54 protein-coding genes, 6 tRNA genes and 1 riboswitch (2 of these 61 only partly in view) are annotated in these 57,671 nt (G+C 29.0%); of the genes, 3 read left to right on the top strand and 57 right to left on the bottom strand.

From position 1 onward, the window contains the following. The 4 genes from chvE to CNEONATNEC86_RS02900 all read right to left on the bottom strand — a co-directional run. Nucleotides 1-34, bottom strand: the 5' end (the start) of a protein-coding gene (gene chvE, locus CNEONATNEC86_RS02920; protein ID WP_159115552.1) for a multiple monosaccharide ABC transporter substrate-binding protein. Its footprint begins 1,067 nt before the window's first position; only the first 34 of its 1,101 coding nucleotides appear in the window; the start codon lies at nucleotides 32-34; its stop codon lies beyond the left edge, outside the window. Between the two features lie 284 nt (nucleotides 35-318). After that, nucleotides 319-864, bottom strand: coding sequence for a tRNA 5-(aminomethyl)-2-thiouridylate-methyltransferase MnmM (mnmM, locus tag CNEONATNEC86_RS02915; protein WP_159115551.1), 546 nt, complete (start codon nucleotides 862-864; stop codon nucleotides 319-321). Nucleotides 865-1,313: 449 nt separating this feature from the next. Beyond that, on the bottom strand, nucleotides 1,314-2,342 hold the full coding sequence (locus CNEONATNEC86_RS02905; RefSeq protein WP_083498702.1) for a hemolysin family protein: 1,029 nt from the start codon (nucleotides 2,340-2,342) through the stop codon (nucleotides 1,314-1,316). 103 nt (nucleotides 2,343-2,445) lie between these two features. Then, nucleotides 2,446-3,372, bottom strand: coding sequence for a DMT family transporter (locus CNEONATNEC86_RS02900; RefSeq protein ID WP_058293738.1), 927 nt, complete (start codon nucleotides 3,370-3,372; stop codon nucleotides 2,446-2,448). 254 nt (nucleotides 3,373-3,626) lie between these two features. Between CNEONATNEC86_RS02900 and CNEONATNEC86_RS02895 the strand changes: the two genes are divergently transcribed. Continuing rightward, nucleotides 3,627-4,010, top strand: a complete 384-nt coding sequence (locus tag CNEONATNEC86_RS02895) for a CBS domain-containing protein (RefSeq protein ID WP_058293737.1) — start codon at nucleotides 3,627-3,629, stop codon at nucleotides 4,008-4,010. 64 nt (nucleotides 4,011-4,074) lie between these two features. On the opposite strand, the gene glgB is transcribed toward CNEONATNEC86_RS02895, so the two are convergent. The 8 genes from glgB to CNEONATNEC86_RS02855 form a co-directional block, all read right to left on the bottom strand. Further along, a complete protein-coding gene (gene glgB, locus CNEONATNEC86_RS02890) occupies nucleotides 4,075-6,018 on the bottom strand; it encodes a 1,4-alpha-glucan branching protein GlgB (RefSeq protein ID WP_420920963.1) in 1,944 nt (647 codons plus the stop codon). A 179-nt stretch (nucleotides 6,019-6,197) separates the two neighbouring features. Further along, the gene (locus CNEONATNEC86_RS02885) at nucleotides 6,198-6,266 is read right to left on the bottom strand and encodes a glycerate kinase (protein WP_243145180.1); all 69 of its coding nucleotides are present in this window, start codon (nucleotides 6,264-6,266) and stop codon (nucleotides 6,198-6,200) included. 134 nt (nucleotides 6,267-6,400) lie between these two features. Continuing rightward, on the bottom strand, nucleotides 6,401-6,700 hold the full coding sequence (locus CNEONATNEC86_RS02880; RefSeq protein WP_058293736.1) for a hypothetical protein: 300 nt from the start codon (nucleotides 6,698-6,700) through the stop codon (nucleotides 6,401-6,403). 233 nt (nucleotides 6,701-6,933) lie between these two features. Beyond that, nucleotides 6,934-9,099, bottom strand: coding sequence for a Tex family protein (locus CNEONATNEC86_RS02875; RefSeq protein ID WP_159135480.1), 2,166 nt, complete (start codon nucleotides 9,097-9,099; stop codon nucleotides 6,934-6,936). Nucleotides 9,100-9,498: 399 nt separating this feature from the next. Next, the gene (locus CNEONATNEC86_RS02870; RefSeq protein WP_159135479.1) at nucleotides 9,499-10,338 is read right to left on the bottom strand and encodes a CPBP family intramembrane glutamic endopeptidase; all 840 of its coding nucleotides are present in this window, start codon (nucleotides 10,336-10,338) and stop codon (nucleotides 9,499-9,501) included. A gap of 100 nt (nucleotides 10,339-10,438) precedes the next feature. Continuing rightward, entirely contained in the window at nucleotides 10,439-11,923 is a 1,485-nt protein-coding gene (locus CNEONATNEC86_RS02865) for a sensor histidine kinase (protein ID WP_058293733.1), read from the bottom strand. Further along, complete coding sequence (locus CNEONATNEC86_RS02860; protein ID WP_159135478.1) at nucleotides 11,910-12,608, bottom strand: response regulator transcription factor; 699 nt, start codon at nucleotides 12,606-12,608, stop codon at nucleotides 11,910-11,912. The genes CNEONATNEC86_RS02865 and CNEONATNEC86_RS02860 overlap by 14 nt, the downstream gene beginning before the upstream one ends. 278 nt (nucleotides 12,609-12,886) lie before the next feature. Continuing rightward, nucleotides 12,887-13,087, bottom strand: a complete 201-nt coding sequence (locus CNEONATNEC86_RS02855) for a hypothetical protein (RefSeq protein ID WP_058293731.1) — start codon at nucleotides 13,085-13,087, stop codon at nucleotides 12,887-12,889. 84 nt (nucleotides 13,088-13,171) lie between these two features. Here CNEONATNEC86_RS02855 and CNEONATNEC86_RS02850 point away from each other — a divergent pair, with 84 nt between their 5' ends. Beyond that, nucleotides 13,172-14,548, top strand: a complete 1,377-nt coding sequence (locus CNEONATNEC86_RS02850) for a M28 family metallopeptidase (RefSeq protein WP_243145340.1) — start codon at nucleotides 13,172-13,174, stop codon at nucleotides 14,546-14,548. Between the two features lie 273 nt (nucleotides 14,549-14,821). Here CNEONATNEC86_RS02850 and CNEONATNEC86_RS02845 read toward each other — a convergent pair whose 3' ends face one another. The 16 genes from CNEONATNEC86_RS02845 to CNEONATNEC86_RS02770 form a co-directional block, all read right to left on the bottom strand. After that, a complete protein-coding gene (locus CNEONATNEC86_RS02845) occupies nucleotides 14,822-15,265 on the bottom strand; it encodes an Hsp20/alpha crystallin family protein (protein ID WP_058293730.1) in 444 nt (147 codons plus the stop codon). Nucleotides 15,266-15,319: 54 nt separating this feature from the next. Continuing rightward, a complete protein-coding gene (locus tag CNEONATNEC86_RS02840; RefSeq protein ID WP_159135476.1) occupies nucleotides 15,320-15,757 on the bottom strand; it encodes an Hsp20/alpha crystallin family protein in 438 nt (145 codons plus the stop codon). Between the two features lie 355 nt (nucleotides 15,758-16,112). After that, nucleotides 16,113-17,214 (bottom strand): peptide chain release factor 2 gene (gene prfB / locus CNEONATNEC86_RS02835; protein WP_159115549.1). Its coding sequence is split into 2 segments (ribosomal slippage): nucleotides 16,113-17,135 and nucleotides 17,137-17,214, totalling 1,101 coding nucleotides; the frame shifts between segments, so codons are not numbered across the junction. A gap of 210 nt (nucleotides 17,215-17,424) precedes the next feature. Then, a complete protein-coding gene (gene secA, locus CNEONATNEC86_RS02830; protein ID WP_058293727.1) occupies nucleotides 17,425-20,079 on the bottom strand; it encodes a preprotein translocase subunit SecA in 2,655 nt (884 codons plus the stop codon). A 344-nt stretch (nucleotides 20,080-20,423) separates the two neighbouring features. Further along, on the bottom strand, nucleotides 20,424-20,957 hold the full coding sequence (gene hpf, locus CNEONATNEC86_RS02825) for a ribosome hibernation-promoting factor, HPF/YfiA family (protein WP_058293726.1): 534 nt from the start codon (nucleotides 20,955-20,957) through the stop codon (nucleotides 20,424-20,426). A 374-nt stretch (nucleotides 20,958-21,331) separates the two neighbouring features. Further along, the gene (locus CNEONATNEC86_RS02820; protein ID WP_083498732.1) at nucleotides 21,332-22,027 is read right to left on the bottom strand and encodes a ComF family protein; all 696 of its coding nucleotides are present in this window, start codon (nucleotides 22,025-22,027) and stop codon (nucleotides 21,332-21,334) included. Then, nucleotides 22,000-23,016: a hypothetical protein gene (locus CNEONATNEC86_RS02815; protein ID WP_159135475.1), complete on the bottom strand. Its 1,017-nt coding sequence runs from the start codon at nucleotides 23,014-23,016 to the stop codon at nucleotides 22,000-22,002. Before CNEONATNEC86_RS02815 ends, CNEONATNEC86_RS02820 begins: the two co-directional genes overlap by 28 nt. A 20-nt stretch (nucleotides 23,017-23,036) precedes the next feature. Further along, nucleotides 23,037-25,262, bottom strand: a complete 2,226-nt coding sequence (recD2, locus tag CNEONATNEC86_RS02810) for an SF1B family DNA helicase RecD2 (protein WP_058293723.1) — start codon at nucleotides 25,260-25,262, stop codon at nucleotides 23,037-23,039. A gap of 266 nt (nucleotides 25,263-25,528) precedes the next feature. After that, complete coding sequence (gene metK / locus CNEONATNEC86_RS02805; protein ID WP_058293722.1) at nucleotides 25,529-26,704, bottom strand: methionine adenosyltransferase; 1,176 nt, start codon at nucleotides 26,702-26,704, stop codon at nucleotides 25,529-25,531. Nucleotides 26,705-26,868: 164 nt separating this feature from the next. Continuing rightward, a riboswitch (SAM riboswitch) is annotated at nucleotides 26,869-26,970 on the bottom strand. 186 nt (nucleotides 26,971-27,156) lie between these two features. Next, a tRNA-Tyr gene (locus CNEONATNEC86_RS02800) sits at nucleotides 27,157-27,241 on the bottom strand. A 5-nt stretch (nucleotides 27,242-27,246) separates the two neighbouring features. Further along, nucleotides 27,247-27,321, bottom strand: a tRNA-Thr gene (locus tag CNEONATNEC86_RS02795). A 43-nt stretch (nucleotides 27,322-27,364) separates the two neighbouring features. Continuing rightward, nucleotides 27,365-27,449: transfer RNA gene (locus CNEONATNEC86_RS02790), tRNA-Tyr, on the bottom strand. A 5-nt stretch (nucleotides 27,450-27,454) separates the two neighbouring features. Further along, nucleotides 27,455-27,529, bottom strand: a tRNA-Thr gene (locus CNEONATNEC86_RS02785). A gap of 18 nt (nucleotides 27,530-27,547) precedes the next feature. Then, a tRNA-Val gene (locus CNEONATNEC86_RS02780) sits at nucleotides 27,548-27,623 on the bottom strand. A gap of 6 nt (nucleotides 27,624-27,629) precedes the next feature. Then, a tRNA-Tyr gene (locus CNEONATNEC86_RS02775) sits at nucleotides 27,630-27,714 on the bottom strand. 145 nt (nucleotides 27,715-27,859) lie between these two features. Then, entirely contained in the window at nucleotides 27,860-28,270 is a 411-nt protein-coding gene (locus CNEONATNEC86_RS02770; protein WP_058293721.1) for a hypothetical protein, read from the bottom strand. Nucleotides 28,271-28,371: 101 nt separating this feature from the next. Between CNEONATNEC86_RS02770 and yyaC the strand changes: the two genes are divergently transcribed. Next, the gene (gene yyaC, locus CNEONATNEC86_RS02765; RefSeq protein WP_058293720.1) at nucleotides 28,372-28,920 is read left to right on the top strand and encodes a spore protease YyaC; all 549 of its coding nucleotides are present in this window, start codon (nucleotides 28,372-28,374) and stop codon (nucleotides 28,918-28,920) included. An 83-nt stretch (nucleotides 28,921-29,003) separates the two neighbouring features. On the opposite strand, the gene mreB is transcribed toward yyaC, so the two are convergent. From mreB to CNEONATNEC86_RS02620, 29 genes are all read right to left on the bottom strand, one after another. Next, entirely contained in the window at nucleotides 29,004-30,038 is a 1,035-nt protein-coding gene (mreB, locus tag CNEONATNEC86_RS02760) for a rod shape-determining protein MreB (protein ID WP_058293719.1), read from the bottom strand. A 78-nt stretch (nucleotides 30,039-30,116) separates the two neighbouring features. Next, entirely contained in the window at nucleotides 30,117-30,371 is a 255-nt protein-coding gene (spoIIID, locus tag CNEONATNEC86_RS02755; RefSeq protein WP_058293718.1) for a sporulation transcriptional regulator SpoIIID, read from the bottom strand. Nucleotides 30,372-30,516: 145 nt separating this feature from the next. After that, nucleotides 30,517-31,275 carry a M23 family metallopeptidase gene (locus CNEONATNEC86_RS02750; protein WP_058293717.1) on the bottom strand — a complete coding sequence of 253 codons (759 nt, stop codon included), beginning with the start codon at nucleotides 31,273-31,275 and terminating at the stop codon, nucleotides 30,517-30,519. Between the two features lie 327 nt (nucleotides 31,276-31,602). Then, nucleotides 31,603-32,646 (bottom strand): stage II sporulation protein D, encoded by a 1,044-nt coding sequence (gene spoIID / locus CNEONATNEC86_RS02745; protein WP_058293716.1) that lies wholly within the window; start codon nucleotides 32,644-32,646, stop codon nucleotides 31,603-31,605. Nucleotides 32,647-32,831: 185 nt separating this feature from the next. Then, on the bottom strand, nucleotides 32,832-34,094 hold the full coding sequence (gene murA, locus CNEONATNEC86_RS02740; protein ID WP_058293715.1) for a UDP-N-acetylglucosamine 1-carboxyvinyltransferase: 1,263 nt from the start codon (nucleotides 34,092-34,094) through the stop codon (nucleotides 32,832-32,834). Nucleotides 34,095-34,115: 21 nt separating this feature from the next. Next, complete coding sequence (locus tag CNEONATNEC86_RS02735; protein ID WP_058293714.1) at nucleotides 34,116-34,751, bottom strand: hypothetical protein; 636 nt, start codon at nucleotides 34,749-34,751, stop codon at nucleotides 34,116-34,118. Nucleotides 34,752-35,008: 257 nt separating this feature from the next. Beyond that, on the bottom strand, nucleotides 35,009-35,407 hold the full coding sequence (gene atpC / locus CNEONATNEC86_RS02730) for an ATP synthase F1 subunit epsilon (RefSeq protein WP_058293713.1): 399 nt from the start codon (nucleotides 35,405-35,407) through the stop codon (nucleotides 35,009-35,011). Nucleotides 35,408-35,421: 14 nt separating this feature from the next. Then, the gene (gene atpD, locus CNEONATNEC86_RS02725; RefSeq protein ID WP_058293712.1) at nucleotides 35,422-36,816 is read right to left on the bottom strand and encodes a F0F1 ATP synthase subunit beta; all 1,395 of its coding nucleotides are present in this window, start codon (nucleotides 36,814-36,816) and stop codon (nucleotides 35,422-35,424) included. A 14-nt stretch (nucleotides 36,817-36,830) separates the two neighbouring features. Further along, entirely contained in the window at nucleotides 36,831-37,682 is an 852-nt protein-coding gene (gene atpG / locus CNEONATNEC86_RS02720) for an ATP synthase F1 subunit gamma (RefSeq protein WP_058293711.1), read from the bottom strand. Nucleotides 37,683-37,718: 36 nt separating this feature from the next. Next, the gene (gene atpA, locus CNEONATNEC86_RS02715) at nucleotides 37,719-39,233 is read right to left on the bottom strand and encodes a F0F1 ATP synthase subunit alpha (RefSeq protein WP_058293710.1); all 1,515 of its coding nucleotides are present in this window, start codon (nucleotides 39,231-39,233) and stop codon (nucleotides 37,719-37,721) included. A gap of 10 nt (nucleotides 39,234-39,243) precedes the next feature. After that, nucleotides 39,244-39,783 (bottom strand): F0F1 ATP synthase subunit delta, encoded by a 540-nt coding sequence (locus CNEONATNEC86_RS02710; RefSeq protein WP_058293709.1) that lies wholly within the window; start codon nucleotides 39,781-39,783, stop codon nucleotides 39,244-39,246. A gap of 2 nt (nucleotides 39,784-39,785) precedes the next feature. Next, nucleotides 39,786-40,280, bottom strand: coding sequence for a F0F1 ATP synthase subunit B (locus CNEONATNEC86_RS02705; RefSeq protein WP_172437856.1), 495 nt, complete (start codon nucleotides 40,278-40,280; stop codon nucleotides 39,786-39,788). 59 nt (nucleotides 40,281-40,339) lie between these two features. After that, nucleotides 40,340-40,555 carry an ATP synthase F0 subunit C gene (gene atpE / locus CNEONATNEC86_RS02700; protein WP_058293708.1) on the bottom strand — a complete coding sequence of 72 codons (216 nt, stop codon included), beginning with the start codon at nucleotides 40,553-40,555 and terminating at the stop codon, nucleotides 40,340-40,342. Between the two features lie 38 nt (nucleotides 40,556-40,593). Further along, the gene (locus tag CNEONATNEC86_RS02695; RefSeq protein ID WP_230131943.1) at nucleotides 40,594-41,256 is read right to left on the bottom strand and encodes a F0F1 ATP synthase subunit A; all 663 of its coding nucleotides are present in this window, start codon (nucleotides 41,254-41,256) and stop codon (nucleotides 40,594-40,596) included. Between the two features lie 673 nt (nucleotides 41,257-41,929). Then, nucleotides 41,930-43,108, bottom strand: a complete 1,179-nt coding sequence (locus tag CNEONATNEC86_RS02690) for an acetyl-CoA C-acetyltransferase (RefSeq protein ID WP_058293706.1) — start codon at nucleotides 43,106-43,108, stop codon at nucleotides 41,930-41,932. A gap of 375 nt (nucleotides 43,109-43,483) precedes the next feature. Then, entirely contained in the window at nucleotides 43,484-44,635 is a 1,152-nt protein-coding gene (gene wecB / locus CNEONATNEC86_RS02685) for a non-hydrolyzing UDP-N-acetylglucosamine 2-epimerase (protein ID WP_058293705.1), read from the bottom strand. A gap of 153 nt (nucleotides 44,636-44,788) precedes the next feature. After that, the gene (locus tag CNEONATNEC86_RS02680) at nucleotides 44,789-45,283 is read right to left on the bottom strand and encodes a deoxycytidylate deaminase (protein WP_058293704.1); all 495 of its coding nucleotides are present in this window, start codon (nucleotides 45,281-45,283) and stop codon (nucleotides 44,789-44,791) included. 20 nt (nucleotides 45,284-45,303) lie between these two features. Beyond that, a complete protein-coding gene (gene upp / locus CNEONATNEC86_RS02675) occupies nucleotides 45,304-45,933 on the bottom strand; it encodes a uracil phosphoribosyltransferase (RefSeq protein WP_058293703.1) in 630 nt (209 codons plus the stop codon). A 47-nt stretch (nucleotides 45,934-45,980) separates the two neighbouring features. Further along, nucleotides 45,981-46,430: a ribose 5-phosphate isomerase B gene (gene rpiB / locus CNEONATNEC86_RS02670; RefSeq protein WP_058293702.1), complete on the bottom strand. Its 450-nt coding sequence runs from the start codon at nucleotides 46,428-46,430 to the stop codon at nucleotides 45,981-45,983. Nucleotides 46,431-46,533: 103 nt separating this feature from the next. Further along, nucleotides 46,534-47,583: an L-threonylcarbamoyladenylate synthase gene (locus tag CNEONATNEC86_RS02665; RefSeq protein WP_058293701.1), complete on the bottom strand. Its 1,050-nt coding sequence runs from the start codon at nucleotides 47,581-47,583 to the stop codon at nucleotides 46,534-46,536. A gap of 20 nt (nucleotides 47,584-47,603) precedes the next feature. After that, nucleotides 47,604-48,191: a hypothetical protein gene (locus CNEONATNEC86_RS02660; protein ID WP_058293700.1), complete on the bottom strand. Its 588-nt coding sequence runs from the start codon at nucleotides 48,189-48,191 to the stop codon at nucleotides 47,604-47,606. Between the two features lie 106 nt (nucleotides 48,192-48,297). Beyond that, nucleotides 48,298-49,380, bottom strand: a complete 1,083-nt coding sequence (prfA, locus tag CNEONATNEC86_RS02655; protein ID WP_058293699.1) for a peptide chain release factor 1 — start codon at nucleotides 49,378-49,380, stop codon at nucleotides 48,298-48,300. A 61-nt stretch (nucleotides 49,381-49,441) separates the two neighbouring features. Beyond that, complete coding sequence (prmC, locus tag CNEONATNEC86_RS02650; RefSeq protein ID WP_058293698.1) at nucleotides 49,442-51,220, bottom strand: peptide chain release factor N(5)-glutamine methyltransferase; 1,779 nt, start codon at nucleotides 51,218-51,220, stop codon at nucleotides 49,442-49,444. 25 nt (nucleotides 51,221-51,245) lie between these two features. Further along, entirely contained in the window at nucleotides 51,246-51,830 is a 585-nt protein-coding gene (locus CNEONATNEC86_RS02645) for a thymidine kinase (protein ID WP_058293697.1), read from the bottom strand. Nucleotides 51,831-51,914: 84 nt separating this feature from the next. Next, a complete protein-coding gene (locus CNEONATNEC86_RS02640) occupies nucleotides 51,915-53,678 on the bottom strand; it encodes a sensor histidine kinase (protein ID WP_058293696.1) in 1,764 nt (587 codons plus the stop codon). 146 nt (nucleotides 53,679-53,824) lie between these two features. Next, on the bottom strand, nucleotides 53,825-54,397 hold the full coding sequence (locus CNEONATNEC86_RS02635) for a methyl-accepting chemotaxis protein (RefSeq protein WP_230131945.1): 573 nt from the start codon (nucleotides 54,395-54,397) through the stop codon (nucleotides 53,825-53,827). Nucleotides 54,398-54,678: 281 nt separating this feature from the next. After that, nucleotides 54,679-55,683: a galactofuranose ABC transporter, permease protein YjfF gene (yjfF, locus tag CNEONATNEC86_RS02630; RefSeq protein WP_058293694.1), complete on the bottom strand. Its 1,005-nt coding sequence runs from the start codon at nucleotides 55,681-55,683 to the stop codon at nucleotides 54,679-54,681. Next, nucleotides 55,680-56,717, bottom strand: coding sequence for an ABC transporter permease (locus CNEONATNEC86_RS02625; protein WP_058293693.1), 1,038 nt, complete (start codon nucleotides 56,715-56,717; stop codon nucleotides 55,680-55,682). Before CNEONATNEC86_RS02625 ends, yjfF begins: the two co-directional genes overlap by 4 nt. A gap of 1 nt (nucleotide 56,718) precedes the next feature. Further along, nucleotides 56,719-57,671, bottom strand: the 3' portion of a protein-coding gene (locus tag CNEONATNEC86_RS02620; protein WP_058293692.1) for a sugar ABC transporter ATP-binding protein. The gene runs 565 nt beyond the window's last position; only the last 953 of its 1,518 coding nucleotides appear in the window; its start codon lies beyond the right edge, outside the window; the stop codon is at nucleotides 56,719-56,721.

The following is a 57,671-nucleotide window of genomic DNA, read 5'->3' as shown; positions in this document are numbered from 1 at the left end:
TTGCTGATAATACTAATGATATTATTTTTTTCATATTTCATCTCTCCTCTTTAAATAAAGTTAATTTTATCGCTCTTATTGATTACGTTTTCATTATATTAAAATTTATACATGCCTTCTACTCTAATATTCTTCAAAAGGAGTAATTTTCTAATCTAAGCTTTAATTATAATAATATTAAATAAGTAAAAGATGTAATAGTACACCTTTATTCATACAACATTACATCTTTTCTCATTTAATTTTTATAGTAACCATCTTTTTATAAATGCATGTTTCTCAAGTATGTTACCATAATATTATATTCAGTAGAGTAATTTACTTTTTCTCCACAACAATTAAAATAGGCGCTTCTTTACTTCTATTCAAAAACTCATGATACATGACCCCAAATTTTGATTTTGGAAGATCCTTAAGATATGGAATAATTACACTCTCTTCTTCTTTCCCTTCCCCATGTCCCCTATAAAGACAAATAGTCATTACTCCACCATGATTCAATAATTCTAGACCTTCAATAATACTATTTAAAGATGTTTCTGACATTGTTGTAATTTTCTTATTTCCACCTGGTAAGAAACCTAAATTGTACATAATGCAATCAACTGATTCTTCAGTTATATATCTCTTTAATAAGTGGTGAGAGCTGTTTATTACAATGACATTTTCATTTTTTCTTTCAGAATAGTTTTTACATGCTTCTTCTTGTATTTCAAATGAATATACCTTAGTGAATTTTTTTGAAAGAAAATCTGTATCATATCCATTTCCTAATGTAGCATCTATTGCTATATTTTTATTTTCTAAAAACTTATCTATTATATAATGAGAAATCTTACTTATATCTCCAACATATTTAAACATATGGCTATTCTCCATTCTTATTATATAGTAGTATTTATAATTAATAAAATACCCCATATAAATTATAACAATTTCTATAATATTCTCACCACAAATTAGTTATCCCCCAGAAAAATAGACTAAGTTTAAAACTCAGTCTATTTTTTATATTCTAACTATATAAATACTGTTTTTCCTTTATAATCAGATAATTTATGAGTATTACCATGCTGATCTGTTAAAGTAAAATCTATAGCATCTTGAAATTATTTATGACTTGAATTTGAATTATTTGATTCTTCTTCATCGCCTTTAACTGGTGCATTTTCTTATTTAACATCTTCTTCATAACTATTATCTAAAGATGAATCTATTTTACTACCTTGAGCTGCATTACTTAAGTATCCTGTAATATCATTTAGCCATCCAGTGAAAGTCATTATACCCATTACTATAATTCCTCCACCAATCTATTCATCAAATTCATCCTCAATATCCCCAACTAATTCTTCGATTATATCCTCCAATGTTAATAACCCACTAGTTCCACCATATTCATCAACTATTATTGCGAACTGCTCTCTCTTTTCTTTAAGCTCTTTAAATATATTTCTTATTTGCATTCTTTCAGTAAAATAACTTACCTTTCTTGTACAAGACTTCAAATCCAATTTGTTATCAGAAACTACATCCCTATAGATATCTCTGACATGAACAAATCCAATAACATTATCCTTTTCTTTATCTATTACAGGATATCTAGTAAATCCATTGTCTGTTATTATTTCTAATACTTCTTCCTGAGTTGAATCTATATCTATACAAACCATTTTTGTTCTATGTATCATTATCTCTTCTGCTCTGCGGTTTGAAAATTGAAATGCATTAGATAATAGCATCTGATCCCCACTATCTTCTATGCTTTGGTTTATCAGCATTTGTAATTCTCCTCGCGTATAAGTCTCATTTGCTTCATTAGCAGGCTCTATTCCAAATGGTTTTAAACATAGTTCTGTCAATTTATCAAAAGTCATAGTTATAGGATAAGTTAGTTTATGAAATAAAATTAACGATCCATCCAAAAGTAAATTACATTTTTCTGTTTCATATAATGCTATTGCTTTTGGAACAAGCTCACCAAATACAACTTCAAGTAATGTAATCAAGCTAAATGAAACTATGAAAGAAATACTCTGTTTAAGTGCCGCATTTGAAGTTATCATTTCTAGTAATGGATCTATAAGCTTAGATACAGTTGGTTCACCAAGCCATCCTAATAATAATCCAACTAAAGTTATTCCAAGCTGTGTTGATGATAGATATGAATTTATATTATCTTTAACAATCTTACATTTTTTTGCTCTTTTATTACCATCTTCTATTAATGTATCTATTTTAGATGATCTTATTTGAACTATTGCAAACTCTAAAGCCACAAAATAGGCATTAACTAAAATTAATATTAATATTATTACTATGTTTAAAAATTCAGATTCCATAATATTCTCCTTTATTATTTTTAAATTAGTATAACAAGTATATTATATCTCGTTTTTTATAATATGTAATTATTGTAATATCATTAATCAAATATGGCTAAACTTATTTTTTCACTTTATAAACTTGATAAATTCCTATACAAACTAATATTAAAGATATTAGAATTTTTATATCAAATATATTTTCTCCTAAGAATATTCCTGAAAGCAATGTTCCAAATACAGGCACTAAAAAATTAAATACAGAAATCATTCCTACTTTATTGAATTTTAATAATTGCGTCCAGATTACAAATGCTACAGATGATAATAAAGCCATATATATTAATAGAATTATAGATTTAAAATTAAATGAACTTAATTTACCACCAAAAACAGCCCCAAGAACAATTAATATAAGTCCACCTATAAATAATTGATATCCTGTTACTGTTGATGCATCCATTTTCTTTGTAATTTCTTTACTATATATTGCTCCTAATGCAAAAGTAATAGCAGCTATAACAATGAAGCCTTCACCCTTAAATGTAAAACCAACATTATTTACTCCACTTTTCCCATTTAAATTTACCAATACAACTCCTGAAAATCCAACTATGCAACCCAGTATTTTATTAAAATTAAGCTTATCATTTTTATATATAAAGTGAGCTAATATTATACTTACAAAAGTTCCTGTTCCATTTATTATAGATCCCCTAACTCCTGTTGTATATGACATTCCAACATAAAAAAATATGTATTGAATAGTAGTTTGAATAAGTCCTAAAGCTGCTATTTTTGAATATTGCTTTCTAGAAAAAGTAAATATATTTTTCTTTAATATAGTTTCGTATAAAAGTACAATGATTCCTGCCAAGGCAAATCTATAACCTGCAAATATCAACTTTGATGGAATATCATTTGAAGATATATTAAAAAGCTCATACCCTACTTTAATAGCTGGATATGCACTCCCCCATAAAAAACAACATATTGTTGCTAAAAAAACTATGTTTTTTCTATTTGTATAAAACTTTTCTTTATCCATTCCCACGTTCCTTTCTACAATTTATATTTATCATTTACTGTAAATAGACATATAAATATTACCACATATTTTATTAATTAAATTCATTTTACAACAATAAAATGATATCATATTATAAATTTAATCTTCTAGGTAAGCTATAGTTTATAGAATATCACTATAATTTATGTTAAATCTATTTTATATTGTTTAAATAAATCAAAATATACAATATTTATGATATACTATTACTATATAGATTTAGGAGGTTTAGTATGCTGATAAAAGATATAAGTAATTTACATTTCCATACTATTAATAAAAATATTTCTGTTGATGAAGCATTAAATTTAATGAATACTCTTAATGTAAACGGTATCCCGGTAGTAGATGACAATACTAAACTTGTAGGCATAGTTGTCAAGGCAGATGCATATAGATTTTTAACCAAGCCTGGACATTATGTTGACTATCCAGTTGAATTGATAATGACAAAAAGAGTTGTAACAGCTCAATATGATGATGATATTATCAATGTTGCAAAACGTTTAAGAGAACATAATATCATTGCGATGCCTGTTCTTAAAGGTGATACTGTTATAGGTATTATTACAATTGAAAACTTAATAGATTATTTTCTTAAATGTGAAGATTTCTAAAATTATACTGAAAAATACAGCTAACATTGAATAATTTTGATATTAGCTGTATTTTTCATGTTATTTACTTAAAAACAAATACTGCAACTCCATAAGCTGGCAAACTATACTTAATTGAATAAGAATATCCATCACAATCTTCTTTCACCGCTTTATAAACCCGTCTTCTTTTTTCTCCTTTTCCACCAAACTCTATATCATCACTATTTAAAATAAGTCTATATGTGTTTTCTTCTGGAACCCCAACCTTATAATCAGGTCTTTCAACTGGTGTAAAGTTTAAAACAAATAACAAACTATTTTGCATGCCTTCTGAATACCTTACAAAGCTAAAGATACTTCTATAATTATCATTAGCATTAATCCATTTGAACCCATTGGGATTTCTATCCAATTCATACATACATGAATACTTTTTATAGATTTTTAATAGAGCCTTTACAAAATTATTTATATGTCTATGATTTTCATCTGCTAATAGATACCAATCTAGTTCTCTCTCTTCGCTCCACTCTCTAAGTTGAGCAAAATCTTGTCCCATAAAAAGCAGCTTTTTTCCTGGATGGGCAAACATAAAGGCATATCCTACTTTTAGATTTTTAAATTTCTCTTCTAATTCCCCTGGCATTTTGTTAATCATAGAACATTTCAAATGAACTACTTCATCATGAGATAAAACTAGTATATATTCTTCGCTATGGTTATAACTCATAGAAAAAGTCATTTTATTATGATTATCTTTTCTAAAATACGGATCTAATTTCATGTATTCTAAGAAATCATGCATCCATCCCATATTCCATTTAAAAGTGAAATTTAATCCATCATTTTCTGCTGCATCAGTAACTCTAGGCCATGCTGTTGATTCTTCAGCAATCATCATAATTCCAGGATTACGTCTTATTGCTATTGTATTTAAATGCTTAAAGAATTCAATTGCTTCAAGATTCTGATTTCCACCATACTTATTAGGAATCCATTCTCCTCCGCATCTCCCATAATCCAGATACAACATTGAAGAAACAGCATCTACTCTAAGACCGTCTATGTGAAAATTTTCAATCCAAAATAAAGCATTGGCAATAAGGAAGTTTTTTACTTCTGGTTTCTCATAATCAAATACCTTAGTTCCCCAATCTGCATGTTCTCCTTTTCTTTTATCAGAATACTCATAGAGACATGTACCATCAAATTCTGCTAATCCATGTTCATCTTTAGGAAAATGTGCAGGAACCCAATCTAAAATTACACCTATATTATTTTTATGAAGATAATTTATGAGATACATAAAATCTTCAGGTGTTCCATATCTAGATGTTGGAGCATAATATCCAGTTACTTGATATCCCCATGAACCATCAAATGGATATTCAGCAATCCCCATAAGTTCAACATGAGTGTATCCCATATCTAATATATATTCTGTCAAAGAATGTGCAAATTCTTTATAATTATAAAATCCATCCTCATCTCTATTACGATGTTTTTTCCAAGATCCTATATGAACTTCGTAAATTGACATAGGTTTCTTTTTTAAATCTAGCTTTTGTCTTTTTTTCAACCATTGATTATCTGACCAATTAAAATTAGATATATCTGTTACTACTGAAGCATTCCCAGGACGTCTCTCTGAATAATTAGCATACGGATCGGACTTGTGCAATATTTCATCATTAAGTGTTTTAATTGCATACTTATATCTTTGTCCTATTAATGCACCTGGAATAAATAATTCAAATATTCCACTATCTCCAATTGGATTCATTTTATTATTCTCTATATCCCACCCGTTAAAATCCCCAATTACACTAATCTCTTGTGCATTTGGAGCCCAAACACTAAAACTTATCCCATCTTGATCATCTATCCTTTTGGGATGTGCTCCAAGCTTTTTATAAATCTCATAATGAATTCCACTTTTAAATAATCTTATATCGTTTTCTGTGATTACGTTACTTATTTCTTCATCATAAATTTCTCTTTTTTTTACTTTCCTCTCTTTTGTCAAACCCAATACCACCTTTTCTTATTCTCAATATAATTTTAACATTTTTTATTTAGTTATAAAATGTTATTTTCCAATATTATTCAGACTATAAAAAAACTACATTAGATATATTTTGTAGATTTGATATTTTAAATTATCTACTTCTAAACATCAAGCTTTATTTCATCATTATTTTTATCTCACATCCCCCCAAGAGCTTCTAACATACCAAATCCTGCATCATTAGTAGAACTGCCACCAAGACCTATTACAAAATTTCTAACTCCTTTATTAATTCAGCTTTTATCACTTCTCCAATTATTAACATTTATAATGATATAACAATTATATAACAAAAGGATCCAAATACATACAGTATTAAGACCCTCTTATAAAATATCACTTAATATTTGAATTTTATTGATATTTCTTTTATTTCGCCTTTTGAATTCTTTCTTATAACAAAATCTTTTATATCTTTAAATTCATTTTCTATCTGATAATTTAGCTCTGTTATTGTAGCTTTTGCATTTTTAGTTATTCCACCATCTTCAATTACTACAAATCTGGATTTTCTACATGTAATTTCATCTCTTTTATCATCGATAATAACATAATACTCTGTAGCTTCTTCAACAACTGAATATTCCTTATTTAGAGTTAAAGTAGAACAAAGATTGTTATCAATACATTTTACTTTCATATTTTATTTCCTCCTAAATCATACTTAGTTTAGAATTATCACGTTCTAAACCTCATCTTATTATTTATTATATACCAGTCTTATCTCTAGGTGTATAAAATAATCAATTTTTCTTTTATATCTTTAAAATTTATCATATTAATTGTAAATTATTTTCTTCGCCACGCTTCCATCTTACGCATAGCGACTCTTTTTATTTGCAAAAGTTCCGTATTGTGGCATAGCCACTCTTTTTATTTGTGTACGTCTTTCATAGTTAATGATATTCTTTTTCTTTTTTCATCTACTTCTAAAACAGCAACTTCTACTATATCGCCAACTTTAACAATATCGAGTGGATGTTTTACAAATCTATTTGCCATTTGGCTTTTATGAACTAATCCATCCTGATGAACTCCAATATCTACGAATGCACCAAAGTCTGAAACATTTCTTACTGTTCCTGATAAAACCATTCCTGGCTTTAAATCTTTCATCTCAATTATTCCAGTCTTAAGTATAGGCTTTGGCATTTCTTCTCTTGGATCTCTACCTGGTTTCTTTAATTCTTTTATTATATCTTTTAATGTCATTTCTCCAATTTCAAGCTCTTTGCTTAGTTTGCTTATTCCATAACATTCAGCCTTTTCATCTATATCACCTAACTTATTATTCTTAAGTGCTTCATTATCATATCCAAGGACACCTATTAATTTTTTAGCAGCATCATATGATTCTGGATGTACCGATGTATTATCAAGTGGTTCCTTACTCTCTGCAACTCTTAAGAATCCAGCACATTGTTCGTAAGCCTTTTGTCCTAATCTTTTAACCTTTAATAATTCTTTTCTTGAAGTAAAATGACCAGCTTCTTCTCTATAATCAACTATGTTTTTAGCTATAGCTGCATTAATTCCTGAAATATGTGTTAAAAGTGATGGTGTTGCAATATTTAAATCAACTCCAACAGTATTTACTGAATCCTCTACAACTCCTGCCAAAGACTCTTCAAGTTTTTTAGGAGTAACATCATGTTGATATTGTCCAACCCCAATTGCCTTTGGATCAATTTTAACTAATTCTGCAAGCGGATCCTGAAGTCTTCTTCCTATGGAAATAGCTCCTCTAACTGTAACATCTAAATCAGGATATTCTTTTGTAGCAAGTTCTGATGCTGAATAAACTGATGCTCCTGCTTCTGAAACAATAACATATGCAATTTCTTTTCCTGTCTCTTCTTTAATCTCGCTTATCATTTCTGCGATAACTTCTTCTGATTCTCTTGAGGCAGTTCCATTTCCAAGTGATATCACATCAACATTATATTTATAAATTAATTCTTTTAATTTTTTCTTTGTTCCTTCAATATCTTTCTTTGGAACTGTTGGATAAACTGCTGTATTTTCAAGGAACTTACCTGTTTCATCTAAAATCGCAATCTTACATCCTGTTCTAAATCCTGGGTCATATCCCATTACAACCTTACCCTTTATAGGTGCTTGCAATAATAGTGCCTTTAAATTTTCCTTAAATATCTTTATAGCACCTTCTTCACCAATATCAGTTAATTCACTTCTTATTTCTCTTTCAATTGATGGATATATTAATCTTTTTAATGAATCCTTAATTGCAAGCTTCAATTGTTCATCTAAAACTGCATTTCCTGTTAATATATTTTTTTCTAAATAATTTATTATCTTATCTTCATTTGCAGTTATCTTAACACTTAATATTTTTTCTTTTTCGCCTCTATTTATAGCTAATATTCTGTGGGGTGGTATTTTATTCACACCTTCTGAATATTCATAATACATTTCATAAGGTGTTGGTTCTTTTGAACTTCCTTTAGATTCTATATTGCCTTCTCTTATGACCATTTCTCTAATATATTTTCTATACTTTGCCTCATCAGAAATAGTTTCTGCAATTATATCCAAAGCACCTGATATAGCTTCTTCACTGCTTGCTACTCCTTTATCTTCACTTATATATTTAGAAGCTTCTTCATTTAAATCACCTTTAAATGAACTTTCCATAATTAATTCTGCTAAAGGTTTTAATCCTTTTTCAGCAGCAATTATAGCTTTAGTTCTCTTTTTAGGTTTATATGGTCTATATATATCTTCAACTTCTGTTAAAGTTACTGATTTATCTAAAGCAATAATTAATTCTTCAGTAAGTTTTCCTTGTTCTTCAATTAATCTCTTAACATCAGTTTTTCTTTCTTCTAAATTTCTTAAATAAGTAAGTCTTTCTGCAAGTTTTCTTAAAATTTCATCAGAAAGTCCACCTGTTGCTTCTTTTCTGTATCTTGAAATAAATGGTACTGTATTTCCACCATCCAAAAGTTCTATAACATTTTTTACTTGTGACAATTTTATTCCTAATTCTTCTGCTATTCTTTCTTCTATTAAATTCATACTTTCCTCCTAAGTCTAAAAAAGCTTTAATAATACAACTTCTCTACTATTAACAAATTATTGCCATTACTATTATTTAGTAATGGCAATAATTTAAAACATATATTCATATTATAATTTTTTTGGAATTTTTTATCAAGGAATATTTATATATATTTATCCTTTCATATTATTTATGGCTCAACACTAAAAGCTGTGCTTGACAATATGAAGCAAGATTTTTTTAGAATGTAATAAACTTGCATTGACATCTTAATTCTGTCAAGATTACATTTTGGTGTTAAGGCTTATTTATAATGGTATTTATCTTCGTTTCAAACAACTCATAAAATACCACTCCTTAGAAAAAAATATATTAATCATAAAAAAATCATGAGATTTGCTCATGATTTTTTATAACTATTCTACATAGATTTCTTTTACATATTTTTTATTTAATTTAATAAAATGAATTAACAATGCTACTCCTATACTTAAGATTATAACTCCGCTTATTCCATTAATAATAGCAATATCTTTTTGAATGCTAATTAAATTACCTGAGTAATCCGACACTTTGAAAAATATTGTAAGAGCTAATAAATTATTAATCAAATGTACAAATATAGGTATTAATATATTCTTATATTTAATATACAAAAAGCAATTAACCACTCCAAATCCTAAAGCACCTATCATTCCAGATCCTGCATTAAGAGATGCAAAAATTATTGATGATACAAAAAGCCCTACGTATACATTAAATTTTTCTGTAAATCTTTTTAATAACACATGCCTAAATATTAATTCTTCTGCTATTGGAGATATTCCAACTACAAAAATAAAACAAATAAAATAATCAAAATATCCATTTATAATTATAGCTGAACTAGAAAGAAACTCATCAGCCAAAGATGGACTTATCAAATAAATCGCTCCCATCATTACGTTGCTTCCACCAATAGATAATAAAATATTCATAATAATAACATATATAATTTCATGCATATCTATTTTTTTCTTAAAATCATCACTTAAAACAGCAATAGTTTTCTTTGATATATCCAATTTATAAAATAACATTATAGTAATTAAAACTTGATTAAATAAAACAATACTATTTATTGTACTATCATTAACTTCTACATTCATATTTTTTATAATAATAAATGTGAGAATTGTAGTAATTGCTAAAGAAATTAAATACATAAAAACTATTTGTCTAATTTTAACTTCCCTGAATACTTTATCTAATTCCAAAATTTTTCGCTTCCTTTCTATTCATTAAAAGGTTTTGCTATATAATAAAAATTATAACTTACAATAATTAATCTTCACTTATTACAATATTAAATTATACTTAATTATTTATAAGCGGCAATTTTATTTCAAACGTTGTCCCTTCCAAACTGTCAATAATTTTTACATCACCATAATGTTTGAGTATTACTTTTTTGGTTATAGATAAACCTAATCCAGTTCCTCCAGTTTTGGAATTTCTTGACTCATCAACTCTGACAAATGGATTAAATATTCTTTCCCAATATTCTCTTGGCATTATTTCTCCATTATCAGATAATAATATATAAAAATATTTTTCTTTAATTTCAGTTTTTACTATTATTTTATTTCCAATTTCATTATACTTTATTTTATTATCAAATATATTGTTTATAGCTCTTGTTAATTTTTCTTCGTCGGCTAATATAAATATTGGTCCTTCCATAATATCAAAATCATATTCAAATTCTTTATATTCAAACTCAGGTATATAATTTGCAATTAATGTTCTAATAAATTCACATACATCTATTTTAGCTAAATTTAATCTATAATTAATGTTATTATATAATGAAAATTCAAATAAATCATTGATTAATTTATTAGCTTTATGTGAATTTTTATTTATTATCTGTAAACATTCATTTTTTTCTTCTTCAGTTAATGTATTATTAATCATAGTTTCGCTATATCCTAAAATCGATGCCAATGGATTCTTTAAATCATGAGAAACATCTAATATGAGTTCTTCTCTCATTTTCTCTAATTCTTCTCTCTTATTTGTCTCATATTGTATTGTTTCTGCCATCTTATTAAATCCATTAGATAATTCAGCAAATTCATTTTTTCTTTCACTCTCAATTCTAACATCATACTCTCCATTAGATATGGCTATAACCCCTTTTAACAAAGTTTTTATGGGATTTACAAAAACTTTAGATGTAAGACCTGCTAGTAAATATACCATAAGTAATATAATAACTACATTAAAAAAACTTAGCATCTTTATAATTAAATTATGTGGTATTATTCTTGTTATTGCATTAGGCTTTGTTACCTCTGAATAAGGACATCCTATTATTACTACAGCAGTTTCTTCTTTTAAATACATACTATATATTGAATAATTTATATCTTTTCTCGTTTTAATTATTGAATTATTTAAATCTAAAAAAGCAGTTGAAGATCTTAAATCTGAATTTAACAATACTGAATTGTCTTCCTCAACTCCAAAAATCTTCATATATGTTGTTATATCCACCTGCTTAAACTCATCTATTACATTTCCTACAGAATAACTTATCTGATTTTGATTAGTTATTTTAACTAAAAAACCATTAATATGCTTTAAATCTTCTTCTGTAATGCTTCTATAATCTTCTATTAATTTTGATTCTAATTGTACAAAATATGAATTATACATTCTTTGTCCACATAAAACTTCATACATAATTAAAGAAAAGAATATAGATACAATAACTATTACCGTTATTAATATATATCCCAAAAAGTAAATAAAAAACAATTCGGTTGTAACACTTCTAGTTCTTTTAGCTGTTTTCATTGGTAGCTATCCTCTCAATTTTATATCCAATTCCCCTTATTGTTTTTATATATATTGGATTTTTAGGATCATCCTCTACCTTTTCTCTCAAATGACTCAAATGAACCATTATATTATTTGAATCTCCTATATACATCTCTTCCCATACATTCTCATATATTTGCTTTTTAGTAAATACTTTTCCTAAATTAGAAATTAATAATTTTAGTATTTTATATTCCTTAGGATTGAGATCTATTTTTTGTTCACCTTTATATACTTCAAATGTCTCTTCAAATAATTTTAATTCTCCTGTAGAGTATACCGTTTTCTTATTTTCAGTGTACTTATAGCATCTCCTTAAATTAGATTCTACTCTTGCACATAATTCAAGTGGACTTATTGGCTTGACTAAATAGTCGTCTGCTCCAAGTCCTAATGCTAATACTTTATCCGAGTCACTTCCCATTGCAGTTATGCATATTATGGGAATAGTTGATACCTCTCTGATTTTTTCTATTAATGTTAACCCATTAATCTTAGGCATCATTATATCTAATAGAACTAAATCTATACTTTCATTTTCAGAAATTTTTAGAGCTTCTTCACCATTTGCTGCTTCATAAACAACATAACCTTCTTTTTTCATATGAAGAGATATTAACTTTCTTATATCATCTTCATCTTCAGCAATTAAAATATTCATATCTTGCCTCCCCCACTCTCTTTTTCTACAAATATATTCTACCATAATATTTAAATTGTAGAAATTGAAAGTATTATAAATTAAAAGTATTTTCTATTTCTTTCTTGCCCTAAATTGAAACAAACTGTATAATTATTATGTAAATATTTTCCAGAGGTGATTGATATGATAAATAATGTAAGCAAGATATGTTCATTTCTTTTATTATTCCTCTTTGCAGTCTTAGGCTTAAATCAGTTTGAGATAATATCTTATTCAACGCAATTAGAATATATTTTTTATTTTTTATCGCTTTTACTAATAATGTTTTCTTCTGTAACTACACTACTAACAAATAAATCTGGCTTTTTCAAATTTATAAGTATAGCTATTATGGCATGTTTAGCTATAGGAGGGGTAGGTGCTATAATCAAAAATACTTTTAATATATTTCTATATGTATCTGCAATATTTACTGCTATATATTCATTAGTTGACATGTTTTATAAAGCAAATTAGTGAATATTCCTTCTAAGTTATTAATAAACTTTATTATGATAATTAGTAATTTAGGAGGTATTCTTTTGAGATTTTCTAAGAAAAAATTTTTCTATTATATATTCATAATTATATGTTTTCTTGGATTTGCGTCTTCCTTTTTTCTTCAACTTACATACTACCATTTTTCACCCGATAAGGTAAAAGAAAATATAGCATTCTTATCATCCGATGAATTTAATGGTCGTTTGACTGGGACATATGGAAATTATAAGGCCTCCCAATTAATTGAAGACACATTTAAAAAATATAAACTAATTCCACTTAATAATAATTACAGAGAATCTTTTAATGTAACAACGATAGCAACAACATCTGAAAAGGCCAAATTAAATATAAAAGATTCCAATGGCAATATTATAGAAAATTATAATTATGGTACTGATTTTAAAGAAGATATGTCAAATTGTCGTACTTCATCAGCAGTTTTTAGTAAAAAAGATAGCATAATCATATTATCAACTTCATTTATAATAACTAGTAATAATAAAAAATACTTATTTTATATTGATTCAAGCAATAACTTAAATTTTAGAAGTTCTTTTAATAAAGATTCAATATATGAATTTTCATTAGCTATAACAAATCAAGTATACAATGATATATTGAATAATCTAAAAAACAATAATACAGTTGAAATTGATCTTCCATATAGACTATATCCTAGTAAAACTGATAATATAATTGGAGTCATAAAGGGATCACATAGTAATATTTCACCATTAATAATATCTGCACATTTTGATCACGTAGGTTCTGATGCCATTGGCAATTGTTATGGTGGTGCACTTGATAACGCTTCTGGTACAAGCTTCTTGATGGAATTGTGTAAAAACATTTCAAGTCTTCCTAAGCCCAAAATGGATATTATATTTGTTGGATTTACTGGAGAAGAGTTTGGTTTATTAGGTTCAAAAGAATTTGCAAAGGAAAATATGAGCTTAATTAAAAATTCGAAAGTCATTAATTTAGATATGATAGGTGCTAAAGACGTACCTTTAATATTAATGTGTGGCGAAAATACTTCTAATTCATCACTAGCTAGTGATTTTGAAAAATATTGTACTAAGTATAATATTGATTATAAAATTAAATATCAAAATTCTAGTGATCATGCTAGCTTTTCATCAAATGGCATTGATGCTTTGACCCTTTGTCATGGTGATTTTTCTAGAATTCATACCCCTAATGATACAGTTAAATATATTGATACTACTGCTATTAATGATGTATACTCCATAGTTAAAGATGAAATTTTTAATTCTGCATACAGCCCAATTATAATATTTTTTTATAATACAAATATCACTTTATTCTTCCTTATAACATTCATGACTTTAATCTTCATACCAAAATATAAAAATACAATTCTAAAACAAATATCTGCTTCAATAAAATCTTAAAACATAAGTAAATAACATAATATCAGAGTTTAGTGGATAATAATCGAAATTCAATATATGATAGGCTCGATTGTAAGAAAATTCAAGCTAAAAATTCTAAGAGAGAGGCTGCACCCAAAAATGTTTGCTCTCAAAAGCAAATTTTGGACAAACAATTTTGGAACAGCCTCTCTCTAAGAATTTAAAATCTTAAATTTTTAATACAATACTACGCCTATTCATATATTGAATTTCTTTGTTTTTCCACTAAACTCTAAAATTTTCGTCATTTACTTACTGAATGAATATTTTTGAACTATCCTGTTGACCTTTGATTTCTTTAGGTAAAATAATCTTAAGTTCTCCATTTTCAAATTTAGCTGCTATATTTTTCTTGTCTACATTGCTGAAATTCAATGCTCTTGAAAATTCTCCATAACTTCTTTCTCTTCTGACGTAATTATCTTTATTAGAATCATGGAACTCTTCTCTTTTAGCTGAAATAATTAATTCATTATCTCTAAAGTCAAGATTTATATTTTCCTTTTTAACGCCTGGTAATTCAGCACTTACTAAATATTCATTTTGCGTCTCTCTTACATCTACATTGAATTGATTTAAATTAATAGTATTTAATGATGTAAAGAAATCATCATTGAAAAAATCACTCAAGAAATCTTGGAAGACATCACCTCTTCCATTTAATTTACTAGTTCTAAATGGTACTAATCCAAACATAAAAATGACCTCCTCAAATATAACATTTATTAATTATGAAATTTTAATAATCAACTATTGAATAGAGATTTTAGATGCTTCTTTTTCCTTTATTTTCTTAGGTACTGTTACTTTTAATTCTCCATTTTCAAACTTAGCACTTATATTTTTATTATCTACATCTACAAATCTAAAAGATCTTTGAAATTCTCCATAACATCTTTCTTTTCTTATATAGTCTTCTTTGCTTTCGTCTTTACATTCTTGTCTTTTTGCCGAAATTACTAATTGATCATTTTTGAACTCAACATTTATATCTTCTTTTTGAACTCCTGAAAGTTCTGCTATTACTACATATTCATTTTCATTCTCTTTTATATCTGTATTAAATTTACTAATCTCTTTATTTAATGGTGCTATAAAATCATCATTAAAGAAATCGCTAAATAAATTATCAAATGTAGAGCCTCTCTCCTGTAAATTATTTGTTTTAAATGGTATTAATCCATACATAAAAACGACCTCCTTAAATTTAAATCTTATATTAAAATTGTTTTTAATTAAGGATTTATTTAATTTCTTTTATCTCTTCCTTAATTACAAGTTTATTATAACTTAAAGGTCAGAGAAGGTCAAAAACATTTTTCTTTGACTATCTTTGACCTTTTATTGTATAACCTTATTTTAATAAAATATCTTTATAAAAGTAACTATTTCTTTGTTTTTCTCTTAAATTCATTGTTATATTGTTTATGATAATTTCTTTAATTAAATACTCCTATTACTAATTTAATTAATCATAAAAATAGACAAAACATCTTAGTAAAAAACTACAATGTTTTGTCTAATATAAACTAAATTTAATTTATTAATCTTGATAATTTAAAAAACCGTTTATAAACATATCTAATTCTCCATCCATTACAGCATTAACATTGGATGTTTCAATATTGGTTCTGTGATCCTTAACCATACTATATGGATGGAATACATATGATCTTATCTGACTTCCCCATCCCATATCTTTAAGCTCACCAGTTAAGTCTTCTATCTTCTCTTTATGAGCTCTTTCCTTTAACTCAACAAGCTTAGATTTTAGCATTTCCATGGCTGTGTCTTTATTTGCAAACTGACTTCTTTCATTTTGGCATTGAACTACTAATCCTGTTGGAATATGAGTTATTCTAACTGCAGATTCAGTTTTATTTATATGCTGTCCACCAGCTCCAGAAGCTCTATACGTATCTATCTGCAAATCTTCTGGTCTTATTTCTATGTCTTGTTCCTTTGTTAATTCTGGCAATACTTCCATAGATGCAAAAGAGGTTTGCCTCTTACCATTAGCATTAAAAGGCGAAATCCTTACTAACCTGTGTATTCCTTTTTCAGCCTTCAAATATCCATACGCATATTCACCGGTTACCTTCAAGGTAGCACTCTTTATTCCAGCCTCATCTCCTGGTAATAGCTCTATTGTTTCAACTGAATATCCATGTTTCTCACACCATCTAGTGTACATTCTAAGAAGCATTTCAGTCCAATCATTTGCATCTGTTCCACCAACACCTACATGAAGTGTTAGTATTGCATTATTTTTATCATATTCTCCAGATAATAAAACCTTAATATTATATTCTTCAATTTCTTTTTCTAAAAATTTTATTGTTTCTATTATTTCTAAAGCAGAATCTTCATCGCCCTCTTCTGCCATTTCTTTTAATACATCAATATCCTCTATCTTACTTTTCAAGCTTTCAAAATTTGTTATTTTATCTTTTAATGCTTTACTTTCCTTAGTAACTTCTTCTGCTCTTTTAGAATCATTCCAGAAGTTTGGCTCTTGCATTTGACATTCTAGTTCATGAATTTTTCTTTCAAGACTATCTTTGTCAAAGTGAAGCCCCCATTTCCTCTATAGATTTTTTTATATTAGGAAGTTTTAATAATTCTTTTTCTAATTCAATATTCATCTATACCACCCCTTTTTCAATTCACAATTCATGATTCACGATTCACAATTCACGATTAATAATAGTATTGTTTTTTTATATAAATTATATTAGAAATTTTATAAAGAAATCTCCTTTTTTAAAAGGAGATTTCTTTGTAAATAAACTTCTAGAAATTCTATAAGAATTTCATCCTAAATTGTGGATTGTGCAGTGTACATTATGAATTGTCTAAACTTCTCTTCCACAACAATTTTTATATTTCTTACCACTTCCACATGGGCAAGGTTCATTTCTTCCATGTTTATCTTCATTTCTTATAGGTTCAGCTGGAGCTTTTTCTCCACCTGGTCCATTTTGAGATGCCATTCCTGGATTTCCACCACCTGGTCCTGCCATTCTTCCTGGTGCTGGTCCTGGTCCTGCTGAAACTGCACCTGGAGCTCCTTGTCTTACTACCACTCTTCCACTTGGACCTGCTACAGGACCTTCATGAACAGCAGCCGTTTCTTTAGCAACTCTTGTTCTTTCTTCTGGTGCTCTTTCTATTTTAACGTGGAATAATAATTTAACAGTCTCTTCTTTGATTGATTTAATCATCTCATCAAACATTTCACTACCTTCCATTTGGTATGCTTCAACTGGATTAACTTGTTTGAATGATTGAAGACCAATGCCTTGCTTTAAATGATCCATACTGTCAATATGATTCATCCATTTGCTATCAACACATTTTAAAAGAATAACTCTTTCAATTTCTCTTAATCTTTCTGAAGTAAATTCTTCTTCTTTTGCTTCATAGAATTTAACTGCAGCTTCATAGAATTTTTCAGTTATTTCTTCATTTGACATATTTTCCATTTCAGCTAAATTAACTGTATTCGCTGGAATACATATGTCTTGTAAATAAACCATCAAATGTAAGAATTGTTCTCTATAATCCTCTGCATCATTTGTTATATGAAGATTAACTGCATCACTTATAATATCTTTAGTCATGCTTAGTATTTCATCTTTTATATCTTCACCTTCAAGAACTTCCGATCTTTGCTTGTATATAACTTCTCTTTGAATATTCATTACGTCATCATAACCTAATAATGTCTTTCTTATATCAAAGTTATTACCTTCAACTTTCTTTTGAGCATTTTCTATGGCCTTACTAACCATTTTGCTTTCAATAGCTTCGTCTTCTTGAAGTCCTAATTTTTCAACAACACCTTGGATCTTTTCTGAACCAAATATTCTCATTAAATCATCTTCAAGTGAAATAAAGAATGTTGATTCACCTGGATCTCCTTGTCTACCAGAACGTCCTCTTAATTGGTTATCTATTCTTCTTGATTCATGTCTTTCAGTACCAATTATTTTAAGTCCGCCAAGCTCTACTACACCTTCTCCAAGCTTAATATCAGTACCTCTACCAGCCATATTAGTAGCTATAGTAACCATACCTTTTTCACCAGCATGACTTATAATCTCTGCCTCTTGTTCATGATATTTTGCATTTAAAACCTGATGTGGCACTCCATTTTTCTTAAGTAGACTTGAAAGAAATTCTGACTTTTCAATACTTACTGTACCAACTAACACTGGCTGACCTTTTTCATATGCTTTCTCTATTTCAGAAGCAACAGCATTAAACTTTCCAAGTTCAGTACTAAAGACTAAATCTGGATTATCTTTTCTTGCTATTGGTTTGTGTGTTGGAATCACAATAACATCTAATCCATATATTTCTCTAAATTCATTTTCTTCTGTTAATGCAGTACCAGTCATACCAGATAGCTTTTTATACATTCTGAAATAATTTTGGAATGTTATTGTAGCTAATGTCTTTGATTCTCTAGCTATTTTAACATTTTCCTTAGCTTCAATTGCTTGATGAAGACCGTCTGAATATCTTCTACCTTCCATAAGTCTTCCTGTAAATTCATCAACAATGATTACTTCTCCATCTTTAACCATGTAATCTTTGTCTCTTCTCATTGAAAAGTTTGCTTTCAATGCTTGAGTTACATAGTGTTGTAATTCTAAGTTTTCAGCATCAGCATAGTTTTCTACATTAAATGTTTTTTCTGCTTTCTTTACACCTTCCTCAGTTAACATAACTGCATTAGCTTTTTCATCTTTAGTAAAGTCAACTTCTTCCTTTAATTTTTTTGCAAAGAAATCTGCAACTTTATAGAACTCTGTAGATTTATCTCCTTGACCTGAGATTATAAGTGGAGTTCTAGCTTCATCAATTAAGATTGAGTCAACTTCATCAACAACTGCAAAATTTAATGGTCTTTGTACCCTATCATTTTTATATACAACCATGTTATCTCTTAAGTAGTCAAAACCAAATTCATTATTTGTTCCATATGTTATATCAGCTGCATATGATTCTCTTCTTTGCTCATTATTTAATTCATGAACAATAACCCCAGTCTTTAAACCCAAGAAACCATATAGCTCTCCCATCTGCTCAGCATCTCTTTTAGCAAGATAATCATTTACTGTTACTACATGAACACCTTCACCGCTTAATGCATTTAAGTATACTGGCGCCGTAGCAACTAATGTTTTACCTTCACCTGTTTTCATTTCTGATATTCTTCCTTGGTGAAGTACGATACCACCCATAAGCTGTTCATCATAATGTCTCATTCCTAAAACTCTGACAGATCCTTCTCTAACAACTGCAAAAGCTTCTGGTAAAATATCATCTAAAGTTTCTCCATTGCTTAATCTTTCCTTGAATTCATCAGTTTTTGCTTTTAATTCATCATCTGAAAGACTCTTAATAGATTCCTCTAAACTATTTATTTTTTTGATAATAGGTTGTAATCTTTTTACTTCCCTATCACTATATGTTCCAAATACGGCTTCTAAAAATCCCATAATGTCATCCTTTCAAAATTATATATATTTTGCATTAAAAAAAGCTTTATATAACTTACGCATTCTTAAATTATACCATTTAGATTACATAAGTTTCAATAAAAGTATACATTTTTATATTAAATATATCTTATTATTAAAATATTCTTAATAATATACAATAATCAAATTGTTATTTTAGTCCTTATTTTAATGTTACATTAAAATTATGTATATATTGTGACAGTTTTAATCTTATTTTAAAAATTTCATATATTATAGTAATTTATTTTTAATATTATAATAATTTTTATTTGTAAAACATAAAAAGTCTATCCTAACTCCTAGGATAGACTACATTTACATTATATAAATTCCGGTTCTAATAAACCATAATCTCCATCTTTTCTTTTATATACAACATTGACTTTACTGGTATCTGCATCTTGGAATACAAAGAAGTTATGTCCTAATAGATCCATTTGAAGTATTGCCTCTTCTGAATTCATTGGTTTTACCCCAAATTTTTTAACTTTTACTAACTTTCCTTCGTCTTCTTCATTAATCTTACTAGCTGGATCATTTAGTTCTGCAAACTTAAATGAACCATTATTTCTTCTTGCTAATCTTGTTTTTTGCTTTCTTATTTGTCTTTCTAACTTTTCTTCAACTAAATCTAGAGACTTATACATATCTGAGGTTGCTTCTTCTCCTCTTAGAATTATTCCATTAAAAGGTATAGTAACTTCTATTATATGTCTATTCTTTTGAACACTTAATGTAGCTCTCGCATCCACATTAGAATCAAAATATTTTCCAAGTTTACTTATTTTCTTTTCAACTATCTCCTTTAATGCAGCTGTTAACTCAATATTTTTTGCTATAACTGTGACTTTCATAAATTCAGCCCCTCTCTAATATGAAAAAAGTTTGTTAAAAGTATATTTTAAATTTTAAAATATATTTAACTTGTTAACTTAAATATATTTTACCACTCTTTTCTAAAGTAAACAAGAGAATTTTCAGTAAATTCAGATAATTTATTCTAAAAATAAAGTAAAGCTAGTTGACCTGGTTTTTGACCCCACACTCGCCTGCTGGAGCTTTTGCTACTAAAAATTAATTCCTCACTACTAACCCTCTCAACATAAAAGTTGGCAGGACTTACTTCTATACCGCACCATGCTCCTTAGGTATTTTACCTAAATTACGTGGATCGTTTTGCCTGCGACTAGCATCGACTTTCAACCACAAACCTAGCTTTACATTATTATTATATAGCACTTTTAGCTAAGGTCAAGAGTTTTATACTTTTTGCCGAATTTTCTTGTAGTATTTTATAAGCCTCAATCATTGTGCTTCCAGTAGTGGTTACATCATCTATAAGTATAATATTACAGTCAATCACATTAATTCCTTTCTTTACTTTAAATGCGCCCTTTATATTTTCACTACGTTCATGCTTATTAAGCGTCTTTTGTTCTGCTGTATCTTTGTACTTGATTAAAATTTCAACAGCTTCTATATTTAGCTTCTCAGATACTTTTTTTGCTATATATTCACACTGATTAAATCCTCTTTTCTTCTTGGATTTCTTCGAAAGTGGAATATAGGACAACATGTAATTATCATATTCTATATTATCTTTAATATAATCTGATAGAAAATCCGATAGTATATCGCCAGCTGAAAAATCCTTTTTGTATTTTAAATTTAATATCAGCTGCTTCAAAACACCGCCATAATATCCATAACTACTTATATCTGAATCTATTATATTAATTTTCTTAATGCTTTTTAAACATGATAAGCATATCTTATGACAATCTTCTGCTTTACATATTATACAATAATTTTCACTTGGATATATTAATTCTAATAAGGATTCTAAAAATACATTTACCATTTTTCGAATTAATTTAATATGCATTTTAGATTTTTTTATAATTCTCTCAATTTCTTTTCCCATACTTTTTTATTGAAATCTCTTGCCATATCTTTCGCTTTCTCAATATCTTCAGAAACTTCATTACACACAAGCAAAACCTCTGGTAAAGTAAGATTGACACTTCTCATTTGTCCACATATATATAAGATCTTCTTGTATGTATATTTTTGATCTTCACTAAATAAAACAACAGCATCATCCATATAGCAGTATTCAAGTAACTCCTCTATCTTATTTGTTATTATGAATATTGCCTTATCCTTAATTTTTGATACTCTCTCACACTTTTTTATTTCTTCTATTTTATTAGCTTTTATTATCTTAACATCTTTTATTTTTAATTTTTTTATAAAATATTCATATACAGAATCAAGTTTTTCCTTATCTGGAACATAAATCGCAACCTTATGTTTACTATCTTTGAACCATTTTAAATAATCATATAATGTATATGGTATATCTGTATTTAAATTTATCCTTGTAGTTATTATCCTTGGTTCAACAAATGGTTGTTCATAGTTATAAGCAGCTAATTCAATTTTCTCACCTATAAGAGATATCTTTTCTATGCAGTAAGCTATAATCTTATTTCCCATGTTACTGCAAAATTCTAACAATTCTCTTATTATAGTTCCATTTAAATTAGAAAAGTATGTTATATCGTCAAGGATAACTAATTCATATTCGCCTTCTATATATGCTATATTTTTATAGTTAATAAATGTAATATCAGATGAACTACTACCTCTTTCAATAAAAGAATGAGTTATTGTTGAGTTTTTTTCTCTAATTGCTGCTATTAGTTCCCTATTCTCAACACCTTTTCCCCAAACATATAATATTTTTTTATTACTATTTGAAATTGTATTTATAATATCACAAAAAATACATGAAGTATTAAATGGAACTGTAATTATAGTTAGATACTTTATATTCTTTCTATACCAATAGTTAATTTTATCTACTGCATATTTTAGATTTTCTTCTTTAACTTTACATACTACCCCCATAAATATCTCCTTCCATCTATTTACTCTATGACATTATCATTTATTATATCTCTAATTCGATATTGAAGCGCTGAATATCTTTCCATACTATTAGTGTTATTTATCATATATAAAAGTGCCTTTTGAAAACCAACTACTACAACTAACTGTTTTGCTCTTGTTATACCTGTATATAACAGATTTCTATTCATGAGAAAAGGTGATCCCATAAATGCCGGAATTATTACAACCTTAAATTCACTACCTTGACTTTTATGAATAGTAGTCGCATAAGCTAGATCTAGTTCATCCAAAAAGTTAAAATCATAAAACACTTTTCTTTCATCATCAAAAATTATTGTTAAATTCTTCTTTTCTTCATCAATATTTTGAATAAATCCTAAATCACCATTAAACACACCAACACCCTCGTCTTCTCCAAATCCACCAATTCTGATCCATTTTAGCGAATAATTATTTTTAGTCTGCATAATCTTATCGCCTTCTCTAAAAATTATATCTCTAGACTTTATTTCTTTTTTATTTGGATTAGGGGGATTAAACACTTCTTGTAATCTTTCATTAAGATTAATTACCCCCAACACTCCTTTTCTCATAGGTGTAAGTACTTGCATGTCTTTTAATACATCCCACTCTGTATTAAATTTAGGAAGACGCCTCTTCATTAAATCTATAATTGTAGTTAAAATGTTATCTATATTCTCCTGATTTATAAAGAAAAAATCCTTATCTTTTTGGTTTAATATTGGCATTTCACCTTCGTTTATCCTATGAGCATTAACAACTATTAAGCTTTCATTTCCTTGTCTGAATATTTCCTTCAAACGTACTACCTTAATATATTCACTCTCTATTAAATCTCTTAATACATTTCCTGGCGCTACAGATGGTAATTGATCAACATCGCCTACAATTATTAATCGTGTACCAAGCTTTATAGCCTTTAATAGATTGTGCATAAGCATTATATCAATCATAGATGCCTCATCAATAATGATAACATCACAGTCTAATGGTGATGACTCACCTTTTTCAAAAACAGATTCGTCTTCATCAGATACTCCCATTTCAAGAAGCCTATGAATTGTCTTCGCTTCTCTTCCTGTAGACTCTGTCATTCTCTTTGCTGCTCTTCCTGTAGGTGCTCCTAGAAGCACTCTCATTCCATTATTCTCATATATGTGAATGATAGCTTTTATTATCGTTGTTTTACCTGTTCCTGGTCCACCTGTTATTATTTCTATTCCACTATTAAATGCTCCAATTATAGCTTCTTTTTGTGATTCTGCAAATTTTATTTTTTGCTCTTTTTCAAATACCCCTATTTCAAAGTTTATATCAGAATTGATAGTTTGAGTTTCTTGTAATCCAAGAGTAATAATTTTCTGAGTAACGCCAAGCTCACAATAGTAGTATGGCAATAAAAATCCCATTTCTGTATCATTTATCTTTTCTATAACTATTTTCTGCTTAGCAGACATATCATATAAATTTTTTTCTATAAGTTCTTCTGGTACCATTATATTTTTCTTACATTCCTCTATTATATTAGCTTTTGGCATAAAGGTATTTCCTAAGGCACAAAACTGATTCATAACATATTTTATTCCACTTTGAATTCTAAAATCAGAATCATTTTTTATACCTATACTCATAGCTATCCTATCTGCTGTTTTAAAACCAATTCCTGATATTTCTTCACAAAGTATATAAGGATTCTCAGATACAATATATTTAGCATTTGGTCCAAATTTCTTATATATTTTCACACATTGATTACTTGTAACACCATGTTTGCTAAAATATAAAATTATATCTTTTAAACCTTGCTGCTCAATATATGATTCATATATTATTTGAAATTTCTTTTCTCCAATTCCCTCTATCTCCATGAGTCTCTCTATATGGTTTTCCATTATATCTAAAGTTTCTTCTCCAAACTTTTCTATTATCTTCTTAGCAGTTATAGGACCTATTCCATGAATCACACCTGCGCTTAAATATTTTTCAATCCCATCAATTGAGTTTGGAAGAATTTCTTCGTAGTCTTGAATATTAAATTGATTACCAAATTGTTTATGCACTGTCCAGTATCCAGTTAACTTTACATTTTGACCTTCCTTTATAAAAGGTACTGTACCAACAGCGCTAACTAAATTTTTATCAGCTCTAATCCTGCATACAACATATCCTGTTTCTTCACTTTTAAAAACAATATTTTCAACAAAACCATTAAGAACTTCCACTACTATCTCTCCAAACTATGATTTAAACTTATACTTCTCTTTATATTATTTTAATTATATCATAAGTTTAATTTATAATTTTATACTATTTATTGAATACTTCTCTTCTATTATATAAGTACAGGAATATATCATCCTATATTCTTTTATATCCATATTCTCAAAATATATATTTCTAATTTAAGTCAATGTTTATAAACGATTGTCACATATTTTAAATTTTAAAAAAGCAGGAAATTAATTAAAACTTCCTGCTTCTATAAATACTAAATATATTTTTTGATTTCTTCTACCTTATTTAATTGTTCCCATGGCAGATTAAGATCTGTTCTGCCAAAGTGGCCATAAGCAGCTGTTTGCTTATATATAGGTCTTCTTAAATCAAGATCTCTTATTATAGCTCCTGGTCTTAAATCAAATACCTTTTCAACTATTTCAACTATTTTATCATCTGATAGTTTTCCTGTTCCAAAAGTATCAACAGTTATTGATACTGGTTTAGCAACTCCAATAGCGTAAGCTAATTGTATTTCAAGCTTATCAGCTAATCCAGCAGCCACTAAGTTTTTCGCAACCCATCTTGCAGCATAAGCAGCAGATCTATCAACTTTTGTTGGATCTTTTCCTGAGAATGCTCCACCACCATGTCTACCATATCCACCATAAGTATCTACTATAATCTTTCTTCCAGTTAATCCAGAGTCACCTTGTGGTCCACCAACAACAAATCTTCCAGTTGGATTTATAAAATATCTTGTTTTATCATCTAATAATTCTTGTGGTACTACTGCTTTAATAACATGTTCTTTAAGATCCTTTTCTATTTGTTCTAATGTAACATGCTCATCATGTTGAGTAGATATTACTATTGTATCTATTCTCTTTGGTTTTTCATCTTCATATTCAACTGTTACTTGTGTCTTACCATCAGGCCTTAAATAGCCTAATGTACCATCTTTCCTTACTTCAGTAAGTCTTCTTGATAATCTATGAGCCATATGAATTGGTAACGGCATATATGCATCAGTTTCATTTGTAGCAAAACCAAACATCATTCCTTGGTCTCCAGCACCTACTGCTTCAACCTCATCTTTCTCACCTTTTCTTGATTCTAAAGCTTCATCAACACCCATAGCAATATCTGCTGATTGTTCATCTATTGTTGTCATAACAGAACAAGTATCGCAATCAAATCCGTATTTAGCTCTATCATATCCAATTTCTCTAACAGTTTCTCTAACTACTTTAGGAATATCAACATAACAATTTGTTGATATCTCTCCCATTACCATAACCATTCCTGTTGTTGTACATGTTTCACATGCTACTCTAGCATTTGGATCTTGTGCTAAAATTGCGTCTAATACGCCATCTGAAATTTGATCACACATTTTATCTGGATGACCTTCTGTAACTGATTCTGATGTAAATAATCTTCTCATATTTTTCTCCTTCCGCTTGTACTCCTTATCTTTAATCATGAAATAATTCGAGTAAAAGTGAAAAATCTCACACTTCTTAATATTTTTTATACTGTCTTAAAAGAAATACCTTTTATATGCAATAAAAAAACTCTTCGATAAGAAGAGCGCGATTACACAATACTTTCTTATCTTGTAGAAAATCTTTCTACAGGAATTGGCACCTTGTAATTAAACAGGTTGCCGGGTTTCACTGGGCCCTATCCCTCCACCTCTCTTGATAAGAGTAACAATATTTTATTTTCGTAATTTATTCTACCACATAATATTTTTATGGTCAATATTATACAATAAACATAATATATCATATAATCTATAATATATTCTATTCATGCATAAATTGATACAACTATTTACTTTTCAACTTTTATTTCAAGATAAAATAAAAAACTCAGAATAATAATTCTGAGTTTTGGTGGAGGAAGATGGATTCGAACCATCGAAGCGAGACGCAACAGATTTACAGTCTGCCCCCTTTGGCCACTCGGGAATTCCTCCTTAATTGGAGCTGGCAATAGGAATCGAACCTACAACCTGCTGATTACAAGTCAGCTGCTCTACCGTTGAGCCATGCCAGCATATTTCTTATTTAATTGTTATAATATAAATATTTGGTTTAAATGGTGGAGGAAGATGGATTCGAACCATCGAAGCGAGACGCAACAGATTTACAGTCTGCCCCCTTTGGCCACTCGGGAATTCCTCCACAATTGGAGCTGGCAATAGGAATCGAACCTACAACCTGCTGATTACAAGTCAGCTGCTCTACCGTTGAGCCATGCCAGCATATTTATATTTTTTAGATGGTGGGCACAACAGGGCTCGAACCTGTGACCCCCTGCTTGTAAGGCAGGTGCTCTCCCAGCTGAGCTATGCGCCCATCTAATGGTGGAGGAAGATGGATTCGAACCATCGAAGCGAGACGCAACAGATTTACAGTCTGCCCCCTTTGGCCACTCGGGAATTCCTCCATTAAGTTTTGTTGGTGTTTTTGTTCACATCAACAATAGTTAGTATATATTCAAAGTACTTATATTTCAACTCTCATATATGCTTATTTAGATAAATTATATCGCTATATATTCTATTTACTCTTTATTTCTTCATTTTAATACACTAAACATATTTATTTTTTAGTATAGAATTAAGTTCTTCAATATCTATAAGCGGACTTAATATTTCTTCTATTTTTTTATATTCGCTTTCAGGCAATCTCCTTTTTAATTTTCTGAACGCTTTTATGATTTCATCTTCACTACATGTATTAAGCTCTTCTTTTACTAACTCTATTTCAAATGTTGATAATGGTGAAAGTATACTATCAAGTTCCTTTGATTGACTATTATCTAGTTCTTCTAACAGAATTACATCATCAACTTTGCACAAAGATCTTGTATCACTAAATACTTCAGTGCTTTGCATTGGATCATCTTTTTTATTATCTATATCTGGATTCCAAAATAATGCTATAGACATGTTCATTATTAAAGTAAGTGTAAATATTATAAATATAATAATTTTTTTCATTTTCTCCTCCTTACATTAGTATTTATTGCCATTTATTTATTTTTATATACTATTTTTTCATTTTCCTAAATATACATATTCTATAAGGAGGGATGCCTTTAATGAATTTAGATAATAACCATAGTTCCAAAAGCTTTTCATACAAGCTATCTCATGAATTAGAAAAATACATTAATTCTAATACAATAATTGTTTGTATTGGCACTGATAAATGCATAGGTGATTGCCTTGGTCCATTAGTTGGTTCAATATTAACTGAAAATTTCTTTCCATTGCCAGTATACGGGACATTATCAGAACCAATCCACGCACTAAATATAGATGAACGTTTAAATAAAATAAAAGAACTTCATCCAACTGCTAATATCATAGGTATAGATGCATGTCTTGGAAATCAAGATGATATAGGTGAAATTCGCATTAGAGACTATGCTATTCATCCTGGAAAAGGAGTAGGAAAAGAGCTTCCCGAAGTAGGTATGGCTTCTGTAATAGGTATTGTAGATTCTAGCGAAAATTCTGATTTATTCTTTTCTAGAAGCATCCGATTATCTTTTATTATGGATATGGCAAAGATTATATCTAGATCATTAATTAATGCTTATAATTTAAATAATGATTTATTTCCTAAGCTTTCGCTAGACATTTGAATTAATACCTAAGCTTTAATTACTTTTTTAATTTTATAAAAAGCATCGAGAGATTTTCAATAAAAAGAAAATCTCTCGATGTTTTATTCTATAAGAACTATTTGTTGTGAATTTACTTCTCTATCTAATCTATCTAAATACCCTAATACTTCTCCTGATCCATTAACAACACATTCTTCTGCCCCTTCTGCAACTGTCACTGCTACACCGGTTTTAAATTGAATAAGCTTATCCAACCCATTAATCAATGAACCTCCACCAGTCATTACAATTCCCTTTTCAATAATGTCTGCTGCTAATTCCGGTGGTGTTCTTTCTAAAACGATCTTTACACAGTCAACTATACTTTGCACTGGCTCTTGTATTGCAAGTCGTATTTCTTCTGTATTAATTTCAACTTCATCTGGTAGACCTGTAACTAAGTTTCTACCTTTCATCATACATGATAAATTTCTGGCATTTTTAAATGCTGAACCAATATTTATTTTTAATTCTTCAGCAGTTTTCTCGCCAATCATTAATTTATATTCACTTCTTACATACTTTATTATAGAGTCATCGAACTTGTCTCCTGCAATTTTAATTGATTCTCTTTCAACAACTCCTCCTAAAGATATAACAGCTATATCACAAGTACCTCCACCAATATCTACCACCATACATCCATTAGGCTTAGTGATATCAATTCCTGCTCCTATAGCAGCAGCAAGAGGTTCTTCTATTATGCGAACAGTTTTAGCACCTGAATTCATAGTTGCATCAATAACTGCTCTTTTTTCTACTTCTGTTGCTTCTGATGGTACACATACGACAACATTTGGTGCTCTTAAATTTCGCTTGCCAGATGCCTTTTTAATAAATTCCTTCAACATTTTTTGAGTAAGATCATAATCAGATATAACACCATCACGTAAAGGTCTTACTGCAACAATGTTTCCCGGGGTTCTACCTATCATTTTTCGTGCTTCGTCACCAATGGCTAATATATTCTTATTATTATTATTAATTGCTACAACTGATGGTTCTTTTAAAACTACACCTTTTCCCTTTGCATAAACTAGAACTGTTGCTGTTCCTAAATCTATAGCAAGATCTGTCCCCGTTCTCCAAAAGCTCATTTTTATTCACTCCTATAATACATATTACTTCCTTACTTTACATAATTCTACTAATTATATATTATAGTCGTTATTCTTCTAAGATTCAATAGCTTTATATTTCATTTTAGTAGCTTCTCCACCTCTAAGATGTCTTTCTGATTTATTTAATTCTAAAATTGAGTGTGTTTCCTCTGCAATTTCAGGATTAATTTTGGGAAGTCTTTCTGTCATATCCTTGTGTATAGTACTTTTACTTACTCCAAATACTTTAGCTGTTTTTCTAATTGTTGCTTTAGAATCAATTATATATTTAGCAACATCTAAAACTCTTTCTTCTATATAATCTTTCATTATTTTTTCCTCCTAGCTTATACATTTATCTTAATTTTTTATTTTCTACTTATTGTTCGTAATTATTAAATTATTATTCTACGATTATTGAAAAATAGTATTTTATATTAACCAGCCTCTGACTGATTAATATAAAATATAATTATTATTTTGTTTTTAATTCAAAATATTTCTCTGGATTTACTTGATTTCCATTTGCATCAATAACTTGTAAATTTAAAAATTGTCCAAATGTTTCTTCATCAAAAACCTTAGCAGTATTTCCCACTTTACCAATTACTTGGCCGGCAGTAACTTTTTGGCCTTCTTTTACTGAAACATTAGGATCAAGATTACTATATCTTGTCTTTAATCCATTAGCATGCTTTATTTCTACAACTATACCTTCTTCTACTCCAGAATTTGAAGCAGTACTTACCACGCCCTCTGCTGCTGCTTTAACATCAGTTCCGATCTTAGCATCTATATTAACTCCCCTAATAGTTCTAAATGTATTTTCTTCAATTTGAACAGGCTTAGGATAAGTATAAGTTCTACTTTCAATACCATCTACTGGATTAATAAATTTAACTACTGCTGTTGTTGATACAGAAGTTGAACTTTGTTTGCTATTTTCTTCTTTTTTAGGTTCACTTTCTTTGTCATTATTAGGTTGAACTTTGTTCTCCACTCTTTCTGCATTAGGAATTTCTGTAGTAGCCATATCTTTGTTTTTTTCTTCATCGATGTTAAGTGTCACTTGATTATTTAAATTCTTTTGTGAATCATCTACATGATTCTTAGATAACATCTTATAAGAGATAGTTCCTACTGTGACTACTATGCAAAGACAAAGAAATAAAGCAATATAAAACCCCTCCTTCTTAAATAAATCTCTTAATTTTTGTTTAAAATTTTTGTTCATCCATGAACACCTCCTTCTTCTATTCTTTCCGTTTTATGAAAAATAATACATATATAACATTTTTTATTTATTATTTTTAATAATTTTTTTTAGAAGGATGTGTCATTAGGTATTTCTAATACAAAAATATAGAATATTTAATTATTTTATAAAAGATATTCATATTACTTTCTTTTTTTTTCTTTTTTTCTTTTTTATTACATTAGCATTGTATAAATCAGCATCTAACTTTTAAATAATTTACATGTCATAATACTCTTTTAGCTATAATGAAGCTTAGTAATTGATTTTATTAAAACAATTTATAATATTATGCAAAGATAAAGGTTAATTGTATTCTAATTTTTCAACTTCAATTCCAGAATAATAATGTTTAAGAATATCTATATATGTGTAACCATTCTTTCCCATAACATTTGCCCCCCACTGACTCATGCCAATTCCATGGCCATAGCCTGTACAAGACATTGTTACTATATCATCTCTTATATCTAATGTAAAGTAAGTTGAGTTTAAATTAAATAATTTTCTAAACTCGCTTCCTTTAATGGAAATTCCTCCTACCTTAATTATATTTACACTACCACTTTTGTTATATTTTTCAACATAGATGCCCTCTTTAATATTTTCTGTTCTTATATCTACATTAGGATATTTTTTTTTAATCTCACTTATAAATTCTTCAGCACTCATTTGCTTAGTTGATTTAAATTTAGGAGCTATTTCTTCACCTTTACTATCTGTAGATTTTAAATAGGGGATATCTATAGATAAAACATCCATTGCTTCTTCTGTCTTGCCAAAGCTCACTGCAAAATATTGAGGATATTCTAATACTTCTCCATTGTAGGTTAAAACTTGTCCTTTTGTGTCCATCACTGCTTTTTCTATCTTATTCCAATTCTTTTCTGCATCCTTGCTGTTCCACAAACTTAATCTTTTATTTTTATCCATATATACTTGACAATGTACTGTATCACAGATTTCAGCATTATGTGAACTTGCATTTGAGCATTTATTATTTCTACGATTTATATAGAATGTTCTAGCAGCTACAGCTTGTGCCTTTAGAGCTTCTTCATTAAAATTTGCTGGCATTTCGCTTGCAACTACTCCCATTATATACTCTTCTAAATCAATTTCCTCAGCACTATTACTTTCACTATTATATAATTTCACTTTTCCATTCTTCGGAAATTGTATAGCCGAGCTTGTAATTATATTATTATTATTTAATTCAAATTTATTACTAGAACCATTCTTATCCAAAAATACGAATGGCAATAAGATAATCATTACTATAATTATAATTGTCATTGCTAATACTAACCTTATATTATCATCAATCATTCTTTTATTATTTTTTACCATAGTATACCTCCCAAATATTATGCACGGTATACTATATGTTTTATGTTTATATTTATGAGTATTTAATTTCTCTTCATTAAGTCAAAATATTAAAATACAAATAATAAAATGCATCATATGAAGCTATTAATAATTAAGTAATACGCTTTATATCATGCATTATTTTATAGACGCAATAATCTTTTTTACATTTTTACCCTATATATTTCTGCGCCTAACTTTGAGAATTTTTCTTCTATATTAACATAACCTCTATCAATGTGATATATATCGCCTATAATTGTTTCCCCTTCAGCAATTAATCCACTTAAAATCATTGCAGCACCGGCTCTCAAATCTGTTGCTTTTACTTCACAGCCAGTTAGTTTAAGAGTACCTTCAACTACAGCTGTTCTTCCATCAATCTTTATATTTGCTCCCATTCTCTGTAATTCTGCTACATGCATAAATCTATTTTCAAATACAGTTTCTGTAATTACACTTACTCCATTTACTACAGAGAGCAAACTCATCATTTGTGGCTGCATATCAGTTGGAAAACCTGGATAAGGAAGAGTCTTTATATCTAGTGGTCTTTTTTCAACTTTTCCGTCAACTATTACTGAATTATTTTCATAATTCCCAAATTTGACTCCACACTCTTTAAGTTTCTCTATTAATGGTCTTAAGTGCTCTTCATTAAATCCATTTATCTTTATTTTACTATTAGTTATTGCAGCTGCAACCATGAAGGTTCCTGCTTCAATTCTATCATAAATAGGTGTATAACTTACCCCTTTTAGCTTATCTACACCTTCTATTGTTATCTTACCAAATCCAGCACCTTTAATATTTGCACCCATTGAATTTAGAAAATTGGCTAAGTCCCATATTTCAGGTTCTTCAGCTGCATTTTCTATAATTGTAGTTCCATTTGCAAAAACTGAGGCCATCATAATATTTTCTGTAGCTCCCACTGAAGGAAAATCTAAATATATTCTATTTCCTGTTAATTTTTTAGCTTTAACCTCTACAAATCCATGATCTGACGTTACATCTGCTCCAAGCAGTTTAAATCCTTTCAAGTGTAAATCAATTGGCCTGCTGCCTATATTACATCCGCCTGGCATAGATAATTTACAATAACCAAACCTTGCAAGCATAGGTCCCATAATTAAAAATGATGCTCTCATTTTTCTTATTAATTCTATATCAGCATCAATTGGAACTATATTTTTAGTATTGATCTCTAATTTATCATCAAATTGTGATATGTTTACATCACAATTTAATTCACCTAATAGCCTACATATTACACGTACATCTTCTAGCATTGGTGTATTTTCTATAGTAATATTTTGTGGACATAATATAGTTGCAGCAATAATCGGTAGAACAGCATTTTTGGCTGAACTAATATTTACCTCACCCTTTAATTCATTAATACACTTCACCACTATTTTCTCCATATTATCCTCCATATATTATTGTTAGTATGTTGTGAATATAATCGGTGTAGCAATTATAATATAAGAGCCTGTATCATACTTTATTTCTGCAAAATTAATTTTTTCATCAGCATTTAAATTTGCTATTCCTGTATAACCATTACTTATCTTTATTAAATTGCTACTTCTTAAAATTCCCTCATCATTTAATTCTCCAATAATGTTTCCATCACTTTTGCCCTTATAATATGAATAACACTCATTTAAAACTAAATTTTTATCATCTATCTTATATAATATCTTTCTTAGATCTACTGTTTTATATTTAGAATTTTTATTATATATAGTGATATTAATATAAGAATTATTGTTTTCTTTCCATTGATTAACTTCTATCCTTTGTTTATCTTTATAAAATATTAAATTATCTGATGAGTCACTATCTCCCTTGTTAAATCCTAAGCTAGAAAAAGCCTTATCAATCTTTTCATATTCTATATAGGTATTGTTTTTAGTTTTATATTTAGCTTCTACTGCATTCTCTACAAAGTCACTCTTTTCTCTAACATTAGTTTCTAAATTATAAAAGCTATCTACATAGCTTAAAATATTACAAGAATATCCCATATTTAAAAATGACATTATAAGCAGAATAACAATACTTACTCTTAGCTTCATATCATTCTCCCCCCTATTACTTTTTATCATTTTTTAATTATGGTCAGCCTTATCAATTTTTATTCCAACTAATATTATTTATCTTTATACTATCAATATATAAATCTTTTAACAAATTGTGCTAAATTGAATATCTATAAATACCTTATTTTAAGCATGAAAAAAGCACTATCTTAAATTAATATAAAAATAGTGCTCATAATATAGAAAAATAGGTATCTTAAAATGATTAAAAATCATTTTAAGATACCTATTTTTTATTTTTTTAATTTTAATCTTTCTACTGCTCTTGCTAATGCTAAATTATATATCTTTCTCTCATAATCTTCAGCATTTTTAAGTTTTTCTTCTGCTCTATCCTTAGCTTTTTCAGCTCTATCAAAATCAATATCTTCTGGGAACTCTGCCGCATCTGTACATACTGTTACATTACCATCTGAAACATAAACTATAGCTGATGAAATGAATAGCTTTTGTTCTGTTCCTTTATCATCTAAAAATCTTGTTATATATGGTACAGTACTAGTTATCATATTTTCATGATTAGCTAATATTTCAAGTTCTCCACTAGAGTTCTTTAAAAATATTTTTTCAGCATTTCCATCATATACATCATGGCTAGGAGTTACAATTTTTAGTGCAAATGTCTTGCCCATTACTAATCAACTCCTTATTCCATAGATTTAGCTTTTTGTATAACATCTTCGATTGATCCAGCAAAAAGGAATGCTGATTCTGGTAAGTCATCGTATTTACCTTCTAATATTTCTTTGAATCCTTTTACTGTATCTTTTACAGGAACATATTTACCCGGCATACCAGTAAATTGTTCTCCTACTGTAAATGGTTGAGATAAAAATCTTTGAATTCTTCTAGCTCTTCCAACAGTGATCTTATCTTCATCAGATAATTCATCTACACCTAATATTGCAATTATATCTTGTAGTTCTTTATATTTTTCAAGAATATTCTTAACATCAGTAGCAACTTGATAATGTTCTTCTCCAACAATTCTAGGATCTAATATTCTTGAAGTTGATTCTAATGGGTCAACTGCTGGATATATTCCAAGTTCAACAATACTTCTAGATAAAACTGTTGTTGCATCTAAATGAGTAAATGTTGTTGCTGGTGCTGGGTCAGTCAAGTCATCAGCTGGTACATAAACCGCTTGAACTGATGTAATTGATCCATTAACTGTAGACGTAATTCTTTCTTGTAATGCTCCCATTTCAGTTGCAAGTGTTGGTTGATATCCAACTGCTGAAGGTGTTCTTCCAAGTAATGCTGAAACCTCTGAACCTGCTTGAGTAAATCTAAATATATTATCAATAAACAACAATACATCTTGACCCTTATCTCTGAAATATTCAGCCATTGTAAGACCTGTTAACGCAACTCTCATTCTTGCACCTGGTGGTTCATTCATTTGACCAAAGACTAAAGCTGTTTTAGCAAGAACCCCTGAATCTTTCATTTCATGATATAAATCATTACCTTCTCTTGATCTTTCACCAACTCCAGTAAATACAGATAATCCACCGTGCTCTTTAGCTATATTATTTATTAGTTCTTGAATTAATACAGTCTTACCAACTCCGGCTCCACCAAATAGACCTATCTTACCACCTTTTTGATATGGTGCTAATAAATCTAAAACTTTGATACCTGTTTCGAACATTTGTGGTTCAACAGATTGTTCTTGAAAGCTAGGTGCTGGTCTATGTATTGGATATTCTTCTTTTACATCAATTTCCCCAGCATTGTCTATAGTTTTACCTAAAACATTAAATAATCTTCCAAGTACAGTTTCTCCTACTGGAACTGAAATTGGTCTTCCCATATTTACTGCTTTCATTCCTCTTTTTAAACCTTCTGTAGCTTCCATTGCTATACATCTAACTATATCATCACCAACATGTTGCTCAACTTCAGCTATTAATTCGTGACCATCACCCAAATTTATGTGTATGCTATTATATAAATTTGGAAGAGAATCTGAATCAAATTTTATATCTATTACTGGCCCAATTACTTGAACTACTTTTCCAATATGTTCAGCCATAAGATACCTCCTTACTATTTTTGAGCTGCTGCTCCTCCAACTATTTCACTTATTTCTTGCGTAATAATTCCTTGCCTAATTCTATTGTATTTAAGATTTAAATCAGATAATAAATCATTTGCGTTACTTGTAGCTCCATCCATCGCAGTCATTCTTGAACTTTGTTCACTACATTTTGAGCTTAACAAAAGATTTCTTACTTTAGCTTTTAAATAAAGGTTAATTGCATCACCTAATACAATATCTACACTTGGTTCAATTGTATATATATGCTCTTTATCTTCTATTCGTTCTATTGGTAATATCTTTACAGATGTAGGTACTTGTTTAACTGGTGAATAAAATTTTGTATATACAACATTTATTTCTGATACTGAACCGCTAATATACATGCTAAATGCTTTTTCAAAAATAACCTTGCACTCTTTTACAGTTGGTAGATCTGATATATCCACATATTCTTCAACCGTATCAAGACCAATTCTTTTAATATAACCTATACCTCTATTTCCTACAACCATAACTTTGCTATTGGCTTTTTCATTACCAATTAAACCATTCAGATATGCAGCTATATTAGCATTGAATCCACCGCATAATCCTGTTTCAGATGTCATGACTATATATAATTTATCTTCACTTTTATTTCCATCAAAATATATATTTTCATCATCTTTAGAAAAAGATGCAGACAGTGCTTTAACAATAGGTTCTAATGAATTTACAAAACCTTCATTTACTAATAATTCTTTTTTAGTTTTACGTAGCTTAGAAGTAGCAACAAGTCCCATGGCATTTGTAATTTTTCTAGTATTTTCTACTGACTTTATTCTTCTTTTTATATCAATAAGTCCAGCTGCTCCCATGATTACCTCCTAAAGAATGGCATAGCTTATTATAAGCTATGCTTCTTGTAAAAATATCTTTTTAAACTCAACTATAACTACTTCTAATTGTTTCTTTATCTCATCTGTAAGAGTCTTTTCTGCAATTATAGATTTTTCAACTTCTCTATGATGAGTATCTATATATTCCAAAAGTCCCTGTTCAAATTTTCTTATATCTTTAACTTTAATATCTGATAAGAAATCATTAACTGCTGCATATAAGATTATTACTTGTTTTTCAACATCCATTGGACTATATTGACTTTGTTTTAATACTTCGACTAATCTCTTACCTTTTTCAAGTCTTCTGCTTGAATCATTATCCATATCAGAACCAAATTGTGCAAATGCTTCAAGTTCTCTATATTGTGCAAGGTCTAGTCTCAATGTACCACTTACTTGCTTCATAGCTTTAATTTGAGCGTTACCACCAACTCTTGATACAGAAATACCTGGATTTACAGCTGGTCTTTGTCCTGATAAGAATAAATCTGATTGTAAGAATATTTGACCATCTGTAATTGAAATTACGTTAGTTGGTATATAAGCTGTGATGTCCCCTGCTAATGTTTCTATAATAGGTAGTGCAGTCAATGATCCACCGCCTAATTCTGGCGATAATTTAGCCGCTCTTTCAAGCAATCTTGAATGTATATAGAATACATCCCCTGGGTAAGCTTCTCTGCCTGGTGGTCTTTTAAGTAGTAATGACATTGCTCTATAGGCAACAGCATGTTTTGATAAATCATCATATATTATTAATACATCTTTACCCTTATTCATAAAATATTCACCAATACTACAACCTGCATATGGTGCAATATATTGAAGTGGTGCAGAGTCTGCAGCTGTAGATGATACAACTATGCTGTAGTCCATAGCTCCCATTTCAGTAAAAGTATTAACTATATTAGCTACTGTAGATTGCTTTTGTCCAATTGCTACATATATACAAATAACATCTTTTCCCTTTTGGTTTAATATTGTATCAATAGCTATAGCTGTTTTTCCTGTTTGTCTATCACCTATAATAAGTTCTCTTTGTCCTTTACCTATAGGAATCATAGAATCAATTGCTTTGATACCAGTTTGAAGAGGTTCATTAACAGAGCTTCTTTCTATAATACTAGGCGCCGGTACTTCTACAGGTCTTGTTTGATTTGTATTTATAGGTCCTTTTCCGTCTAAAGGTTCACCAAGTGAATTTACAACTCTACCAATTAGTTCATCACCAACTGGCACCTCAACTATTCTACCTGTACCTTTAACAATGTCTCCTTCTTTGATTCCCTCTTCACTACCTAATAGAACGCATCCTACATTATCTTGTTCAAGGTTTAGTGCCATTCCATATACATCATTTGGGAATTCTAGAAGTTCACCTTCCATACATTCATCTAATCCATAAACCCTCGCAACACCATCTCCAACTTGGATTATTGTACCAGAATCTACTGTTTTTATTTGCTTTTCATATTTTTCTATTTCTTTTTTTATAATAGAAGTTATTTCTTCTGGTTTAATATTCATGGATTCACCTCTATTTCTTTTTAAGAATTAATTCTTTTATTTCATCTATTTTAGATTTTATTGTTCCGTCTATTACATCATTGCCTACTCTTATATAAACTCCACCTAAAACTTCTTTATCAACTTGAGTTTCAAATATAATTTTTTTGTTATACTTGGTTTCAAATAAATTTTGAAGCTTATCTAATTCCTCTGGTAATAACGGAATAGCTGTTTTTATTAATCCTTTTACAGTATTTTTTCTTTCAAGATCAATTAACTCCATTTGAGATAACTTTTCTCTTAGAAATAATATTCTATTTTTTTCTATTAGTATTAAAAGAAATGAAAGAAGTTCCTCATCTATTTTACCTTTAAATATACTTATAAATGTCTTCTTCTTTCTTCTTGTGCTAATTTGAGGATGCTTTATTACTTCGTAGAAATCATGATTATTTTCAATTAAATCACATATTTCCCTTAAATCATCTAAATACTCTTGAACTTTTCCTTTTCCTTCAGCAACTTCATAAAGAGCTAAAGCATATCTTCTATCTAAATATTCATACATAATTACATCCCTACCTTAGCAATAAAGTCGCTAATAAGTTTTCTATGTAAGTCTTCATCAATTTGTGTATCTAAAGCTTTTATAGAAAGTTCTACTGCTAAATCTACAGCTTGTTTTTTGACTTCATATTCAGCTTTTTCTTTTTCCCTGCCTATTTCTACTTTTGCTCTCTCAACAAGTGAATCTGCCTCTTTTTTTGCATCATCTAATATTTCATCATAAATTTTTTCAGCTTTCTTCTTTTGAGCTTCAGTAATCTTTTTACCTTCTTTTTTGGCGTCTTTTAATATTCTTTCATTTTGAACTAAATACATTCTAGCTTTTTCAGAATCTTCATCGGCCTTAGCTAACATATCTTCTACTTCACTTTGTCTTGATTCAATAATTCCTTTTAATTTATCCCAAAAAAAGTGTTTTAAAATCAAAAGTAATATTGCAAAGTTTATTATCGTATATATCAGCGTAGAAATTTTAATTCCAATTTCTATATTCTCCATATAATTACTTTCTTCCTCCCTTCGGAGTCAATACACTCAACTCAAGTTATATTAATTGATTATTTATTCATTAACATAAATGCGATTATTAATCCATAGATTGCTGTTGCTTCTGCAAGACCTCCACCGATAATCAATGCTGTTTGAATTTTTCCTGCTGCTTCTGGTTGTCTAGCAATTGCTTCTGTTGCCTTTCCTGTTGCTATACCAATACCAATTCCTGCACCTACTCCTGTAAATACTGCTATTGCAGCTGCTAAAACTCCTAAACTCATCTTATAATTCCTCCTAAATAAATAATAATTTTATTTTTCTACTCTTCAGAAACTAATTTTATTTGAATCATAGTTAACATTGAAAAAACGAGCATTTGAATTGTTCCATCAAAAACATCGAAATATGAATGTACTATAATTGGTAAACCTATTTGTGCAATACTTGCTACACCAGCTAATGCTTCATAGACCATATCTACTAGCAATGTTGCAGCTAACATATTACCAAATAGTCGAAGAGCTAACGATACTGGAAGCATAACTCTTTCCATTATGTTTATTGGTAACATTACTATAAAAGGATGTGCATAGCCTTTTGCATAATCAAAAAGACCATTTCTCTTTATGGCTGTATAATGGATAGTCATAAATGTTGTTAATCCTAATCCAGCTGTTACACTTAAACTTTGGGTTGCTGGTTTTATTCCAATTAACCCAGTAAAGTTCATACATAATAGATAAATGATTAAACTTCCTACATATGGAATAAAATTTGTGTAACTTTCACCCATAGTACTTTTTACTACAGATTCTATCGTTACATACAGCTTTTCTAACGCTGCCTGTTTTTTATCAGGAACGTTTTTTAAGTTCCGTGTTAATAGAAATCCGCCAATAGCTAAGAACAACATAATTACCCATTGAGTCACAATTTCACTGCTTAACCCCAATGGATATCCAGTCGTCAAAGATATTTCCACATTAAACACTCCCTTTCATTACTTTATGCAATCATTCAAAATTAATTTAATTGTTTGAAAGACCCACATAATTTTTGAAGGATAATAAAGCTTTTTCATAAAAACATCAATAATCCATCCATATATTTATAGTTTATCATCAATGAAATAAGATTATTCATATCTTTAAGATCATTGCTAAATCCAATATCAGAATTATAGCTCGTTTTATAATTTTTAACAAATCATGATTTATAGTCGAATTTATCCTTTTGGGGTAATTGTGGGAAAATAACTCTACATTTCTCCTAAATCCTTAGATAATGTTTGTATTTTCTCATTTTTTCTTTATTTTTACATAAAGTAATATCCATTTATTCAATTGTCTGAATATTTAGTTATATGAATAAACTCTTTCTGTTTTGTGATAACATTTTCACTTGAATTCTTTTCCATTATATGTAATATATCTATTTAAAACAGTAAATATCTTCTCTTTTTTTAATATATAGTTATCGGTTTACTATTATCTCTTTTTATGCTACTGAATATCAACAATGGTACTTATTCAATTATTATTTTTTATTTTTTCAACACATTATTCGCATATAACACTATATTCTACAATATACGTTTACAAGCATATTTATAAAAAAAGCCAGAGATATTTCTCTGGCTTTTTTATAAGCGAACACTATCTTTCAACAATAAGAGCTGTTCCCATTCCTCCACCTATGCAAAGAGTAGCTAAACCTGTTTTAGCATCTCTCTTTTCCATTTCGTGAAGAAGTGTAACTAATATTCTTGCTCCAGATGCTCCAACTGGATGTCCTAAAGCAATAGCTCCACCATTTACATTAACCTTGTCCATATCAAATCCTAAATCTTTAGCTACTGCCAAACTTTGAGAAGCAAATGCTTCATTAGCTTCGATTAGATCTAAGTCTTTAACTTCCATATTTACATTTTCTAAAGCTTTTTTAGTTGCATAGAATGGTCCATATCCCATTATTGCTGGATCTAATCCTCTTGAACCATAAGATTTAATTGTAGCCATAACTTTTAATCCTAATTCTTTAGCTTTATCAGCACTCATGATAACAAATGCAGCAGCTCCATCATTAATTCCTGACGCATTACCTGCAGTAACTTTACCATCTTTAATGAAACATGGCTTTAACTTTGCTAAAGTTTCTGCAGTTGTTCCAAATCTTGGGCCTTCATCAGTATCAAATACCTTTGGATCTCCTTTTCTTTGAGGAATAACAACTGGAACTATTTCATCCTTGAATTTTCCTGCTTTAATTGCAGCTTCAGCTTTAGCTTGAGAGCTTGCAGCAAATGCATCTAATTCTTCTCTAGTTAAATTCCATTTTTCAGCTATGTTTTCAGCAGTAACACCCATGTGATAGTCATTAAATGCATCCCATAAAGCATCGTTGATCATTGTATCAACTGTCTTTGTAGCATTCATTTTATGTCCCCATCTCATTTCTTTTATTGCATATGGAGCATTAGACATGCTTTCCATACCACCAGCAACAACACAATCAGCGTCTCCAGCTTTAATCATTTGAGCTGCTAAGCTTACTGCTCTTAATCCTGAGCCACAAACCTTATTAATAGTCATAGCAGGAATTTCTTCTGGTAAACCTGATTTTACAGCAGCTTGTCTAGCTGTGTTTTGACCAAGACCAGCTTGAATAACATTACCCATGATAACTTCTTCAACTAATTCTGGTTTAATTCCTGCTCTGTTAACAGCTTCCTTAATAACTAATGCTCCTAAATCTACTGCTGGTACATCTTTTAAAGATCCACCAAAAGTACCGATTGCAGTTCTTACTGCGCTTACGATAACTACGTCTTTCATAAATTAACCTCCATAATCATATATATTATATTATTTTCTATTTCGTTAAATTATTAACACAATATAATTATAACCATTAATAGTTTTTTTAGCAAGTATCTTGTTAAATTTTAAACATACTTTAAATAAGTTGCAACGCAACTTATAATTATTAATGATCAATTTTCAGTGATCAATTATAAATGGTTTTTCTTTAAGAAAAATCTGCACTATATAAATATGAGCTTTAGAAAATTTCTAAAGCTCATATTTTAGAGACTTAAAAGCAGTAGATTTTGCATAAACAAAATCTACACAATAATAAATTTCAAGATAAACTGAAATTTTTTCTATATTAATTGATAATTATTCATTGAAAGTTGCTTTGCATTTTATTTATCTTATAAATTCTTCTATTTCATTATCACTTAATCCATAGTACTTTAATATAGCATTAACAATTCTCTTAGACGCTAATCCATCGCCATATGGATTTATAGATTTGCTCATTTTATTATACGCGTCTATATTATTAATTAATTCATTTGCTTCTTCAACTATCTTTGCTACATCTGTTCCAACTAATTTAACTGTGCCAGCTTCAACTGCTTCTGGCCTTTCTGTAACATCTCTTAGCACTAAAACTGGTTTCCCTAAGTGTGGTGCTTCTTCTTGTAATCCACCTGAATCAGTCATTACCATAAATGACCTATTCATTAAATTATGAGTTTCTTTAGTATCTAAAGGCGACAATAAATGAACTCTTTCTTTATTACCTAACTTTTCAAATACAACATCCTTAACAACTGGATTTAAATGTACTAGATATACTAATTCTACATCTTTATTTTCTTCAACTATTCTATTTAAAGCCTCACAAATATTTTCTATTCCTTCCCCCCAATTTTCTCTTCTATGGGCAGTAATCATTATAATTTTTTTATTTTCAAAATCTATTTTATTTAATTCATCATTTTCAAAAATATAATCTTCATCAACAGTATGCTGCATTGCATCAATTACAGTATTACCTGTGATATAAATATCATTTTCATTAACGCCTTCTCTTAATAAATTATTTTTTGATCCTTTTGTAGGCGCAAAATGTAAATCTGCTAAGCTTCCTGTTAATTTTCTATTCATCTCTTCTGGAAATGGGAAATATTTATTAAATGTTCTAAGACCAGCTTCAACATGCCCAACCTTTATTTGTTTATAAAAAGCAGCTAAGGCTCCAGCAAATGTAGTCGTAGTATCTCCATGTACCAAAATCATATCAGGCTTTTCTATATCAAATACTTCTTCTAGTCCTTCTAAAACCCTATTAGTTATTCCTGTTAAAGTCTGCTTGCTTTTCATTATATTTAAATCAAAATCTGGTGTTATATCAAATAGTTCTAAAACTTGATCAAGCATTTCTCTATGTTGAGCTGTTACACAAACTTTTGATTCTATCTCTTCTCTTCTTTCAAGTTCTTTTACTAACGGTGCCATTTTTATTGCTTCTGGTCTCGTTCCAAATATAGTTATTATCTTCTTTTTACCCACTCTGTTTCCTCCATTTCATTGAACACAGCTACAAGACTTTAAATACTTATTTATCCTTATATTGTATAAAAATTTCATTCCATATTGGTATTATACACTAAAAGAATCCCGATTGGCAAAATATCACCAATCGGGTTTTCTTAATATGTTCTTTTAATATCCAGCTTCCTTCATAATTTCAAGAGAATCATCATTTTCAATCCATTCTTCAACATTTATTTCCCTGAATTTATCTTTACTATCTCTTATAATTATATTCTTTATTCCAGAATTTACTATAAGTCTTTTGCACATTGAACATGAATTTGCATTTTCAACATACTCTCCAGTTTTAGCATCTTTACCTACTAGATATAAAGTTGCGCCTATCATATCTCTTCTTGAAGCGCTGATAATTGCATTTGCCTCACTATGTACACTTCTACAAAGTTCATATTGTTTTCCTCTAGGTACATTAAGCTTTTCTCTTATACATAAATTTAAATCTATGCAATTTTTTCTTCCTCTAGGTGCCCCTGTATATCCTGTAGAAATTATTTCATCATTTTTTACTATGATAGAACCATAATTTCTCCTCAAACAAGTTCCTCTTTCTAAAACTGTTTCAGATATATCTAAGTAATAGTTATGCTTATCGCGTCTCTCCATATCATTTCTCCTAAATATTATTATTTAGTTCCAAACAATCTATCACCAGCATCTCCAAGTCCTGGCACTATATATCCATGTTCATTTAATTTTTCATCTATTGATGCTAAGAAAATATCCACATCTGGATGAGCTTCTTTTACTGCCTCTATTCCTTCTGGAGCTCCTACTAAGCACATTAATTTTAAACTCTTAGCTCCTCTTTTCTTTAACATAGTTATTGCATCTATTGATGATCCGCCAGTTGCTAGCATTGGATCTACTACTAATACATCTCTTTCAGCAATATCTTGTGGTAATTTGCAGAAATATTCAACTGGTTGAAGTGTTTCTTCATCTCTATATAATCCAATATGGCCTATTTTAGCTGCTGGAATTATATTTACAACTCCATCTACCATTCCAAGACCAGCTCTTAGTATCGGAACTACAGCCATCTTCTTTCCTGCTAATACTTTGCACTTTGTTGTACAAATAGGAGTTTTTACTTCTACTTCTTCCATACTTAAATCTCTTGTAACTTCATAAGCCATTAACATAGAAATTTCTTCTACTAACTTTCTAAATTCTTTAGAACCTGTTTTTTCACTTCTTAAAATAGATAGTTTGTGTAATATTAATGGATGATTTATCTCTGTAACTTTGCTCATTTTATATTCCTCCAACTTTCATTAAATCATTTTTTATTTAGCTTTTGTTATTTTGAGTATTTTTTCTCAATTTCTGATATCTTATCAATTCTTTTTTGATGTCTTTCACCTTCAAATTCCGTATTTAAAAATGTTTTAACTATATCTAATGCAAGACCTGTTCCAACAACTCTCTGTCCCATAGTTAATATATTTGCATTATTATGTTCTCTAGTAGCATGTGCACTAAAAGTATCTGAACATAGGGCTGCTCTTACTCCTGGAACCTTATTAGCTGCAATACCAATACCTATTCCTGTTCCACATACTAATATACCAAAGTCATATTCCTTATTTACAACTGCTTCTGCAACTGGAAGTGCAATGTCTGGATAATCACAAGACTCTTCAGAATATGTTCCAAAGTCTTTAACTTCGTAATTTTCACTGTTTAAAAACTCTATGATTTCATTTTTTAATCTAAAAGCACCGTGGTCACATCCTATAGCTATTTTCATAACTCCTACCTCCAAAAATATTTTAATTATAATTTATTAATTATCAATGGGGACTATAGTGATTTTTAATACATTGATAATTAAATTTTACTAACGTTAATAATTATACCTCTACAATATCAAATCCTGCTGCTTTATTTAGTCTATTCATTATAGCGATTCCTACACCTTTTTGTTCAAAACTTTCTGCAAAAACAACATCCGCGCCAATATCATCACATTTTCTTAATGTTTCAAATAAATTTCTCGCTACAGTAGATAAGTCATTTAAACTTCCCAAAGAAATTTTGATTCCTTCACTATATTCTTTTTCATTTTCATCTACTGTTAATATGCAAACCTTTTTCTTCTTCTCTATATTATAATGTACCATTTCTTTTATCTTTTCAATAGTATTCTTTTTATTTCCAGAAACTATTGTAACTTTAGCTTTTGGAGCATAATGTCTATATTTCATTCCTGGAGCCTTTGGCTTTAAATTAGGTTCTGGCTTCTTCATTATTGCAGGGTCTATATTTATATTAGGATCTATTTCTCTAAGCATTTCTAGTGTAACTCCACCTGGACGCAAAACTAAAGGTGGATTAACTGTACAATCAACTATAGTTGATTCCACTCCTATATCACTTTGCTCTCCTCCTAATATACAATCTACTTTTCCATCAAGATCTTCAACACACCTTTGAAGATCTGTTGGGCTTGGTCTTCCACTTATATTAGCAGACGGTGCAGCAATTGTAGTCTCACTTAATTCTATTAGTTTTAATGCAATTTCATTATTAGGCATTCTAATTCCTATTGAATCTAAACTTGCACTTGTTTCATTTGGTACAATATCTTTCTTTTTTAATATTATTGTTAGTGGACCCGGCCAAAACTTTTCTACAAGCTTATTTGCAATTTGTGGTACTTCTTCAGCATATAAGTTAAGATCTTTTGATGATACATGTATAATAAGCGGATTATCTTGAGGTCTTCCCTTGGCTTCAAATATCTTTTTTACTGCTTCTGAATTTAATCCATCAGCGCCTAAACCATAAACTGTTTCAGTTGGAAATACTACTGTTCCACCATTTTTTATTATTTCTGCTGCCTCTTGTATTTCTTTTTCATCTTCACTAGCATTTTTTATCATACTAATTTTAGTTTTCAAAATCCTACCTTCTTTCTAGTTTACACTATCATTTGACCTCTCGCGATCTTTATATTTTGTATACTTTCATCAGTATAAACTGCTTTAACACAATTTCTATATATTGAATCTAATAATAAGTATTTTTTCAGTCCACCTCTTTTTATAACTTGAAAATAATATTTTTTATCTGGATTTTTTTCTTTTATCTTTTTGTAATACGGTTTTATTTGTGGATACCTTCTTAAGAAATTTTCTTCAACCGGTCTTAAGTATTTATTTTTAAAAACAACATTTGTAATTATAATAATCTCTAAATCATAATCACAGTTATTAGTATGTACTAACCAAACTTTATCACACATAAGCAAATTTTCTTTGGTTAAAATTCCAGTTTTAAACATCAGCCTATTATTCACACATCTATATTCAACCTTATAATAATTGAACTTAATTATAATTGACATGCATATTAATATTTCAATTATAATTAGGTATGATATATAAAATAAAGTGAATAAATTAGTGAATATTAAAATTATTGGAAGAATTAATGCTATCATAAACATAAGAATCAAAAATATCTTAAGTCGCTTTTTTTCTAGCTTTATCGCCTTATATATATCCATACAATCCCCCTAAAGCACTATAATTCAAACCATTGCCCATTAAAATGGGACTGTATCAAAATCTAACATTAAGTTAATTATTTTGTTACAATCCCCTTTTAATTTATTAAGCTTCTGTATTACCCATAAGTTTCATTTTTTCTGCTTGATCTGCTGTTATAAGAGCATTTATCATTTCATCCATATCTCCATCTAGGAATGATTCCAATTTATATAGAGTTAATCCTATTCTATGGTCAGTAACTCTTCCTTGAGGATAATTGTAAGTTCTTATTCTTTCACTTCTATCCCCTGTACCTACTTGGCTCTTTCTATCTTCAGCAATTCCGTCTGCTCTTTCTCTTTCAGCTTGTTCATACAATCTAGCTTTTAAGACCTTCATTGCTTTTTCTTTATTTTTTAATTGTGATTTTTCATCTTGGCACGATACTACAAGACCGCTTGGTAAATGCGTAATTCTAACTGCTGAATCTGTAGTATTAACGCATTGTCCACCATTACCTGATGCTCTAAATACATCTATTCTAATATCCTTATCATTAATTTCGATTTCAACATCATCAACTTCTGGAAGTACAGCCACTGTAGCTGTTGAAGTGTGTATTCTACCGCTTGATTCTGTATCTGGAACTCTTTGTACTCTATGAACTCCACTTTCATACTTAAGTTTTGAATATGCTCCATTACCTTTTACCATGAATACAACTTCTTTAAAACCACCAAGATCAGTTTCATTTAAACTCATTATTTCTACTGCCCATCTTTGATTTTCTGCATATCTTGTAAACATTCTAAATAAATTATATGCAAATAATGCTGCTTCTTCTCCACCAGCACCACCTCTAATTTCAACAAAAACATTCTTTTCATCATTAGGGTCTTTTGGTAATAATAATATTTGAATTTCTCTTTCAAGTTCTGCCTCTCTAGCTGTAAGTGATGAGATTTCTTCATTTAACATCTCTCTCATCTCTTTATCACTTTCCATAGAAAGCATTTCCTTATTATCTTGTAAATCTTGTGTAACTTTTTTATATTCTCTATAACTATTAACTATTACTTCTAAATCAGCATGCTCTTTACAAAGCTTTCTCCATTCATTTTGGTTTTGCATTATTGATGGATCACTGATTTTAACTGATAGTTCGTCATATTTATTTTCTATAAATTCTAACTTATCTAATAACATGTAATCACTCCGTACTCTAATTTTAGCATTTATATATTATATCACAAACACTATATCTTTATCAATCAACTCTAGTATTAATTGACGTTCCAATTACAATTCTGTCTAAACCTGCAAAATCTTTAATAATTTTAACATCTTTAAAATTGTTTTCTATCATTAACGATTTTACTTCATTACCTTGATTATAACCTATTTCAAAAGCTAATATTCCATTTTCCTTTAATACATCCTTACTTTGCTTTACTATCTTCTTATAAAAATCCAAACCATCCTTACCACCACTTAAAGCAGTGTGTGGCTCATATTTTTTTACATCATCCATAAGATTTTCTATTTCATGTTCTTCTATGTATGGTGGATTAGAAACTATCACATCATAAGTCTTGTTATCTTTTATTGCTTCATCTAACAAATCACTTTTAATAAACTTTGCTGAATTTTCTACATTGTTATTCTTTATATTAATTAAAGTTACTTTCTCAGGAATATCATAGTAATCTACTAAATCAACAAATATACTTTTTCTATTGTGCGCTAATGATATACCAATTGCTCCTGATCCACAGCATAAATCACAAACATTCATATTTGAATCTTCTGGTATAAGCTTAAGAACTTCATCTACTAAAATTTCTGTATCTCCTCTTGGAATCAGAACACCTTCTTCAACATAAAAATCAAGCCCCATAAAATCACATTTCTTCAAAATATATTTTATAGGTTTCCTATTTTTGCGTTGTTCAATTAATTCCATAAACTTTTCTTCTTTATCTTTAGATACATTCTCTTCTTTATGAGTTATTAAATATAATCTGTCTTTTTCGATTACGTATCCAAGTAATAATTCAGTATCCAATCTCGCTGTGTCTATTTTTTCTTCTTTTAAAATATTAGTTCCATAAGTTATTAGCTTTTCGATAGTTTTTTCAGGATCTTTAATTCCTTCAGCTGCTTTTAGAGCTGCAATTGCGACTTCAATTTGACTATCATCCGGTTCCTTAGTTGTCAATAATTGAAGCTTTAACCCTGGATAAGCTATGATTTTAGCTAAATTCCCATTATTTCTTCCTAGAAATCTTATTAATTCATAACTTACGCCTGTAACAACTGGAATTAAAATTATTCTTAATAATAATCTTTCTAAAAGACTCCCCCATCCTGTTAATGAAAAAATTAAAATACTTACAATCATAATCAAAAACATGAAGTTGGTTCCACATCTTGGATGCAGCCTTGGCTGCTTTTTAACATTCTCTACTGTCAATTCTTCCATTGCCTCATAACAAAAAATAGTTTTATGTTCTGCGCCATGATACTGAAACACTCTATAAATATCTTTCATTTTACTTATAAGAAACATATATCCAAGCAATAGTATTATTCTTATACATGCCTCTATAAAGTGCAGTCCAATATTAGATACTCCTGTAAACTTAAATAATGAAGCAATTCCTGTTGGAAGTAACATAAACAGTCCTATCGCGAACACAAATGAAATAATCATTGTCACGCCCATTATAAAATCATTTGCTTTATCACCTAATTTATCATCTAACCACTTTTCAAATTTTGATGGCTCTTCATCTTCATCATCTTCAAAAAATGAAGCCGAATAATTTAAGCAATCCATTCCAATTTTCATAGAATCTATAAGTGAAAAGAAACCTCTAACAAGTGGTAACCCTAGTATTTTATACTTTTTCGTTAATGGTTTTGCATTTTTCATATCTATTTCAATTTTTCCTTTTGGAGTTCTAACAGCAGTTGCAAGGCCTTTATTACCTCTCATCATTACGCCTTCTATTACCGCCTGACCTCCAACATCACATCTTTTCATAAATTCATCACTACTTTCACATTATTTATTGTAACTTATATTTGTAGTAGCACTCTCCACATAGCGATTCGTAATTAACATCATTTTGTTCATCAATGGCAATTTGTTCACCTTCAAATACAAATTTATTGTTTATTTTTCTTCCATTAAAAATAGCTTTTTTACCACATGCACATATAGTCTTCATTTCTTCTATACTATGTGCTATAAGTAAAAGTCTTGTACTTCCTTCGAATCCATTTCTTTTAAAATCTGTTCTTAGTCCATAACATATTATCGGAATATTTAAAGTAACAGCGATTTCAAATAGCTCATCTATTTGAGCTTCTTTTAAAAATTGAACTTCATCTACTAATATACAATCTATTTTTTTATTCGCATTTAATCTTTCCTTAATTATATCAAGTACATTATCATTTTCATCTAACAATAAATCTACTTTTCTTCCTACACCTAATCTAGAAACAAGCGTGTCACCACCTTTTTTATCTACCATAGGTTTTATTATTAGAACTTTCATCCCACGTTCTTCATAATTATACGCTACCTGCATTAGATGCGTTGATTTTCCTGAATTCATAGCACCATATCTGAAATATAATTTACTCATCTAGTCGTTCGCTCCTTATTTACTTTTCATACTCGATTATAGCATTTAATAATAATCATAAAAAGAACTTTATTAAAATATATGTTATTCAATTATTGGATGTTTAATTTCAACCATTGTTCCTTCTCCAAAGATACTTTTAAACGTTACTCCATATTCTTTCCCATACATTAACTTTATTCTTTCATTTACATTAAAGATACCATATCCAAGTTGATCATCTTTTATATTTCCAGATTCAAGCATATCGTTTATTGCCTTTAGCTTTCTTTCATCTATTCCTTTGCCATTATCGCAAACTGAAAAGTATATCATATCCTCACTCTTCTCAGCAATTACTACAACTTTCCCATTTCCTCGTTTTTCCTTTATTCCATGATAAATAGCATTTTCAATTAACGGCTGTAATATCAATTTTATGACTTTATATTTCAGAATTTCTTTATCAAAATGTATCTCATAGTCTAATTTCTCCTCATATCTAATTTTTTGAATTCTTAGATAACTTGTAATATGATTCAATTCATCATTAATTGTTATAATTTCTTTACCTTTGCTTAGACTTATTCTAAGCAAATTAGTAAATGATTCTATTATTTCAACTATATCATTTTCTTCTTTTTCTTCTGCCATCCATCTTATAGTATCCAGTGTATTGTACATAAAATGTGGTTTTATTTGAGCCTGAAGTACATTCATTTCTGCTTTTCTTTTTTTAGTTTCTTCTATCTTAATTAATCTTAAAAGATTTTTTATTTCTTTTACCATACTATTGAAAGAATCTCCAAGATCGCCTATTTCATCATTATATTTTCTATTAAAATATACATCTAAATCTCCATTTTGTGCTTGTCTCATAAGACTTTTTAATTTATAAATTGGATTAGCTATGCTATTTGTAAATACAATAGCTAAAATAGTAGAGAATATTAATGCTATTCCGCCTATAGCAAATGATATCATAGTTATACTTTTTATAACTTTTAAGCTTTCCTTTTCTGGAAATACACCAACTGTTTCCCATCCTGTATATTGAGATGTATTTTTAGTCAGCTGATAATTTTCACCTTTAATTTTTTTAGTTATTATTTCATTACTAATATCTTTTATCCACTCTTCTTTAATTCTATAGACAATATCATTTACAGGGGTATATACTATTTCACTATCTTTATCTACTATAAATACGAAACCTGCTATCCCAGGTTTTGAATTCTCAATAACATTCTTTATGACATCTAACTTAATATCTATTAATATTACACCTATAATTTCTTTAGTTTCGTAGTCTATTACTGCTTTTGACATTGAAAAAACTTCATCTGCTGAATATTTAAAAATATTATTTATATTTCTACCAATTGGCTTAGTATATATATGTATATTTTCCGGATCTTCAATTGACGTTTTATACCATTCTTCATTAGTTAATGAATCTCTAGATACCTTATTCATGACATCACTTATATATCCACCATTCATATTAACGACCATAATTCCAGCTATTTCCGAATTAAATTTAGTAAATCTATAAATTGATTTATATGCTTCATCCTCAATATTATGATTTTCTTTCTCATTGTCATTAAGAAACTTTAATATTCTTGGATCTGTTGACATATAATTAATTATATTTTCAGATTTCTCTACATAAAAATCTATGTTATTACTTATTTGTTTTATTATTTGGTTAGTATTTTCATTTTGTGATTTATTTATAGATTCTCTATAAGCTAAGTTCCCAAAATATGTTATAGTAAGAGTTAAAGTTAATATGATTCCCAAAAAATATATTATCAATTTTTCTCCAATACTTTTGTTCATAAAAGTTTTTTTTAGGCTTATCATAATAACTCTTCCTCCACCATATATGTTCATTTTAAATCTTTCAATTATGAATATATGTTTATTCTAACATAATATTTTACATTATTATAATAATATAGAATCATATGTTGAAATAAATAAGTCATTCTAAATTCAGTAATGCTTGTCTAGAACATTATTAAACTCAGAATGACTCTATTAAACCAATTTAAATCAATGCTAAATCTATTAAGTTTTTCTTCTAATACTTTGGCTTTATTGTTTAAATCTTCTGCTTGTTTAGCAATATCACTTATTTTATGCATCTGGTTTCCCATTGACACAGCAGTCTTACTAGTTTCTAATACTGATTTTTTTGATATATCATATATATCATTACTTGAATTTACAATAGAATTATTATATTCATTCATTTCATTAACAGATTCATTTATATCCTTTATTATATCAATAATACAATGAATTGATTTTAATATGTTATTAAATGATTCATTTACATGTTTAACTGAAAGAAATTGTTCTTCCGATACGTCTTTAACACTTTTCATTATACTAACATTCTTATTAATCTCATCTTTTATAGACATTATTATATCTGATATATTTTTTGTTGCTTCATCTGATGAGTCTGATAATTTTTTAATTTCATTTGCAACTACTCCGAATCCTTTGCCTGCTTCTCCCGCCCTTGCTGCTTCTATTGATGCATTAAGTGAAAGTAAATTAGTCTTTTTTGATATATCCCCTAATATCTCTAATATTAAAATAATTTTTCTTATATCCTTTCATAAAATCCTCCTTAAAATAATGTAATCCTAAATATCATCTATCTAAATAGTCGATAAATGCAGAACCATTATTATAAGGTTCTGCATTTATACACATCTATTTATTAATGTAACTAGTCTTATGCAAGAAATAGCATAAGATATTCTAAGTCAACCTGTTATCTTTATATCCTGGTGTAGAATCAGATGTATATGCTAAATATATTATTTACATTTGCCAATTCAGTATATCTCTAAGTTGCTATACTTTTTCTTTTTTCATCTTGCAGAACAATAACTCTTTGTAAAACTATAAAAATAAATAGTAGCATACCTACAGCAATTTTTGTCCACCATGAATTTAAAGTACCATCAAACATTATTAAAGTTTGAATAATTCCAGTTGTTAATACACCGAATAATGGTCCTATTATATTTCCATATCCACCTGTCAATAATATTCCACCAATTACACAGGCTGCAATTGCATCCATTTCCATGCCATTACAATGAAGTCCGTATCCTGAAAGTGTATATATGGTAAATAGCAATCCTCCTAAAGCTGAACAAAATCCTGAAAATGTATATACAAGTACTTTTGTTTTTTCAACAGATAATCCCATTAGTTTAGCTGAAGCCTCATTTCCACCTAATGCATATACGCTTCTTCCAAACTTAGTGAATTTAAGCATATATACTGCTACAAGTAAAACAATCAAGCTTACAACAACATTTATTGAAATAAATGCTCCTGGCAATATTGGGATTCTGAAAGATGATATCTTACTGAAAGTTGGATCATTTATTATTATTGTATCTATACTAATCAAGTAACTAGCACCTCTTGCAAAGAACATTCCTGCAAGTGTTACTATCCATGGATGTAGTCCAAATTTTTGAATCAAAATTCCTTGAACAGTCCCAAATATTATTCCAACTACTAATACAATACCAATAACTAAAAACGGATTAAGACCTTTTTCTAAGAGACTTGCAGTAATCATACTAACAAATGCAATCATTGCTCCAACAGATAAGTCTATTCCACCAGTTAATATTGCTACAGCCTCACCAATTGCTACAACAATTAAATATGCATTATCTATAAATAAGTTAGCTATTACTTGTGATGAAAAAAATCCTCTATATTTTACCGAACCTATTATGAATAACAATAAAAATAGAGCAACAGTAGCATATATTGAGATATTATCTCTATTTAGCTTTATTTTTTTGGTATTCAATCCTTTTTTATTCATGCTTTAGCCACCTCCCCTTCTTTTACATTATTATTTGATATTGTTACTTTCTTAGTATTTATCATTTTTTTAAACTGCGGAGTCTGAATTGTACATACCACAATAACAACTATAGCTTTAACAACTAATGTTATTTCTGGTGGTACTCCTAAACTATATATAGTTGTTGTTAATGTCTGAATAAATAACGCCCCAACAACTGTGCCTCCTAAATAGAATCTTCCACCAGACATTGATGTACCTCCAATTACCGTTGCCAAAATCGCATCAAGCTCAAGCCATAATCCAACATTGTTAGCATCAGCACTTTTAATGTTAGAGCAAAGAATTATTCCAGCTACCCCGGCAAGTAAACCACAAATAACATAAAGTAAAAATACTATCTTTTTAGATTGTATACCAGCATATTTACATGAATTGCTATTTACACCTATAGATTCAATGAATAATCCTAATGAAGTTCTTCTTATTAAAAAATACATTATTATTCCAATGATTGCTGTGATAAATATTGCAACTGGAAGTAATATATACCCTGTTCCAATAAAAATGAATCCCTTGTGTGTAAATGTTAATATTTGTCCTCCAGTAATTAATTGTGCTATTCCTCTACCTACAATATATAAAATAAGTGTTCCTACCATTGGCTGAACTCCAATATATGAAACTAATAATCCATTCCAAGCACCACATATAATTCCGCAAATAATACCTACAATTACTGCTATCGGAACAGAACCACCTCCAACAATAACTGTTGCTGACATGGCTGCACTTATTGCAATTATTGAACCTACTGATATATCAATTCCTTGTGTTGCAATAACTAAAGTCATTCCCAAAGATATAATAATAAGCGGCGCTGCACGATTTAAAATATCTATTGTGTTTCCAAATAAGTGACCATCCTTCATGCTAATTTTCAAAAAGCTTGGTGTCATTATAAAATTAAATAGAAGCAATACTATAAGACTTATTAAAGGCCAAAATATTTTTGATTTATAAAATTTTATAAATAAGTTATTACTATTCATATTATATTGCACCTCCTGCTATTGTTTTCATTATGCTCTCTTCTTGGATTTCATCGCCAATTAATTCCCCAATAACATTTCTATCTCTAAGTACAACTACTCTATCACAGCATTTAACTACTTCTGAAAGTTCTGATGAAATAAATAAAATAGTCATTCCTTGTTTAGCTAGTGCTAAAATCAATTCTGTTATTTCGCCTTTTGCACCTATATCTATACCTCTAGTAGGCTCGTCTAAAATCAATAGTTTAGGATTAGTTGCCAGCCATCTTGCAAGTATAACTTTTTGTTGATTTCCTCCACTTAAATTGCTAATCTTTTGCTCCATACTAGGTGTCTTTATTTTAAGCAAATCAATATACTTTTGTGATATTTCCTGCTGCTGCTTCATTGGTATATATTTAAATATTCCCTTATTTCCTTGAAGTGCTAATATAATATTCTCTCTTATTGTTAAATCTCCTATTATTCCTTCAATCTTTCTATCTTCTGGACAAAATCCAAAGCCTTCTTCTATAGCTTTTTTAGGATAGATATATGAATATTCTTTTCCATTTATATTTATAGTACCATTTGTTGATTTATCTACTCCAAATATAACCTTTGCACTTTCGCTTCTTCCTGATCCAAGCAATCCAGCGAATCCTATAACTTCACCCTTCTTTATATCTATGCTGAATGGCTTTATAGAACCTATTCTTCCGAAATTCTTTGTTGTAACTAATGTTTCAGTTAGATTTTTATTAACTTCTTTTTTTATCCTATTAGATTTAACTATCTCACCATAATCTTTTCCTATCATTTTAGATACTAAATCTATTCGTGATAACTTGTCTGCATCATAAGTTCCAACTAATTCTCCGTTTCTTAAAACTGTTAACCTATCTGATACTTCATAAACTTGATCTAAAAAGTGAGTAACAAATATTATTGACATTCCTTCTTCTCTAAATT

The sequence above is a fragment of the Clostridium neonatale genome (assembly GCF_900465025.1).
Lineage (GTDB): Bacteria > Bacillota > Clostridia > Clostridiales > Clostridiaceae > Clostridium > Clostridium neonatale.
This window is presented reverse-complemented; position numbering and strand designations above follow the sequence as displayed.

Coding starts and splice junctions, on each gene's coding strand:
- CNEONATNEC86_RS02880 (WP_058293736.1), bottom strand. CDS start 6,700: ATGAAAGTAAAATGTATTGATAACAATCTTTGTTCTACTTTAACTCTA.
- CNEONATNEC86_RS02905 (WP_083498702.1), bottom strand. CDS start 2,342: ATGGAATCTGAATTTTTAAACATAGTAATAATATTAATATTAATTTTA.
- metK (WP_058293722.1), bottom strand. CDS start 26,704: ATGAGAAGATTATTTACATCAGAATCAGTTACAGAAGGTCATCCAGAT.
- CNEONATNEC86_RS02660 (WP_058293700.1), bottom strand. CDS start 48,191: ATGGATATATATAAGGCGATAAAGCTAGAAAAAAAGCGACTTAAGATA.
- atpC (WP_058293713.1), bottom strand. CDS start 35,407: ATGGGCAAGACATTTGCACTAAAAATTGTAACTCCTAGCCATGATGTA.
- CNEONATNEC86_RS02680 (WP_058293704.1), bottom strand. CDS start 45,283: ATGGAGAGACGCGATAAGCATAACTATTACTTAGATATATCTGAAACA.
- atpA (WP_058293710.1), bottom strand. CDS start 39,233: ATGAATATTAAACCAGAAGAAATAACTTCTATTATAAAAAAAGAAATA.
- CNEONATNEC86_RS02865 (WP_058293733.1), bottom strand. CDS start 11,923: ATGAAAACAGCTAAAAGAACTAGAAGTGTTACAACCGAATTGTTTTTT.
- CNEONATNEC86_RS02735 (WP_058293714.1), bottom strand. CDS start 34,751: ATGAAGCTAAGAGTAAGTATTGTTATTCTGCTTATAATGTCATTTTTA.
- CNEONATNEC86_RS02815 (WP_159135475.1), bottom strand. CDS start 23,016: ATGGGGGTAGTATGTAAAGTTAAAGAAGAAAATCTAAAATATGCAGTA.
- yyaC (WP_058293720.1), top strand. CDS start 28,372: ATGAATTTAGATAATAACCATAGTTCCAAAAGCTTTTCATACAAGCTA.
- CNEONATNEC86_RS02840 (WP_159135476.1), bottom strand. CDS start 15,757: ATGTATGGATTAATACCATTTAAAACAAATAATTTACAGGAGAGAGGC.
- mnmM (WP_159115551.1), bottom strand. CDS start 864: ATGTTTAAATATGTTGGAGATATAAGTAAGATTTCTCATTATATAATA.
- atpE (WP_058293708.1), bottom strand. CDS start 40,555: ATGAGTTTAGGAGTTTTAGCAGCTGCAATAGCAGTATTTACAGGAGTA.
- yjfF (WP_058293694.1), bottom strand. CDS start 55,683: ATGAATAAAAAAGGATTGAATACCAAAAAAATAAAGCTAAATAGAGAT.
- atpD (WP_058293712.1), bottom strand. CDS start 36,816: ATGGCTGAACATATTGGAAAAGTAGTTCAAGTAATTGGGCCAGTAATA.
- CNEONATNEC86_RS02750 (WP_058293717.1), bottom strand. CDS start 31,275: ATGAACAAAAATTTTAAACAAAAATTAAGAGATTTATTTAAGAAGGAG.
- CNEONATNEC86_RS02860 (WP_159135478.1), bottom strand. CDS start 12,608: ATGAATATTTTAATTGCTGAAGATGAAGATGATATAAGAAAGTTAATA.
- CNEONATNEC86_RS02895 (WP_058293737.1), top strand. CDS start 3,627: ATGCTGATAAAAGATATAAGTAATTTACATTTCCATACTATTAATAAA.
- CNEONATNEC86_RS02875 (WP_159135480.1), bottom strand. CDS start 9,099: ATGAATTTAATAGAAGAAAGAATAGCAGAAGAATTAGGAATAAAATTG.
- CNEONATNEC86_RS02855 (WP_058293731.1), bottom strand. CDS start 13,087: ATGTCAACTAATGAATATATAGCAGTAAATATTGCAGATACATATAGA.
- CNEONATNEC86_RS02690 (WP_058293706.1), bottom strand. CDS start 43,108: ATGAAAGACGTAGTTATCGTAAGCGCAGTAAGAACTGCAATCGGTACT.
- secA (WP_058293727.1), bottom strand. CDS start 20,079: ATGGGATTTTTAGAAGCCGTATTTGGAACATATAGTGATAGGGAAGTA.
- spoIIID (WP_058293718.1), bottom strand. CDS start 30,371: ATGAAAGATTATATAGAAGAAAGAGTTTTAGATGTTGCTAAATATATA.
- prmC (WP_058293698.1), bottom strand. CDS start 51,220: ATGAAAAGATGTGATGTTGGAGGTCAGGCGGTAATAGAAGGCGTAATG.
- CNEONATNEC86_RS02820 (WP_083498732.1), bottom strand. CDS start 22,027: ATGGGAAAAGAAATTGAGAGAATTATAAAAAAATCTAAAATGCATATT.
- CNEONATNEC86_RS02710 (WP_058293709.1), bottom strand. CDS start 39,783: ATGTATGAATATTTAGATAGAAGATATGCTTTAGCTCTTTATGAAGTT.
- mreB (WP_058293719.1), bottom strand. CDS start 30,038: ATGAGCTTTTGGAGAACGGGGACAGATCTTGCTATAGATTTAGGAACA.
- CNEONATNEC86_RS02640 (WP_058293696.1), bottom strand. CDS start 53,678: ATGATAAGCCTAAAAAAAACTTTTATGAACAAAAGTATTGGAGAAAAA.
- CNEONATNEC86_RS02705 (WP_172437856.1), bottom strand. CDS start 40,280: ATGGAGAATATAGAAATTGGAATTAAAATTTCTACGCTGATATATACG.
- rpiB (WP_058293702.1), bottom strand. CDS start 46,430: ATGAAAATAGCTATAGGATGTGACCACGGTGCTTTTAGATTAAAAAAT.
- hpf (WP_058293726.1), bottom strand. CDS start 20,957: ATGAAAGTCACAGTTATAGCAAAAAATATTGAGTTAACAGCTGCATTA.
- CNEONATNEC86_RS02625 (WP_058293693.1), bottom strand. CDS start 56,717: ATGAATAGTAATAACTTATTTATAAAATTTTATAAATCAAAAATATTT.
- CNEONATNEC86_RS02900 (WP_058293738.1), bottom strand. CDS start 3,372: ATGGATAAAGAAAAGTTTTATACAAATAGAAAAAACATAGTTTTTTTA.
- atpG (WP_058293711.1), bottom strand. CDS start 37,682: ATGGGAGCAGCTGGACTTATTGATATAAAAAGAAGAATAAAGTCAGTA.
- murA (WP_058293715.1), bottom strand. CDS start 34,094: ATGGAGAAAATAGTGGTGAAGTGTATTAATGAATTAAAGGGTGAGGTA.
- CNEONATNEC86_RS02645 (WP_058293697.1), bottom strand. CDS start 51,830: ATGAGTAAATTATATTTCAGATATGGTGCTATGAATTCAGGAAAATCA.
- upp (WP_058293703.1), bottom strand. CDS start 45,933: ATGAGCAAAGTTACAGAGATAAATCATCCATTAATATTACACAAACTA.
- spoIID (WP_058293716.1), bottom strand. CDS start 32,646: ATGGTAAAAAATAATAAAAGAATGATTGATGATAATATAAGGTTAGTA.
- prfA (WP_058293699.1), bottom strand. CDS start 49,380: ATGTTATTAGATAAGTTAGAATTTATAGAAAATAAATATGACGAACTA.
- CNEONATNEC86_RS02770 (WP_058293721.1), bottom strand. CDS start 28,270: ATGAAAAAAATTATTATATTTATAATATTTACACTTACTTTAATAATG.
- CNEONATNEC86_RS02845 (WP_058293730.1), bottom strand. CDS start 15,265: ATGTTTGGATTAGTACCATTTAGAACTAGTAAATTAAATGGAAGAGGT.